The organism is Idiomarina sp. 28-8 (assembly GCF_000320945.2).
Taxonomy (GTDB): Bacteria; Pseudomonadota; Gammaproteobacteria; order Enterobacterales; family Alteromonadaceae; genus Idiomarina; species Idiomarina loihiensis.
Map to the genome: position 1 here is coordinate 68,536 of NZ_DF266789.1, position 46,068 is coordinate 114,603.

Annotated in this window: 45 protein-coding genes, 1 pseudogene and 1 riboswitch; of the genes and pseudogenes, 17 read left to right on the forward strand and 29 right to left on the reverse strand. The window is 46.3% G+C overall.

The window, feature by feature from the left end:
- Positions 1-37: 37 nt before the first annotated feature.
- Complete coding sequence (locus tag RJ32_RS00555; RefSeq protein ID WP_034818242.1) at positions 38-769, reverse strand: PepSY domain-containing protein; 732 nt, start codon at positions 767-769, stop codon at positions 38-40.
- 66 nt (positions 770-835) lie between these two features.
- The gene (locus RJ32_RS00560) at positions 836-3,418 is read right to left on the reverse strand and encodes a TonB-dependent receptor (RefSeq protein WP_235598881.1); all 2,583 of its coding nucleotides are present in this window, start codon (positions 3,416-3,418) and stop codon (positions 836-838) included.
- 534 nt (positions 3,419-3,952) lie between these two features.
- On the opposite strand from RJ32_RS00560, the gene RJ32_RS00565 reads away from it, so the two are divergent.
- A complete protein-coding gene (locus tag RJ32_RS00565; protein ID WP_034818248.1) occupies positions 3,953-4,699 on the forward strand; it encodes a MauE/DoxX family redox-associated membrane protein in 747 nt (248 codons plus the stop codon).
- A 26-nt stretch (positions 4,700-4,725) separates the two neighbouring features.
- Here the strand turns inward: RJ32_RS00565 and RJ32_RS00570 are convergent, their stop codons facing one another.
- The 10 genes from RJ32_RS00570 to RJ32_RS00615 form a co-directional block, all read right to left on the reverse strand.
- The gene (locus tag RJ32_RS00570; RefSeq protein WP_034818251.1) at positions 4,726-6,036 is read right to left on the reverse strand and encodes an APC family permease; all 1,311 of its coding nucleotides are present in this window, start codon (positions 6,034-6,036) and stop codon (positions 4,726-4,728) included.
- A gap of 21 nt (positions 6,037-6,057) precedes the next feature.
- Entirely contained in the window at positions 6,058-6,492 is a 435-nt protein-coding gene (locus RJ32_RS00575; protein WP_034818253.1) for a DUF4440 domain-containing protein, read from the reverse strand.
- A 17-nt stretch (positions 6,493-6,509) separates the two neighbouring features.
- A complete protein-coding gene (locus RJ32_RS00580; RefSeq protein WP_235598882.1) occupies positions 6,510-7,361 on the reverse strand; it encodes a copper resistance D family protein in 852 nt (283 codons plus the stop codon).
- Positions 7,358-7,708 carry a copper resistance CopC family protein gene (locus RJ32_RS00585; protein WP_034818257.1) on the reverse strand — a complete coding sequence of 117 codons (351 nt, stop codon included), beginning with the start codon at positions 7,706-7,708 and terminating at the stop codon, positions 7,358-7,360. Before RJ32_RS00585 ends, RJ32_RS00580 begins: the two co-directional genes overlap by 4 nt.
- A 26-nt stretch (positions 7,709-7,734) precedes the next feature.
- On the reverse strand, positions 7,735-8,478 hold the full coding sequence (locus RJ32_RS00590) for a copper resistance protein B (protein WP_034818259.1): 744 nt from the start codon (positions 8,476-8,478) through the stop codon (positions 7,735-7,737).
- A gap of 11 nt (positions 8,479-8,489) precedes the next feature.
- A complete protein-coding gene (locus RJ32_RS00595) occupies positions 8,490-10,253 on the reverse strand; it encodes a copper resistance system multicopper oxidase (protein ID WP_034818261.1) in 1,764 nt (587 codons plus the stop codon).
- Positions 10,243-10,461, reverse strand: a complete 219-nt coding sequence (tatA, locus tag RJ32_RS00600; RefSeq protein WP_034818263.1) for a twin-arginine translocase TatA/TatE family subunit — start codon at positions 10,459-10,461, stop codon at positions 10,243-10,245. The genes RJ32_RS00595 and tatA overlap by 11 nt, the downstream gene beginning before the upstream one ends.
- A 2-nt stretch (positions 10,462-10,463) precedes the next feature.
- A complete protein-coding gene (locus RJ32_RS00605) occupies positions 10,464-10,955 on the reverse strand; it encodes a DUF411 domain-containing protein (protein ID WP_034818265.1) in 492 nt (163 codons plus the stop codon).
- A 66-nt stretch (positions 10,956-11,021) separates the two neighbouring features.
- Positions 11,022-11,366: a hypothetical protein gene (locus RJ32_RS00610; RefSeq protein WP_034818267.1), complete on the reverse strand. Its 345-nt coding sequence runs from the start codon at positions 11,364-11,366 to the stop codon at positions 11,022-11,024.
- A gap of 75 nt (positions 11,367-11,441) precedes the next feature.
- On the reverse strand, positions 11,442-11,729 hold the full coding sequence (locus tag RJ32_RS00615; protein ID WP_034818269.1) for a sensor histidine kinase KdpD: 288 nt from the start codon (positions 11,727-11,729) through the stop codon (positions 11,442-11,444).
- A gap of 122 nt (positions 11,730-11,851) precedes the next feature.
- Here RJ32_RS00615 and RJ32_RS00620 point away from each other — a divergent pair, with 122 nt between their 5' ends.
- Entirely contained in the window at positions 11,852-13,003 is a 1,152-nt protein-coding gene (locus RJ32_RS00620) for an IS30 family transposase (RefSeq protein ID WP_034818313.1), read from the forward strand.
- A gap of 9 nt (positions 13,004-13,012) precedes the next feature.
- Here the strand turns inward: RJ32_RS00620 and RJ32_RS00625 are convergent.
- The 3 genes and pseudogenes from RJ32_RS00625 to RJ32_RS00635 form a co-directional block, all read right to left on the reverse strand.
- Positions 13,013-13,261: pseudogene (locus tag RJ32_RS00625) on the reverse strand (transposase); the annotation flags it as partial.
- Between the two features lie 32 nt (positions 13,262-13,293).
- Positions 13,294-13,593 (reverse strand): cytochrome b/b6 domain-containing protein, encoded by a 300-nt coding sequence (locus tag RJ32_RS00630; RefSeq protein ID WP_051018698.1) that lies wholly within the window; start codon positions 13,591-13,593, stop codon positions 13,294-13,296.
- A gap of 80 nt (positions 13,594-13,673) precedes the next feature.
- Positions 13,674-14,393, reverse strand: coding sequence for an LTA synthase family protein (locus tag RJ32_RS00635; protein ID WP_235598883.1), 720 nt, complete (start codon positions 14,391-14,393; stop codon positions 13,674-13,676).
- A gap of 126 nt (positions 14,394-14,519) precedes the next feature.
- Between RJ32_RS00635 and RJ32_RS00640 the strand changes: the two genes are divergently transcribed.
- A complete protein-coding gene (locus RJ32_RS00640; protein ID WP_235598884.1) occupies positions 14,520-15,182 on the forward strand; it encodes a sensor histidine kinase KdpD in 663 nt (220 codons plus the stop codon).
- A 93-nt stretch (positions 15,183-15,275) separates the two neighbouring features.
- On the opposite strand, the gene RJ32_RS00645 is transcribed toward RJ32_RS00640, so the two are convergent.
- Entirely contained in the window at positions 15,276-15,833 is a 558-nt protein-coding gene (locus RJ32_RS00645) for a manganese efflux pump MntP family protein (protein ID WP_034818273.1), read from the reverse strand.
- A gap of 38 nt (positions 15,834-15,871) precedes the next feature.
- Positions 15,872-16,009, reverse strand: a riboswitch (yybP-ykoY riboswitch).
- A 539-nt stretch (positions 16,010-16,548) separates the two neighbouring features.
- Between RJ32_RS00645 and RJ32_RS00650 the strand changes: the two genes are divergently transcribed.
- The 6 genes from RJ32_RS00650 to RJ32_RS00675 all read left to right on the forward strand — a co-directional run bounded on the left by RJ32_RS00650 (position 16,549) and on the right by RJ32_RS00675 (position 24,217).
- Entirely contained in the window at positions 16,549-17,778 is a 1,230-nt protein-coding gene (locus RJ32_RS00650; RefSeq protein WP_034818275.1) for a TolC family protein, read from the forward strand.
- A gap of 27 nt (positions 17,779-17,805) precedes the next feature.
- On the forward strand, positions 17,806-18,957 hold the full coding sequence (locus RJ32_RS00655; protein WP_034818277.1) for an efflux RND transporter periplasmic adaptor subunit: 1,152 nt from the start codon (positions 17,806-17,808) through the stop codon (positions 18,955-18,957).
- A gap of 11 nt (positions 18,958-18,968) precedes the next feature.
- Positions 18,969-22,166 carry an efflux RND transporter permease subunit gene (locus RJ32_RS00660; protein ID WP_034818279.1) on the forward strand — a complete coding sequence of 1,066 codons (3,198 nt, stop codon included), beginning with the start codon at positions 18,969-18,971 and terminating at the stop codon, positions 22,164-22,166.
- A gap of 63 nt (positions 22,167-22,229) precedes the next feature.
- On the forward strand, positions 22,230-23,165 hold the full coding sequence (locus tag RJ32_RS00665; RefSeq protein WP_034818281.1) for a cation diffusion facilitator family transporter: 936 nt from the start codon (positions 22,230-22,232) through the stop codon (positions 23,163-23,165).
- Between the two features lie 167 nt (positions 23,166-23,332).
- Positions 23,333-23,980 (forward strand): cation diffusion facilitator family transporter, encoded by a 648-nt coding sequence (locus RJ32_RS00670; protein ID WP_034818283.1) that lies wholly within the window; start codon positions 23,333-23,335, stop codon positions 23,978-23,980.
- Positions 23,981-24,058: 78 nt separating this feature from the next.
- Positions 24,059-24,217, forward strand: a complete 159-nt coding sequence (locus RJ32_RS00675) for a hypothetical protein (protein ID WP_235598885.1) — start codon at positions 24,059-24,061, stop codon at positions 24,215-24,217.
- 234 nt (positions 24,218-24,451) lie between these two features.
- Here the strand turns inward: RJ32_RS00675 and merA are convergent, their stop codons facing one another.
- The 3 genes from merA to merT are packed head-to-tail and all read right to left on the reverse strand — an operon-like array spanning position 24,452 to position 26,521.
- A complete protein-coding gene (merA, locus tag RJ32_RS00680; RefSeq protein ID WP_034818288.1) occupies positions 24,452-25,855 on the reverse strand; it encodes a mercury(II) reductase in 1,404 nt (467 codons plus the stop codon).
- 5 nt (positions 25,856-25,860) lie between these two features.
- Positions 25,861-26,157 carry a mercury resistance system periplasmic binding protein MerP gene (gene merP, locus RJ32_RS00685; protein ID WP_034818291.1) on the reverse strand — a complete coding sequence of 99 codons (297 nt, stop codon included), beginning with the start codon at positions 26,155-26,157 and terminating at the stop codon, positions 25,861-25,863.
- Between the two features lie 13 nt (positions 26,158-26,170).
- Positions 26,171-26,521, reverse strand: coding sequence for a mercuric ion transporter MerT (gene merT / locus RJ32_RS00690; RefSeq protein WP_034818293.1), 351 nt, complete (start codon positions 26,519-26,521; stop codon positions 26,171-26,173).
- A 74-nt stretch (positions 26,522-26,595) separates the two neighbouring features.
- On the opposite strand from merT, the gene merR reads away from it, so the two are divergent.
- The 3 genes from merR (at position 26,596) to RJ32_RS00705 (ending at position 28,636) form a co-directional block, all read left to right on the forward strand.
- Positions 26,596-27,039, forward strand: a complete 444-nt coding sequence (gene merR, locus RJ32_RS00695; protein WP_034818315.1) for an Hg(II)-responsive transcriptional regulator — start codon at positions 26,596-26,598, stop codon at positions 27,037-27,039.
- A 76-nt stretch (positions 27,040-27,115) separates the two neighbouring features.
- Entirely contained in the window at positions 27,116-27,358 is a 243-nt protein-coding gene (locus tag RJ32_RS00700; protein WP_034818295.1) for a hypothetical protein, read from the forward strand.
- Positions 27,359-27,430: 72 nt separating this feature from the next.
- Complete coding sequence (locus RJ32_RS00705; protein ID WP_034818296.1) at positions 27,431-28,636, forward strand: IS256 family transposase; 1,206 nt, start codon at positions 27,431-27,433, stop codon at positions 28,634-28,636.
- A gap of 312 nt (positions 28,637-28,948) precedes the next feature.
- Here RJ32_RS00705 and cueR read toward each other — a convergent pair whose 3' ends face one another.
- From cueR to istA, 4 genes are all read right to left on the reverse strand, one after another.
- Entirely contained in the window at positions 28,949-29,350 is a 402-nt protein-coding gene (gene cueR / locus RJ32_RS00710; RefSeq protein WP_034818298.1) for a Cu(I)-responsive transcriptional regulator, read from the reverse strand.
- Between the two features lie 34 nt (positions 29,351-29,384).
- Positions 29,385-31,859, reverse strand: a complete 2,475-nt coding sequence (locus RJ32_RS00715) for a heavy metal translocating P-type ATPase (RefSeq protein ID WP_034818300.1) — start codon at positions 31,857-31,859, stop codon at positions 29,385-29,387.
- A 285-nt stretch (positions 31,860-32,144) separates the two neighbouring features.
- Positions 32,145-32,897, reverse strand: a complete 753-nt coding sequence (gene istB, locus RJ32_RS00720; RefSeq protein ID WP_034818303.1) for an IS21-like element helper ATPase IstB — start codon at positions 32,895-32,897, stop codon at positions 32,145-32,147.
- Complete coding sequence (gene istA, locus RJ32_RS00725) at positions 32,890-34,383, reverse strand: IS21 family transposase (protein WP_034818305.1); 1,494 nt, start codon at positions 34,381-34,383, stop codon at positions 32,890-32,892. Before istA ends, istB begins: the two co-directional genes overlap by 8 nt.
- A gap of 285 nt (positions 34,384-34,668) precedes the next feature.
- Between istA and RJ32_RS00730 the strand changes: the two genes are divergently transcribed.
- Positions 34,669-35,238, forward strand: a complete 570-nt coding sequence (locus RJ32_RS00730; protein WP_034818306.1) for a hypothetical protein — start codon at positions 34,669-34,671, stop codon at positions 35,236-35,238.
- A 404-nt stretch (positions 35,239-35,642) separates the two neighbouring features.
- Here RJ32_RS00730 and RJ32_RS00735 read toward each other — a convergent pair whose 3' ends face one another.
- The 4 genes from RJ32_RS00735 to RJ32_RS00750 all read right to left on the reverse strand — a co-directional run bounded on the left by RJ32_RS00735 (position 35,643) and on the right by RJ32_RS00750 (position 39,062).
- The gene (locus RJ32_RS00735; protein WP_011233885.1) at positions 35,643-36,854 is read right to left on the reverse strand and encodes a Xaa-Pro peptidase family protein; all 1,212 of its coding nucleotides are present in this window, start codon (positions 36,852-36,854) and stop codon (positions 35,643-35,645) included.
- 115 nt (positions 36,855-36,969) lie between these two features.
- Positions 36,970-37,347, reverse strand: coding sequence for a GreA/GreB family elongation factor (locus RJ32_RS00740; RefSeq protein WP_324186825.1), 378 nt, complete (start codon positions 37,345-37,347; stop codon positions 36,970-36,972).
- Between the two features lie 219 nt (positions 37,348-37,566).
- Entirely contained in the window at positions 37,567-37,971 is a 405-nt protein-coding gene (locus tag RJ32_RS00745; protein WP_158511966.1) for a GreA/GreB family elongation factor, read from the reverse strand.
- A 218-nt stretch (positions 37,972-38,189) separates the two neighbouring features.
- On the reverse strand, positions 38,190-39,062 hold the full coding sequence (locus tag RJ32_RS00750) for a LysR family transcriptional regulator (RefSeq protein ID WP_011233882.1): 873 nt from the start codon (positions 39,060-39,062) through the stop codon (positions 38,190-38,192).
- 97 nt (positions 39,063-39,159) lie between these two features.
- Here RJ32_RS00750 and RJ32_RS00755 point away from each other — a divergent pair, with 97 nt between their 5' ends.
- Positions 39,160-40,155 (forward strand): YeiH family protein, encoded by a 996-nt coding sequence (locus RJ32_RS00755; RefSeq protein WP_011233881.1) that lies wholly within the window; start codon positions 39,160-39,162, stop codon positions 40,153-40,155.
- A 68-nt stretch (positions 40,156-40,223) separates the two neighbouring features.
- Here RJ32_RS00755 and RJ32_RS00760 read toward each other — a convergent pair whose 3' ends face one another.
- Positions 40,224-41,786, reverse strand: a complete 1,563-nt coding sequence (locus RJ32_RS00760) for an amidohydrolase family protein (protein ID WP_034818308.1) — start codon at positions 41,784-41,786, stop codon at positions 40,224-40,226.
- Between the two features lie 230 nt (positions 41,787-42,016).
- On the opposite strand from RJ32_RS00760, the gene RJ32_RS00765 reads away from it, so the two are divergent.
- Positions 42,017-42,667, forward strand: a complete 651-nt coding sequence (locus RJ32_RS00765) for a DUF1707 domain-containing protein (RefSeq protein ID WP_034818309.1) — start codon at positions 42,017-42,019, stop codon at positions 42,665-42,667.
- A gap of 108 nt (positions 42,668-42,775) precedes the next feature.
- The gene (locus tag RJ32_RS00770; protein ID WP_034818310.1) at positions 42,776-43,441 is read left to right on the forward strand and encodes a glutathione S-transferase family protein; all 666 of its coding nucleotides are present in this window, start codon (positions 42,776-42,778) and stop codon (positions 43,439-43,441) included.
- Here the strand turns inward: RJ32_RS00770 and RJ32_RS00775 are convergent.
- Positions 43,438-45,030: an ABC-F family ATPase gene (locus RJ32_RS00775; protein WP_034818311.1), complete on the reverse strand. Its 1,593-nt coding sequence runs from the start codon at positions 45,028-45,030 to the stop codon at positions 43,438-43,440. The two genes, RJ32_RS00770 and RJ32_RS00775, sit on opposite strands and share 4 nt — an antisense overlap.
- Before the next feature lie 101 nt (positions 45,031-45,131).
- Here RJ32_RS00775 and RJ32_RS00780 point away from each other — a divergent pair, with 101 nt between their 5' ends.
- A complete protein-coding gene (locus RJ32_RS00780; RefSeq protein ID WP_034818312.1) occupies positions 45,132-46,019 on the forward strand; it encodes a mechanosensitive ion channel family protein in 888 nt (295 codons plus the stop codon).
- Positions 46,020-46,068: the final 49 nt, after the last annotated feature.

Consider the following 46,068-nt stretch of genomic DNA (forward strand, 5'->3'; position numbering starts at 1 on the left):
AAGCTCACCCAACGATGAAGCCATTGTATAAACCTTATCATTGGGCACCTCCGCTCTGTTTTCTCTTAAATGTAATCGTATAAAAAAGCAGCACAACACCTGTTATCATTAAGATAAACGTGCCGATAATGAAGGCTTTTAACCACCAGGTTTCTATATCCACGCGCTCATCGTAGTCCATTATGTGAAGCATCCAGACAATATCGAAACCACGCCAAAACGTATGTCGCTTGACTAAGAGATCCCCTGTCGTTTCTGACAAATAAAGACTGGTGTTACCAAAATCGTCATAATTTACCTGCCATAGAGGCAGCAACGTCTCACTGATTTCAGTGGGTGGGTTATCCGTCATATAAACAACGGATTCAATGTCTGCACTTTCTTGTGCGTAGTATCGGTTTGCCAATTCTTTGATATGATGTTGTTTTATTTCAATGCGCTCTAGCGATTTTGCATCCACCAAAAAAACAGCTTTCTCACTTTGTAATTTATAAACAGGCTGTAGCGTACCATCTAAACTAAGAGCCTCTAATGAGGCCTTTTTCGTTTCAGGGTAACGAGTTAATAATTTATCTAAATCTGACACCTCAGTACCTTCAGGTAAAGGCTTACTAATATTTTGAACTAAATGGTCTCCATGAATATAGTCCAAATCAAAAAACACCATGTAGGCGCCACTTATTGTCCAAATGACCATTTGCAAGCCAAAAACTAAAGATAACCAGCGGTGCCAAACTCGCCAGTTACTTGAACGCTTTTTTTGAGCCATGTTCTACCTCAACTTTCATAAAAAAAGGCCGTCGCTCCCAGGGAAAAGCGACAGCCAGTTCGGTAATCAAAAACTGTAACGTACCTTCAGATATAACTGACGACCTAACAAGTCATACGTCATGGTGTCGGTATTTGCGTCCGTCCAGCTTTGAATGTAAGGCGGCTCTTTGTCGAAAAGATTATTGACACCACCTGTCACGCTCAAGTCAGAATCGATGAAGTAAGTGCCTTGTAAATTATGATAAAAGACACTCGGCGCTCGGGCTCCAATATCTCCCGGAGCAGCATTAATATCATCAGCAGGTCCTATGTACTGAACGGAGTAATGTAAACGCCAATCCTGTTTCGTAAAGGTTCCTGAAGCATTTGAGCGCCAATGCGTATAGCTCCCTCTACCGCCGGTAATATATCCGGCATACTCAATTTCGTCTGCTCCAACGAAAGGTGCAAATGTGTATTCATTTAAGTAACTGACATTCCAACTAAAGTCACTTTTCCAACCCAATAGATCCGTGTTGTAAAATAGTGCGGTGTCGATACCTGACACATTTTCAGTTGCCGCATTGGTGGGCTGAGCAGATAAAAAGTCAATATCGCCCGTTAATGAGTCTCTCGTAAAGTGTTCAGGGCTGCAAAATGGATGCGATAAATTTTCTGAGTTATAGCAGACGGATAATTTCGTTGATCCAGGAATTCTTTGGATTGCATTCTCAATATCGATATCGTAATAATCAACCGTCAATTGTAAATTGTCAGCCGAACCAATATCCCATACAAACCCAGCAGTGAAAGTATCTGCGTCCTCCGGTTTTAAATCAGGATTCCCGCCAACAGTAGTAAGCACCGTTGCACCAAACTGTTGATACCCTGCAGGAACGCCATCTGCTTGACAGTTTGCCGCCACAGTCGGGTTCGCGCCGGTTTGGTCCCACCCGTCACACGGATCCGTTGTGGTCAAATTTCCTTCGGCAACACCACCAAAGAGTTCAGGTATGTTCGGAATACGAAAAGCTGTTGACTGAGTCGCACGCACTTTCAAAGCATCCGATACACGCCAATGAACACTCGCCTTGTAATTTCCATCACTACCGAAGGTGTCATAGTCACTGTAACGATACGCTAAATCCAAATTCAATGACTGAACCAATGGCAAATCAGCCAACAAAGGCAAGGACGTTTCAGCATAAACTTCATCGACCGTATAACTTCCCTCTATTGGATCAGCCTGATTGGTATTCATGATACCGGCGACAATTGACGAGTCAGGATTACGCCACCCTTTTTCTTTTCGGTGTTCGACACCAAAAGCGACAGGGACCCATCCAGACGGCATCTCAAATAGGTCACCCGAAATATTTGCTGTTAATGAACGCTGCTCATTTCCACCATTGTCAGTCGTCCGGAACATAATGTAGTCCAAAGCTTCTTGGGACAGGTCTCCATAACCCAACAAATCAATACAAGGAATACCATTGGATCCACAGGTGTTCGGATCTAAACCGGCAGATAAACGCTGCATATTGACAATATTGGTCATACCGTCAATGGCTGTATTACGGCCATAGTTATAAGCTATTTCCCAATTCCAACCAGCGCCAACAACACCGCTCAACCCTACGACTGTTCTGAACGTATTAACGTCTTGGAAAAAGTTTCTGGGCCCGCCTTCTAATAAGCGACGGCCTTCAAGTCGAATTGTTTCGCCCGTTGGGTTTGTTGGGTGGCTAGCATCGAACTCAATACCTCTTAATGTACCAGGCGTAGCCAATTGATCTGACGTGCGATTGTTATATAAAACTTCGGTAAATGCCGTCGTATCTGACGAGAGTTGGTAGTCACCAAAAACCGAGAAATTCCAGTTAGTAATCGGGTTGACCGAGTTTAAATAAGGAAAAGATGCGAAGTTGTGTTTCTCTGAGCTGTACGGTTCATAAAAATCCCCATCGCCGTCAGCGTCTTGGTTGAAGTTGATTCTATCCCCTGCATTTGGTCCCGTGAGGACAGTTGCACGCCCTCCAATGGTACTTGAGCTGCCAATACAATCTAATTGACCGGGCGTTATTTCACTCAAAGCACAACCGGCTTGATCTTCCATATTAACGGCATCAGAGGAGCGATAACCTAAAGTCGCCATGATTCGGCCTTTGTCACTACTGGCTCCAAATATCATATTTACTTTTCTATCTTGGCCTTCACCATCATCTGTCGAGCCTAGGCGCCCTTCGATAGTGAAACCGTCGTAGCTTTTACGGGTGATAATATTCACCACACCGGCTACAGCATCCGCACCGTATATCGCTGAAGCGCCGTCTTTAAGCACTTCGATGCGTTGGATCATTTCAACGGGTATCATATTTAAATCGACGGAGCTGTTTGCACCGGTACCACCATTCACAACACGACGACCATTTAAAAGTACAAGCGTTCGGTTAATACCAAGACCACGTAGGTTAACTTGAGCGGTTCCATACCCATTACCTGTCCAGTAAGCATTGCTCTGACTGCCTGCAAATCCGGCGGAAGCTGACATTCTCTGTAAAATCATCTCTACCGAAGTCATTCCCGAGACTTCTATATCTTCCGCCGTAAAAACCTGAACTGGAGCAGCACTTTCTGCTTCTATCCGCTGAATTCTTGAGCCCGTCACCGTGATTTTTTCAACGTCTTCGGCTTGCGTATTATCAGGCCCTGACTGAGCCCAGACGGTTGTTGTATTGAAGAGTGCCGCAGATACGCCTATAGCGAGAGTGCCGCAGATACGCCTATAGCGACAGCAGACTTAAGTAATTTTTGCATTTTGTCACCTCGATTAAATTATAATTATTGTACTTTCCGATTAGACTTCGTACTGCCATCTAAGTTGTTTAGACAACTCTCAGAATAGAAACCTTAGAATTTTAGTCAAGCTAAAAAGGATTAAAGTTGTATACAAACCCCTTTAATATCGCTGCTTATAGAGCTTGTATATTCAACTTAAACACCTTCTTAAATATCATAACTCTTTAAGAATCAGCTCTTATGAACGGTTAAAAACCCATCAAAAAAAGTTGTCCAGTTATCAAAAAATTTAAAATACATTTTCACTTTTTATGAATCTCTAATCTCACAATTAGCGATACTAATCCCCCTGCGACTGTAATGCGTATAAAAAGATACCCTGTTTAAGTAAGGAGACGTCACGATGAGTCAATCAACTCAAAAATCCACGCTTTACAGAATGTCTACACCTGACCACCAATGCCCTTTCGGTTTAAAAACCAGGCACTTACTTAAAGCCAACGGTTACGATGTGGACGACAACCTATTAGAAAGCCGCGAGGAAACCGACAAATTCAAGAAAAAACACAACGTCGATACTACTCCACAAGTATTTATCGGTGATGAACGCATCGGTGGGTACGAAGAGGTTCGAGCCTTTCTTGGAAAGCCTCTTCCTGACCCTGACGCAACCAGTTACCGACCCGTTATTGCATTATTTATTATGACGGCACTCCTCTCCGTAGCCACGTCATGGTTGTCTTTTGGTCGCGTATTTACCGTGCAAACCATCGAGTGGTTCATCAGTTTCTCAATGGTGGTTCTGGCCTTGCTCAAACTCCAAGACGTAGAGAAATTCTCTACCATGTTTCTCAATTACGATCTTCTCGCCAAAAAATGGGTGCCTTATGGCCGTATTCACCCCTACGCCGAAGGCTTGGCGGGTCTGTTAATGGCAGCGGAATCTGCTCATGTCATTTCCATCCCTATCGCGTTATTCATAGGCATCGTGGGCTCTATCTCCGTGATTAAAGCCGTTTATGTCGACAAACGTGAACTAAAATGTGCCTGTGTCGGTGGCTCAAGTAATGTACCGTTAGGCTTCATTTCACTCACTGAAAACCTCATGATGGTCGCTATGGCTGTCTGGATGTTTTTTACAATGAACTAGAAAAAGAGCGCTATGCGCTCTTTTTCTTAACGCTTTTTACGTAAAAACAAAATCTCACCAGCGGCAATCAATGCCATACCGATAAGAGACGCCCAAATGACCAGCGGATCGCTTGTCCATTTCACCCATACAAAAGCGGCTAAAACGATGACATCTAGCGTGATTGCGCTGATAAGTATGTAACTATTGGCATTCACTTTGTGTCTAAGATGTCGCAATACCCCCCAGTGGATCGCAATGTCCATAACGATATAAAAAATAGCGCCAAGCGAAGCGATTCGACTCAAATCGAAAAAAGCGGCTAAGATCATAGCCATCACAATGGTGTAAACCAGTGTGTGCTTCTGAATGGAACCAGGCATACCAAAATGACTGTGTGGTACAAGCTTCATATTGGTCAACATAGCCAGCATTCTTGAGACGGCAAACGCGCTGGCGATCACACCAGATACCGTTGCGACAATTGCAAAAGCGACCGTCACCCACAGTCCGGTCTCGCCGTAGACGGGTTTGGCTGCTTCAGCAAGCGCATAGTCTTTCGCTTTCACAATCTCATCTATGGACAGGCTCGAGCCAACCGCCAAAGTGACCAGAACGTATATTAACGCGCAGATAATCAACGAAATAATAATGGCACGCCCGACATTTCTCTTAGGTTCAACAATTTCACCGCCACTATTGGTTATTGTTGTAAACCCTTTGTACGCAAGTATGCTTAAAGCAATCCCCGCTAAAATACCGCCACCCGTAGCTTCTTCTGGAATAGCCGATATCGATTCAAACTGAATGCCTGAGGCCCACAAACCACCAGCCGCTAAAATGACCAACCCTAAAGCCTTAATAAAGGCCATAAAAAACGAGAACGTTTGAATAAACTGATTACTCAAAATATTGATAAAAAACGCAAAGATCAGCAAACCCACCGCCAACAAAGGGATAAGCCACTGTGCTTCAAAAGAAATTAGTTGGCTGGTATAGGACGCAAATGTCCGAGCGACTAAACTTTCATTAATCACCATAGAAAAGTACATCAAGAGTGCGAATATCGCCGTCACACTTCCTTTCCCATAGGCTTTACTGAGGAACATCGCAATGCCACCCGCTGACGGATATGCTTTGGCCAGTTTCACATACGAATAGGCGCTGAAACCGGCAATGATACCGCCGCACACAAACGCCAGTACAAACCACTCTCTTGCTAGCTGAGCAACTTGTCCTGTCAGTGCAAAAATACCAGCGCCAATCATGACACCAGTCCCCAGCGACACCGCCCCCCAAAGACTCAGGCTTCCTTCCTGATAATCCTGATGTCCGTGTTCATGATCGTATTCCGCCATAATCAGCTCCTGTGGTTGACGTTAGTTGGACCAGTGTATCCGGATAATTTTCCAGCCAGACTCTGGGGTATTTGAAACGGTTACGGTTTCATTCATCTTTAAGTCAATCTCGCGCCCGTTGTACGCCCCGGAAATACGATATCGAGAAGTGATCACAGCCAGGTTATCCACTTCATATCGTGTTCTTTCTATCAGTTTTGAAGGAACCGTCTGGCTGAACTTGATATCTGACTTAAGATGATGAGCACTGTATTCAGCCAGGGACCGTTCAACGCCACCGCCTTCAAAGATAAGCACATCATCGGAAAGCACGTCTTTAACGACCTCCGTGTCACCTTCAGTCAAAGCCGTTCGAAATGCATCAAGCACAGCAGTCGGCTCAGATAGTTTTTCGGCGCTACTGGGTGCTGAAATAAACATTGCCGAAATCATAAAAACACTCACAAGTAGTTTCATTCTTCTTATTCCTTACATTAACCAGGAGAAAACGCGCTGCTTAGCGCAGAGGCCAGGATAAAAATAGTGATAGCCAATACCATTTCTGCCGTTATCGATTGTTTCAGTCGCTTCGCAGCCGACTCATTATTTAACTGGGGTACCAACGTTAATTTATGCCGTGCGGCGACAAGAAGAATCAACGCCACAAACACAAGCTTCGCCAGCAATACCGTGTCGTATGAGGTTAATGGCAGCTCTGGTATCCATTGTCCGGTTGCACTTCGATACATAACCACACCCGCAATCAGGAGTATCGGAACCGCTGCAGACATATGCCCCCCAAAACGCTCCATAATCACTTTTGCTCTATCAAGCGATACGGAGGTTGCCAGCTTACGCAGTGAATTCAGACTGCCAAACCAGACCCAAGCGACTAACAGATGTATTAAAAGCGCTAGCTTTCCCCACCAGACGGCGTCACTGCCGTGCCCGATACTTAAAAAACTCCACCCCATGAGTCCAACAGCCGCAAGATATAGCATCCACTGTAGGCTTGTGACCTTAACAACCGAGTAAATCATCCAGGCAACAGCAGCGGTTACCTGAAGTTGGATAAACAATCCAACAGGGCCCGTCCATATAAATTGCATGTAGGTCGTGTCAAGCATTCCGGCCAAGCCTTCAGCAGCAAAACTACCGACTTTCAGAAAAAAGTAGAGAAGGCTTGCCAGAAATAGAAGCAACGCAACAACGACATTTGTCCTGCGGTCAGATTGCTTTTTTAAACCGGATAAGTAAACAATATAAGGCGACGCTGTCATCACGGCATTGAGCCAAAATATAAAGGCCAGCGTTAAAACGCTGGCCACACTCCAAAGAGGCATCATTTCACCTCAAAGCTAAAATCACCCGATATTTTATGACTGTCCCCACCCATTGCCGTCCAGTAAACCGTGTAACCACCTGACGCTAAGTTGTTTTTAACAGCAATTTCGTACGCTGCTTTGGGAGTCATGCTCATCGAAAAGTCCAGCGGATGCATTTTACCGTCATCTGAGTGCAGCATAATTTTCGCCAGACGAACATCACCGGAAAAATTCATCGTAATTTCCGTGGGTGACTCGGACAAAGTCGCACCGTCCTCCGGGCTACTGGATGTCAGGCCGACGTGGGCGCTGGCCCATGCACTAAAAAATAACGCGGTACCGAAGACTAATTTAAGTACGTTTTTCATGTTGTTTCCTCTTTGTTTATTATCAATTAAAACCAAACTCTGGCCCCAAGGACCACGCCTGTTTCTGTGGTGTCTTCACCCATTCGTTTCATTTCATCTGCCGTATTTCCTAACGCCCCGTTCCAATACACACCGATGTAAGGAGCAAATTCACGACTTATTTCATGGCGATATCGCAAACCCACGCGCAAGTTACTCAACCCGCTTTGCCGTTCATATTTGTCGGAATCTGTCAGGTTGGCTGTTAACTCAATGCGAGGCTGTAAGTACGAGGTTTGTGTTAGCTGCCACTCGTACTCGGTTTCGCTAACAAATTGGACGTCGCCTTCCTGGTTCACCATCAAAGAGTTGTCCATTTCAAACCAGTACGGCGCCAGTCCCATAAAACTCACGACCGCATAGTTTTCCATAGACGCATCCGACGATAGGGTCCCTCGCGTACCGACACCGGCCTGAAACGACCAAAACGGAGACACCAGGTATCCATACAGCAGCTCTGCACTTTCCAAGTCAGTGGGCTCGCCGTCATCTTGAGTGTTTTCCCCTTCACTTTTGAAGACAACGCGATGGTAGTCGCCGCCATACCACGCCATCATGTCCCAGACGGCGACATTGTTTTCAGCGTCGGTTCTCGCAAGCTCTACCCGGTCAAATAAGACTTGACCCGTGTAGTATTCTTTAATCGGCTCTGGCCAATCGTCTTTCGCGTGCCCTGCTATTGCGGCTCCGGGAAGCAACGCCGCACTTAATAGTAATAATTTACCGTACATACTCGTCCTCCTTATGCGACATTGACCACACGGAACATGCCCGCTTCCATGTGATACAACAAGTGACAGTGAAACGCCCAGCTACCCGGCGCATCCGCCGTTATCAATAACGACACCTTTTCGCTCGGCTTCAGGCTGATCGTGTGCTTTCGAGGGCGTGGGTATTGTCCATTTTCAAGCTCCATCCACATGCCATGCAGATGTATGGGATGGTCCATCATCGTATCGTTTACCATCACTAACCTCAGTCGTTCGCCGTGATGAAACTGAACGGGACCATCCACTTCCGTAAATTCCTTACCATCAAAGGACCACATGTAACGTTCCATATTGCCCGTTAAATGCAGCTCAACCTGGCGCTCAGGTTCTCGCGTGTCCGGCCATTCCTGTGCCCCGATCAAGTCCGTATACACCAACACTTTATGATCAACGTCTTCCAGTCCAATACCCGGTTCATGCAGTCGGCTGACCGGATTCGTTGCAATCATTGCTGCCCCGGCACCGTGCCCTCCTTCACTGTGTTTGATTGTGATGTTTTCAACCGGGAGCTCTTTTTTATGTGTCATTTTATGCGTCATATGGCCGTTATTACCGTCCATAGGCTTCTTATTCATGCCCTTACCTTTCATATCGCCGGACATCGCCATGGCGCCCATGCCCATAGCCGCCATGCCCCGCTCGACGACAGGTCGCAGTTCAGGAACCTCGGCCTCTAAGCCCAACTCCGGTGTTAAGGTGCCTCTGACATAACCGCTGCGATCAAAGCTTTCCGCATAAATGGTGTAGGCTTGATTTTTTCTGGGTTGTACGATGACGTCATACACTTCAGCAACGCCTATGCGAAACTCATCAATTGAGACCGGTTTTACAGGCTGACCATCGGCGGCCACAACGGTCATTTCCAATCCAGGGATCCGCACATCAAAGAAGCTCATCGCTGAGCCGTTGATAATACGAAGCCGCACTTTCTCTCCGGGCTTAAATAGCGCCGACCAGTTCATTGCCGAGTCACGACCATTCATTAGGTAGGTATACGTACTTCCCGTTACATCCGCGATATCGCGCGGACTCATTCGCATTTGCCCCCACATTTCCCGCTGCTTCCACGTCTTTTCTAACCCTTGCTGACGGACGTCTTCAAACGTGTCAAAGATCGTACGCTTGTGATAGTTGTAGTAGCCTTCGGCCACTTTCAAATTACGAAAAACATCGTGCGGGTCTTCAAATGTCCAATCAGTCAAAATAATCGTGTGTTCACGATCCGCCCCAATATCCCCGTCTTTCGGTTCAATTACTAGCGGCCCTAAATGCCCCAGCTGTTCTTGTAAACCCGAATGACTGTGGTACCAATAAGTACCGTTTTGCTCAACATCGTAGCGATACTTATACGTGCGTCCCGGCTTTATTCCCTCAAAAGATACGCCAGGTACACCGTCCATGTTCTCGGGCAATATGATTCCGTGCCAGTGAATTGACGTGTCTTCCGACAACCGGTTAGTCACGTTTAACTTTGCGCGTTGCCCTTCCTTTAAACGGATCAACGGGCCCGGCATTTGGCCATTGATGGTTATCGGTGTTCCCACCTTATTTCCCACGAGTAGTGGGGATTTTGCAATGGTCAGATCGATCTCATCGTTTGTCAGAATCTGATCCTTAAAACTGCGTCCCTGAGGGACAGCCCAAGTCGGCGCCACTTTAGCGATTGCTAAAGCAGACGCCGCAGTAAATGCAGATTTAATGAATTTTCGACGTCCTTTATTAAACTCATTGCTCATGATGACGCTCCTCTTTTGAGGTTAAATTTTGATGACGTTGAATGTCCTTTTTCTTATCAGACGGTTCATCAGAAATCGATGATTTAAACCCTTTTATCGCGCTACCAAGATCGGAGCCCAGGGTTCGTAGCTTTTTGCTACCAAAAAGAAGGATGACAATAACCAGTAAAACTCCTAACTGAACCATACTCATGCCGCCAAATCCCATATCTAAAGCCCTCCATTTGAGAGTGCCTGCTGTTGTTTTAGACTTGCTATCTGCTGATAGGGGATTACTGAGCCGTCCTTTTTGATTTCATAGACCGTATAAGGTTGAAAGCGAGTGCCCATTTCCATGCCGACAGATCCGACAGGCATACCAGGAACCGTTAACCCAATGCCACTTTCTGACTTTTTCCCAGCTAAATAATGAGAAACCAATGTCGGAGGAACATGCCCCTCAAAGACATAGCCATGATCAGAAATAGCGGTATGACAGGATTGGATCTCGGCACGAATACCAGACTCACGTTTTCGTTGAGTCAGATTATTCGGATGCTGTATAGACACACTAAAGTTATCTGGTAAAGCTTTTAACCACTGTTCACAACAACCACAGCTCGGATATTTTAGAACGGTTAGTTGCTGCTCTTCTACATCGGTTGCAGATACAGACACGGAAAACAGCATCGCCAAAACAGCGATATTGCGTTTGATAGGCATAATTATTCACCGATTAATAAGTTTTAAGGAAACACGCCGAGCGTGTGTTAAATTTCGAGTAACTTATTAAGCGATAATTATCGGGGGACGGAATAAATTAGACGCGTGTTTAGCACGAATTGAGGTGTCGATGGGCGCATCGACTTTGGCAGAGAGGTTAACTGCAGCGGCATTAACCGAAGAAGACTGTCCGACAAATAAAACCGAGCCGCCGGAGCAATGCCGAATGGTCATGTCAGCACAGCACGAGTTGTGCTTTTGCGTCTCATGCTCGCAATCGTTTGTGTCGACTTCGTACATCATGCTGTGCTGCATTTGGCTGTTATCATGACATGCGTGAGCTTCTGCCGTTTGCGAAAACGACATCGACACCAATAGCACTGTCATTAATAACAGAATTCGAATTTGCACGAGCACCCTGCTTTTTGCAATTTAATAAACTTTAGTCTAACGTCATTTTAACGCATGTCAAACAAGCAGAGCATCTCAATCAATTTTTGGTAACTGAATAATGACCTCAAAGCCTCTTGGCAATTTATTTTTAAACGTCATCTCACCATGATGAAGTTGTACTATTTTTAGCACGATTGATAACCCCAAACCTGACCCCGATACGCCTGTATGCTCACGGAATCGATAGAAACGCTCACCTAATACAGTGAGAGCCTCCTGTGATACGCCCTCTCCTTGATCCGATATCCGAATTTCAATTTCATTTGCCTGCTGTAAAGCTTCGCATGTTATTTGCGAACCGACAGGTGAAAACTCTGACACGACACCAGAGCCTAGCGTATTAGCCCACGCGCTGTTGCCGTCATGGCTTTATCAGCATCGTGTAGATTCAATTGATCAATGCAACAAGCATGGTAAAACAAGCGTTAGCGGAGATCTTTTGGATGAAACGAATGTTTACGACACAAGAAAAAGAGTTTGTCTTTGATTCCTGGAAAGACGAAGTTGGCTTTAGTGCCATAGCAAAACTATTAGATACGAAGCCCGGAACCATTTTCACAATGCTGAGGGATACCGGTGGCATAAAGCCACCAGCGCGTAAAAAGAACAAAGTACATCTAACCCTTTCCGAGCGTGAAGAAATAAGAGTCTCACTGTCAGCTAAGAAAAGTATTCGAGCAATTGCAAAGTCCTTAGGCCGAGCCCCTTCAACAATATCCAGAGAAGTACAGCGCAATCGTGGCAGGAGGTATTACAAAGCCGTAGATGCCAATAATCGCGCAGGAAGAATGGCAAAAAGACCGAAAAAGTGCTTGCTGTCGGCAACCCCAGAGCTTAGAGCAATTGTGCTGGAGAAGCTTGAGCTTAATTGGTCTCCTGAGCAAATATCAGGTTGGCTTAAACGAGCTTTTCCCCGTCGGCACTCTATGCGAGTTTCAGCGGAAACCATTTATAAGACGATCTATTTCAGAAGCCGAGCAGCGTTGAACCATGTGCTCGCAAAACACCTGCGACGAGGACACAGTTTAAGACATAGTAAAAAGCATTCACGGCGCGGAGAGCGCGGAACCATCAATATTGTCGATGGCATTTCGATCCATGAACGAGCCAAAACTATTGATGCCAGAAAGACTTTAGGACACTGGGAGGGGGGCTTAATCACTGGCTCAAAGAATTCTCACGTGGCGACATTAGTCGACCGAAAATCACGTTACACGATACTACTTAAGCTTAAAGGAAAAGATGCCAGCTCGGTAAACGACGCGTTAATAAAAAAATTCAAGGCATTGCCGAGGCAATTCAAATACACGCTAACTTGGGATCGGGGAATGGAGCTGGCGAAGCATGTTGAGTTCACAGCTAAAACCGGTGTTCCGGTCTACTTTTGTGATCCGCAAAGTCCTTGGCAGAGAGGTACCAATGAAAATACTAACTCGCTTATTCGGCAGTACTTCCCCAAAAAGACGTGTTTAGCCCAACACACACAAGAAGTGCTGGATAAGGTCGCGGCGCAATTAAATAGTCGCCCTCGTAAGACATTGAACTTTAGAACCCCAAAACAGTTAATTGAAAAGAGTGTTGCGTTGACAAGTTGAATCTACAGCGGCCTTTTTTAATATATCCCGTTCCTCCTTAACGCGTTTTAGCTCGGCTTCAAGCTTTGCTATGCGCAGTTGTTCATCGGAGGATTTATTGGTTTTATTATCCTGACCGTATTTAGCACGCCAGTCGTAAAGTGACTTGACGGAAATGCCCAGCCGATCAGCGACGTCATAAACTGAATGACCACGCTCGGTGACCTGCTTGACGGCTTCAATTTTAAATTCTTCGGTATACCGTTTGCCTTTGCTCATAAACACCTCTAGTTTGAGTTACATTGTAACTGTTAAAAGTGTCTAGCAAAGTCTGGGAAGTCCAGAATAAGATAATGAACACCGCGCGCAATAATTCCTTTTACATCCATCGAATGTGTTTTCGGAAAACCCTGTTTTAGGCGGTAAGCTGTTCGCCACAACAAAAACCAGAACGCAAAAAAACCGATGCTAATATGGACTGCTTTTAAAAAATCTTCGGTACTTTCTTCAGCAACAAAAAGCATCATATAGCCGAGCGTGAGCATAACGGTCACAAGAATAACCGTGAACCAGTGATTAATCTTTGATAAGCCAGAGTAGTGGGTATTCATAAAGCCCCCTTTTGATTGTCAGGAATCATTATGAATACCCTTTATTAAGAAAATCTTAAGCGACCAGACTAATAAGCACTCTAGTTGAGACCTTCCGGCACAAAGTAAGCCCGATTTTGATACAGCCAGGATGGCAACAACGCATGTGCCAGTGCCTCTTCGTGTAATTGGCTATTCGTCTTATCATCTGCGACAAAGCGGTTTTTCTGAACGTCGTAATGACCCGTCATATCCTCGCCCGGCGTTAATATGGCCACGCCCTCGTTAGTCATCCACGCATAATTATTACCAAACTGCATCATCGCACGATTAGCGGGTGGTACATCTTTTGCTAATAGATCCTGCCCTATTGCCGGGGTCCAGGCAGAAATACCCGCAAGCGATATAACGGTCGGTAATAAATCAATTTGACTGGCTATTGAGTCGATTTCCCTGGGTTGAATCGACCCACCCAAAATAAGTCCGGGTATACGGAATTTATTAATGGGCACTAATTCGTTGCCGCAGACACGCGTATCATGGTCAGCAACAATCAGAAAAATTGTATCCTCCCAATAGTCACTATTTTTAGCCTTTTTAATGAACTGACCCAACGCAAAATCAGCGTATTTCACGGCATTCTCAACCGTATTTTTTGGCTTTGAATAAAGCTCAATTGCATTGTCAGGAAACTCAAACGGCTCGTGGTTTGAAGAAGTGAAAACCAAACTAAAGAAAGGTTGTCCGGTTTTTTCGTGTTTCTCAAAGCGCTGATGCGCGGTATTAAATAAATCTTCGTCACTGGCTCCCCAGCTGCCCAAGAATTGAGGGTTAATGATGTCGCTTTGCCCCAGTATTGACTGAAACCCGTTAACAGATTTGCCTTAGACTTAAGAGCCAGAGCGTTAAATAACCTGTCTCCAATTGAGTCCGACCTGCCCAAAGAGTTGATCCCGATAAAACAGGCAATTAATAAACTATTACATCAAATTAAGATGTTTTCAGAGCGGGAAAAGCGCTTTATTGCTGATGCGTCACATGAATTGCGCACACCGTTAAGCGCCATTCAGGTACATGCGGAAAATATTATTCATGCTGAATCTCTGGAGGATTCTAAACAGTCCGGTAAAGCTATTTTTCATGCCGTAGAGCGGATGTCGCATTTAGTTAATCAACTCTTGCGTTTAAATCGACTGGATAGTTTGGATAATTCTGCCGACTTTGATGAAATTGAAATTAAAACCTTGGTTTCCTTAGCGATTGATAGCCTACCCATCAATCAAGTCGAGGACTACCAATGGCAAATCGATGTTCCCACAATAAAAATAACATGCAATAACGCGTTAATAGTCAGTGCATTGACCAACCTCTTATCCAACGCAATGAAATTTTCACCGGCAGACTCCACTATACAAATAGAAGCGGTTGATACATCGGCAAGCATTATTATCAAGATAAGAGATCAAGGCAGCGGTGTGCCCGCCGAAATAACTGAACAAATGGGAGAGCGTTTTTATCGATTCCGCGAACACACTAATATCGCCGGCTCTGGTCTGGCTGTCCATCACCTCGAAAATAATACAATTGCACCATGGCAAGATATCATTTAACAATATCCAGCCATCTGGGTTTGAAGTGCAGATAGAGCTACCAAATTCAGATTAGACAGTGAAATTATAGCGTTATCCTAATAAACTCTTTTCTTATATGTGGCTTAACAAGATCCAAAAACCCACTCCAATTAAAGTAATCCCGCCGAACATTTCTGCCCAATGACCTATTACCGCTCCAACAAAGCGCCCTAACATCACTCCCAAAGTAACCATAAGGGTTGTAGCTAAACCGATAAGCACCGCGGCAAGCCAAATATTCACATCAATAAAGGCCAGGCCTACACCAACTGCCATGGCATCAATGCTGATGCCTAACGCCGTAAGAGAAACTTTAAAAAACGATTGTCTGGAGGGTTTGTCTACCTCTTCTCCGCGGGGTCTAAAGCCTTCATAAACCATATGCAAACCAAGGGCCAGCAATAAAAAGAAGGCTACCCAATGATCCCAGACTTCAACATAAGAGGCTGCTGATTTACCGACCAACCAACCAATAACAGGGGTTGTTGCTTCAATCGTCCCGAAAATCACGCCCATTCTTAGTGCGTCGAAAAAGCGAGGACGGTTAAGACTTGCTCCTTTACCGACAGCCGCAGCAAAAGCGTCCGTTGACATAGAAAAAGCAAGTAAAAGAAGAGCAATTAGGTTCATTGAGTTATCTCCGGCTGGGCATTCTGAGTCCACGATACACCCACACGCCCGACCTTCAGCATGGATATATCGATGGTCTCGCCAACCGAGAGGTGTTCGCACCATGGCATGTGGCCAATTATGTTGACACGAACGCTTCCAACTTTGGAAACAGGCTACTCCCCAACGAGGCGCTATATTATCAATTAACCTAAGAATTCACAAACTTTGCTAAGCCTCTAACATTGGGAACTCAAGTCGATTCTTGCAGACCCATATTAATTACGTTATTGTTTAATAGCTTTACAAACCAAGGGCTATAATGTTCAGACAGGGGTTTATCATAGTGATTTTGTTTGCGGTTCTGACTCAAATCAGTCAGGCAGTCGCGGACGTGCACCAATCTCACCAATCACTTCCCGAACAACATATTAACTTTGATCATGATGAGTCCCATCCTGACCAAAAAAAGCTTCCTCATAAAGGTAACGTCAGTTTTGATTGTCATCATTGCTGTCACTGCCACGGTTCGTTTCATCTATATGCAATGAAATCCGAAAAAACTATGGCGCTCCCGCGTTTCAAAACGTCTCGCTCTGGTTATATTGAAATTTATTCTAACCCTTTATCTTTACCGCTGTTTCGGCCTCCAATCTCCTCATAACTGCTTTAAACGCTGCAACGCAGCGGATCAATTCGAATTATTAACGCAGTAAAATGACCGAGGAGTCTCTCTATGCGTCCGTTATCGATATGCGGCAAACGTGTGTTTGTTGCTGTCAGTCTCGTGCTCTGCACGAATTATGTTAACGCTCAACAGTTACCCGAGCGCTGGCAACAAACCGTACAACAGCACCCGAGTGTGCAGGCAGCTCAAGAGCAAGCTGAAGCACTCATACAGCAAGGGCAGCAGTTAAATCAGCCTTTGTATAACCCAACCTTGTCTTCAAGACTAGAGCGCGAAGGCGATATCAACAATTACGCCGTTGGCCTCAGTCAGACCATTGACTGGAGCACGGGCAATGAGGCTCGTGCCAGTCAGAGCGATGCAATGACGGCACTAGCAATGAGTGTTTACCGCCTATCAGCGAGTGAGCATGCGAAAACGTTGCTCAGTGCCTATGTCCATTGGTTTGATGCGAAACGTCGTTATGACTTGGCACAGCAGCAAGAACAGTTTGTGCAACAAGCCATAAAGCTCGTCAGTGAAAGGCGTAAAGCCGGCGATTTAAGCGCCATTGATGAACAATTGACCTTACTTGCCTTAAGCCGTCAGTTACAACAAACCGCTTCGGCTTATCAGCAGTTACAGTCTAGTCAGGCTGAACTCAATGCTCTACTACCCGGTACTGCGGCGAACGAATTGTCGCTTAGCGAGGGTATGTTCCAGTTTGCCCCGAACTTAACAGCGCGATGGCAGCAACATCCGGCCATTAAAGCGGCTTATCTGAAGTGGCAGTTAAAACGTGCGGATATCGACTGGAAACGCTCATTAACCACGGCTAATCCAACAGTGGGAGTTGAAGCCGGTGAAAGCGATAACGAGAATGTAATCGGCCTGACATTCAGTATTCCGCTGCAACTGCGAAATAATTATAGCAATGCCGTTCAGGCCGCCAGTCGTGAAGCGCTTGCCGAGGAAAAACGTGTTATTGCGTTAAAACGGCAGTGGGAGGCATCGCTTAAATCATCGCTAAATAACTATCGGTTTGTGAAAAAACAATGGCAAAGCTGGCAGCAGAATTTCCAGGCTCGGCAGGCCGAATCAATGCAGCTGATTGAGCAATCCTGGCTGGCCGGTGATTTATCCACCACTGACTATCTGACGGCTATGCAACAACAGCTCGATAGCCAGTTCGCGGGTATTGGATTACAAACTCAATACCGGCTTGCCGCCATTGAATGGCTTTATCGCTCCGGAAAACTCAGTGAAACCATTGAGTTACAACCGTTGAGTAATCAATAAAATCACGAACAGATTAGAGAGAAAATTATGTCATTTAAACCATTATACGCGGCAATTGTGTTGGCACTGAGCTTGCCTGTAATAGCTCAGGATAAGCATGGCCACGAAGAAGACAAAGATTCAACGAGTCATCAGCAGGAAAACGGTCATCAAGAAGGAGAAAATGAAGAAGGCTCCGGTGTCGAGCTGTCTCAGAAGCAACAAGCGATGGCCAATATTACGACAGCAACACTGCAAAAGCAGATTGTTGACTACCCGGTCTACGCGCCCGGAGAAATCGTCGCCAACGATTTTAATAGCTATGTGGTCAGTCCCCGCATCGATTCAACAGTATTAAAACGCTTCGTCAGTATTGGTGATCACGTCGAAAAATCTCAGCCGCTAGCAACCTTATTCAGTGCCCGGATGGCCGACGCACAGAGCCAATATCTGGTGGCCTTAAACGAATGGCAACGAGTTCAGTCATTAGGGCAAACAACCGTTGGCGAAAAACGTTATGTAGAAGCGCGGAGCGATTTTTCATCAGCAAAAGCGACACTGCAAGCCTTTGGTATGTCCGATGATGATATCAAGCGATTAAAAGCGCCAGATTACCCCATTGGCGAGTATCAACTAACCGCCGACATTAGCGGCATTGTCGTCAGTGATGATTTTAAACAAGGACAACAGGTCAATGCCGGTAATGAATTGGTTGAAGTTTTGCAAGAGGAAACACTGTGGGTCAATGCTCGCTTGCCCGGCAGTGCTGACCTCAATGTTAAATTTGGTGACCCTGTAACGGTGAGTGTTAATGGCAAGAGCTTTAGCGCAAAGGTCATTCAAGAAGGGCATACCATTGACCATAAAACCCGTACCCGCACGGTTCGTCTTGCAGTCAGCAACGAAAAAGACCAGCTGCATCCCGGTTTATTTGCGGATGTCTATTTTTCAGTGACATCGGATACGCCAGTTCTTGCGGTTAAAGATTCAGCACTATTACGAGCCCCCGACGGAGACTGGCAGATTTTTATTGAGCACCAACCCGGCAAGTTCGAGCCCAAAGAAGTTGAGTTAGTCGATGAACAGGGAGCGTGGAAAGTTATTACTGGTGTCGATGAAGGTACCCGCTACGTTGAAAGTGGAGCTTTTTTCGTTCGTTCACAGCTGGCCAAAGGCGGTTTCGACCCGCATAACCATTAACAGGAGGTTGTATGTTTCAGCGTATTATTCAGTTTGCTGTCGCCAATCGCCTGTTATTGGTATTGGTATTATTCAGCATTAGTATTGCGTCGTTTTTTGTCATTCCGAAGCTCAATCTTGATGCCTTCCCGGATGTCACTAACGTGCAGGTTACCGTTAACACCGAGGCACCGGGGTTGGCGGCAACGGAAGTCGAGCAGCTTATTACCTATCCGATTGAGTCGGTCATGTATGCACTGCCCGACGTAAAAGAGGTTCGGTCGATATCAAAAACCGGTCTGTCAGGTATTACCGTCGTATTCGAAGAAAGTGTCGACATTTACTTCGCCCGGCAACTGGTTTTTGAGCGATTACAAGCCGCAAAAGAGCTGATACCCGACGGTGTCGGCACCCCGGAAATGGGGCCTAATTCTTCGGGATTGGGGCAGGTTTATCAATACCTGTTACTGGCCGAGCCTGGCTCGGGCGTTAGTAGCATGGAATTGCGCAGTTTAAATGATTACGTGGTTAAGCTGCTGCTTATGCCCGTTGAGGGTATTACTGAGGTACTCTCTTTCGGCGGTAAGGTTAAGCAATATCAGGTTAACTTAAATCCCGCCAAACTTTTGTCTTATGGGTTATCACAGCAGAACGTGATGGCTGCCGTAGAAAAAAATAATGGTAATGTCGGCGGCTGGTATATGCCGCGCGGGCAGGAGCAGTTAGTGATTCGAGGCACCGGCTGGCTTGGCAGTGGTAAGGAGGGGCTGCAACAGCTGCGCCAGATCCCGTTAAAAACAGTTGATGGCGTCTCTGTCACTTTAGGTCAGGTAGCCGATGTCGAAGTTGGCAGCGAGATTCGTCAGGGTGCAGTATCCATGTCACGAAAAGTGGATGGTGAAGTCAACCAGCTCGGCGAAGTAGTATCCGGCATTGTACTTAAACGCATGGGTTCGAATACCAAAGCAACTATAGACGGTGTCAAAAAGCGCATCCCGCTTATTCAACAGGCATTGCCTGAAGGGGTGATTTTTGAGCCTTATTACGACCAAGCCGATTTAATTCAGAAGGCCGTGTCAACTGTCGCATACTCGCTGCTGATTGCCTTTGTCTTCATTATTGCGGTATTAGCGCTGTTTCTGCTCAATATGAGAGCCACCTTCTTAGTGCTATTATCCATTCCCGTTTCCATTGCTATCGCACTAATGGTGATGTCTGCAATGGGTATGTCAGCAAACCTCATGTCGTTAGGAGGTATCGCTGTCGCTATCGGTATGCTGGTCGATGGCTCCGTAGTGATGGTTGAAAACATCTTTAAACACTTGAGCCGACCGGATGTCGAACACGGAGAAGAAGCCAAGCAACGAACGGAATACCGAGATCCTGATCCACAGGCGGCCAGACTCGACAGTCACGGCATAAAACTGCGAATAAAAGAAGCCGCAAATGAGGTCGCACGACCCGTCTTTTTCGCTGCCATGATCATTTTAGTTGTATTTATGCCGCTATTTAGCTTTCAAGGTGTTGAGGCTAAGCTGTTCGAGCCTATGGCGATAAGCATTATGTTGGCCATCGTTTCAGCCGTATTCGTCGCTATTATGGTGGTACCAGCGCTTGCCAGTTACTTTTTCAGTAAAGGGATTCGCCCCCGCGAGAATAAACTACTGAAACCGCTGGATGCCGGTTATAAAAGACTGCTGTCATGGGCACTAAGAAGCAAAAAACTGATCGTCAGTGTCGCTGCAGTTTTGTTCGTTGGAGCATTACTTCTGGTACCAAGACTCGGTACCGAGTTTGCGCCTGAACTTGAAGAAGGCACGATTAATATTCGTGTAACACTAGCCCCGTCATCGAACCTGGAAACAGCGTTAGAAGTAGCGCCGAAACTGGAAAAAATCTTAATGTCTTTTCCAGAAACCACCTATGCGCTAAGCCGTATTGGCCGGGCCGAAGTCGGCGGTGACCCTGAGCCTATTAGTAACATTGAAATCTACGTAGGACTTAAGCCGCAGTCTGAATGGACAACTGCATCTGATCGCTATGCGTTGCAAGAAAAAATGGAAGCGAAACTGGATGAACATCCCGGTTTGCTATTCAACTTTTCGCAGCCTATCGCAACACGGGTTGATGAACTCTTGTCCGGCGTGAAATCGCAACTTGCCATAAAGCTGTTTGGCCCTGAACTCGATACGCTTGCCGCAAAAGGACAGGAAATAGAGAGCGCAGTTAAACAAGTGGATGGTGCCGTTGCTGTTGCCATGGAGCAAATCAAAGGGGAAGCGCAGCTGGTTGTATCACCTAAGCGACGTCAGTTGTCCCGCTATGGCCTGAATGTATCGGATGTGCTCAGCGTAGTAGATAACGGCCTTGGCGGGGCCAGTGCCGGGCAAATCATTCGGGGAAATGAGCGTTACGACATCTACGTTCGTTTAGCTGAATCGTTTCGTGATACCCCCGAATCGATACGTTCACTTAGGTTACAAGCTCCATCGGGTGCGTGGGTAACAATGGGTGAAGTGGCTAACGTTTCGATTGAATCCGGCCCTCCGCAAATTCGTCGTGATGACGTACAGCGCCGGGTAGTTATTCAATCCAACGTTCAAGGTCGTGACATGGGCAGTGTTGTTGCCGATATTCGACAAGCAATTGATGACAATGTCGATTTACCCACCGGCTATTCCGTTGATATTGGTGGTCAGTTTGAGAGCCAGCAACGGGCTCAACAGCGTCTATCTATCGTGGTGCCGATATCGCTGGCGTTAATCGCGTTACTCCTTTACTTTGCGTTCGGAACCCTGGGTCAGGCGATGTTAATTTTGGTTAATGTGCCACTGGCCATTATCGGGGGAATTGTCGCGCTGTTTATCTCGGGCCAGTATTTGTCTGTGCCAAGTGCTGTCGGTTTTATCACCTTATTTGGTGTCGCAGTCCTTAACGGTGTGGTCTTAGTTGAAAGCATAAACCAGCGTCTAACGGATGGTCACCGACTGAACGACGCCGTGTTTGATGGCGCGTGGTCGCGACTGCGCCCAGTATTAATGACGGCTATTACTTCAGCGCTGGGTCTTATACCCATGTTATTCGCAACCGGTGCGGGTGCTGAAATCCAACGCCCATTAGCTACCGTCATTGTGGGTGGTCTGGTATCCGCAACCTTTTTGACGTTGGTTGTTTTGCCGGTGCTTTATCCTTGGTTTTCAAAACAAAAAATTAAGGACTTAAGTCGTTAGTTAACTGGTTATTAATAAGAGGGACAACTGTGTTTGTCCCTCGTACTTAAATAAGGATTTTTCATGGCACATAATCATAAATCAGATGACGGTCATGCTCATTTAGACTTTAAAAGTGGTGACCGCCGTGTCGGCATCGCTATATGGGCTAACGGCCTTTTAACCGTCGCGCAAATTATCGGTGGCATCCTTTCTGGCAGCTTAGCACTCATTGCAGATGCGCTGCATAATTTCTCAGATATGGCGGCATTAATTATTGCATTCGCCGCGCGTAAAATTGCACGCCGTCCCGCAGACTCTCGCATGACGTTCGGCTATGAAAGAATAGAAGTGGTTGCTGCGTTGATTAATTACACCACGCTCATCGTTATCGGACTTTACTTAATTTATGAAGGTGGGATGAGACTCATCGATCCACCAGATGTAGCTGGATGGACTGTAGTTATTATCGCTGGGATAGCACTGATAATAGATGCCTTAACCGCCTTTCTCACTTATTCGATACAAAAAGGCAGTGTAAATATTCGAGCCTTATTCCTGCACAACCTGTCAGATGCGTTGGCTTCGGTCGCTGTCGTTATTTCCGGTACGCTGATCATTCTTTACGACGCCCATTGGGTAGATGCGGCAATCACAATCGGTATCGCAGTGTATATTCTCTACCTTTCTTTTACTGAAATTGGCAAACCAATCCGGACGCTAATGCTGGGTTGCCCGCCAGAATTAGATGGAGAGTTAGTCATTGAAGCCTTGCGCAATATCAACGGAATAGACGACGTGCATCATATCCACCTTTGGCAGATGCAAGAGAATACTTCAGCATTGGACACCCACGTCGTACTCACCGAAAAAGGCTGGTATCGCATTGAGTCCATAAAGACAGAAATAAAAACAGTACTCAGCAAGCGATTCAATATTACGCATTCGACGTTGGAGTTTGAACATCCCGAATTCGCACATAAAGAAGCGGCATTATATGGTCATCAAAAATCGACATAGAATTACCTGTGATAAGCCCACTGAATTTGCGAATTAAAGTTTTTGCGTCGATTTGCCCGTTCTTTACTTGTTGTTACGCAAGTTTCAGCGAAAACCAGTAAAGAAACTCATCGCCACGTCTGATAAAATACGGCAACGATTAATTAACTTAAGGGAAGGGAAGTGATATGTCATCTTGCTGCGGCAGTTCGTCTGGTAGTAATGTGCAAGCCCACATCGATAAAGCGCAGCGACGGTTGTTGTGGACTGTATTAGTCCTTAATGGCGTTATGTTTTTCGTTGAGTTTATTGCCGGTTGGTTAGCCGAGTCCAGTGGGCTTATCGCCGATTCGCTAGATATGCTCGCCGATACGTTGGTCTATGCCGTCAGTTTGTATGCAGTTGGCAAAGCCATTAAATATAAAGCCAATGCGGCCATTTTTAATGGCACGCTGCAAACTTTATTGGCCTTACTGGTATTAGCCGATGTGTTTCAACGCTTAGCATTTGGCAGTGAACCTAATGCCAATATGATGTTATGGGTTGCAGGTCTGGCGCTCGTTGTAAACGTAGCTTGCTTTGCACTTTTATACAGCTCACGAAACGGTGATATTAATATCCGCGCTAGCTGGATCTGTTCACGCAATGACATGATCATGAACGTCGGTGTTATTGTCTCGGCCTTGTTAGTGGCACAACTCAATACGGCTTGGCCTGACTTAGTCATTGCAACCGTTATAGCGATTATTGTCTTGCGATCCGCTATTCGTATAATTAAAGACGCTATAGCTGTAAAAGCCGGCGAGAAAACCGATATATCCGGGTGTTGCGGATAAAACCTTAGTAACACGCTATATAACACGTGACAAAGTATTACATTAACCGAGCAAAGTGGTCTTTGGCTTTGTCATCACGTGCAAGAGTTCGGTGAATACAATAGCAAAAACGAATTGGTTAGCGATCTCATTCGCCGTGCTAAAGCAATTAATGAAAAACTCAAGTCAGCGGAAGCAAACGGATTTACTGATCAATCTCCAGAAGAAATGCTGCAAGAATTCAAACCGCATTTATAATTATGGTTACTTAACGTTTGGCTAACGGCAGGCGGCAACTATTTTTATCGTTTATTTGAGCCATTCGAAAAAATAGCTAGCAACCCACCAAACTATCCTACCATCGATCATATTCGTAGAGGTTACCGCAAGTGTGTTTTTGGTGTTGATAGTATTTACCTTCGGGTTAGTGATAGCAAAATAGAACTAATGGGCATTTTCGGCGGTCAAGATGCAGGGCAGTAACCATGACACTTAACCCGCGCAACAAGACAGTTGTTTCACATCTTTGCTGAACGTTTGGGCACAGAGTTTCAAACCCTCCACCATTGTCAGGTATGGGAACAGCCCATCAGCGACTTCATCAACGGTCATTTTAGCTCTAAGTGCCATCGCTGCGGTTTGAATCAGCTCTCCCGCTTCTCCGGCCACACACTGAACGCCCAAAAGTTGCCCGCTACGGCGCTCGGCTACGATTTTAATGAACCCCAGGGTATCGAAATTAACCAGTGCTCGCGGCACGTTTTCTAGATTCAGTGTGCGGCTATCGGTGTCATAGCCCTGATCCTCAGCCTCTGCCTCAGAGAGACCAACAGTCGCAATTTGGGGATCGGTAAAAATAACTTCGGGCATGGTACTAAGATCAAGCCTGGCATCGCCTCCCGTCATATTAATAGCCGCTCGATTGCCCCCTGCGGCAGCCACGTATACAAACTGGGGTTGATTGGTACAGTCGCCTGCCGCATAGATACCGGAGCAAGTGGTTTGCATACCGCTATCAACCGTTATAGCACCGCGCTCAGTGTCAACGCCAAGCGCCGCTAGGTTAAGCGTTTCAGTATTCGGAGTACGCCCCGTAGCCACCAGAAGCTGATCAGCGTGTAGTACGCCTTGATTGGTTTGCATAGTGTATGTTTGCCCATCATACACAACCTCACTCGCTTCAGTATTTTCAAGCACATTGATATCTTCCCGGAGAAAAGCAGCATTGATGGTTTCACCGATATCCGCGTCGCTTTGCGATAACAGCCGACTACGTGCTAAAACCGTTACTTCACTACCAAGACGACTAAATGCCTGAGCAAGTTCGAGTGCGACCACCGAACCACCGATAACAGCAAGTCGCTCCGGGATATGTGTTAACTCTAGCGCGCTTGTTGAAGTTAAGTAAGGCGTATCGGACAAACCGGGAATAGCCGGTATTGCCGGCCGGGCTCCGGTACCGATGAAAGCGAGGTCAAATGTCACGGTTTGTTCGTTACCGTCGCTGAGCGCAACCCTCAGCGTGCGCTCGCTAACGAACCGCGCCTCGCCTTTGAGGACGGTAATCGCGGCATTGTCGCTAAGAATACTCTGGTACTTGGACTCGCGCAGCTCCTCCACTCGTGCTTGCTGCTGAGCCAATAGCGCCGGCTGGTTCACCTCCGGTGTCTGGGCGCTTAGGCCGTCATCGAACGGACTTTCCCGGCGAAGGTGTGCAATGTGACCCGCCCGGATCATGATTTTAGAAGGGACACAGCCAATGTTAACACAGGTTCCGCCGATAGTACCACGCTCAACTAGTGTCACCCGGGCACCGTGTTCAGTCGCTTTCAAGGCGGCAGCCATGGCTGCGCCACCGCTACCAATCACTGCAATATGCAGATTCTTATCACTCATAAACCTTACTCCTGTGTCACCGAGGCTTTTTTCAATGTGGATGGATAACCCGCATCAGTGGTTGCTTGAGTCAACGCCTCAACGGAGGTTTTCGCATCGTCGAACGTCACCGTTGCGTCCCGCTCTTCATAACGAACGTCGACGGCGTTAACTCCTTCGACCTGTCTCAGTGCCGCTTTCACCGTAATAGGACAAGTCACACACGTCATTCCGGGAACCGATAACGTAACAGTTTGCTTAGCCGCTAAAGTGGGTAAACTAAACAGTGAGAATAATAAGGTTGTGATCATTAATTTTTTCATCGTGTATTGCCTCTTAATAAAAGAAAGGTACAACATAGGGGTATAACAGCGCGGTTAATATAAGCACTGCAACCAGCCAGAACGTCACTTTATAACCCGTACGCACTTTTGGCCTTGCGCAAATATCGTCTGGCCCGCAATTACCAACAGGACGGTATATCCGGCGCCAGGCGAAGAACAAAGCAATCAGTGCAATGGCAATGAATGCCGGACGATATGGCTCAAGTGCTGTCAGGGTTCCAATCCATGCACCGGACACTCCGAGAGAGAGTAACAACAGCGGTCCCAAACAACACGCTGAAGCCAATAACGCTGCAGCGCCGCCCGCAATAAGAGAGCCTCGTCCAGATTTGGGGTTTGGCATAACAATAATCCTCTGCATAAGTGTATTGATCTATGCTAACCTTAGAGCCGTATCTGGGTACGGAGTCAACCGTTATGTCAGAAAAACAAGAGCTGATGACAATTGGTACGCTGGCCGCCTCCGCGGGGGTGGGTGTCGAGACGGTTCGTTATTATCAACGACGAAAATTAATGGCCGAACCCGAGCGACCCTATGGGGGTATTCGCTACTACGGCAATCATGCGCTGCAAAGACTTCACTTTATTCGTACGTCTCAATGGCTTGGTTTTAGCCTGGATGAAATCGCAGAGCTATTAAAACTGCAGGATGGCGTTCATTGTGATGAAGCCAGAGAGCTAGGAGAGCAAAAACTTGATAGCGTTAGACAAAAAATATCGCATTTACAACATATTGAACGCGCATTGAGTGGTCTGGTTCAGCAATGCAGCGCGCAGCAGGGAGCTGTTTATTGTCCTTTAATGGCCTCTCTTAGCGATGGGCTTCAGGATGTCGCAAACGTCAATTTAAATAATAAATAGATATTAGCTAGCTTGAAAAATACCTTAGCCGTAATAATATTGTCAGAGACGATCACTCACTGATAAGGGCTCAACCATGACGTATGTTAAAGCACTATTCTTTATTCTGGCTATTTTCGCCGGCCCAGCAGTTGCCGCTGCACAAGCTAATCCCGCTGAAATGAGCACAAACGGTATGATGGATCAAGGCATGATGGGTTGCAGTATGATGAGTGGCTCAATGATGCTGGTTCCCATCATTTTTGGCCTACTCGTCCTCATTGTACTGGTACTGCTCATTCTTGCCTTGGTTAAATATCTGAGAAGTGGCAAGTCTTGAGGTAAGGAGGCCGGAAGGTAGTGTTCAGAATTCTGTGTCATTTCGTTAAACTAAGCAAAAAAGAGATGACATATGACCAAAACCAATTTCGATATGGATGCCGCTTTAAAGCAATTGCGTGAAGGCAAAGACCTCACGGGCAAAGACGGCATTCTTACACCGCTTATCAAACAACTCACCGAAGCTGCGATGCAGGCTGAGCTTGAAGAGCATCTCAGTGATAAAGAGCAATCTAACCGCAAGAACGGCTCGACGTCAAAAACGGTCAAGAGTCCTGCCGGTAGCTTTGAACTCGATACGCCCCGCGGCAGAGCCGGCTCATTTGAGCCGCAACTGGTTAAAAAACATCAGACGCATTTAACTGATGAGCTGGAGCGTAAAGTTATTGCGCTGTTTTCGCTTGGAACCAGCTATCAAGACATTCGCATGCACATTGAAGACCTGTACGGCATTCATGTCTCAAACGGCACCATCAATGCCGTCACAGATAAGCTTCTGCCGGAGCTTCAGGCATGGCGTGAACGACCCTTAGAAGCGGTTTATCCCATTGTCTGGCTCGATGCCATTCATTATAAAATCAAAGAGAATGGCCGTTTTATCAGCAAAGCTGTTTATACCATTCTTGGCCTCAACATTGACGGCAAAAAAGAGCTTCTGGGGCTTTATTTATCCGAATCAGAAGGCGCCCATCACTGGCTGAGTGTGTTGACCGATCTCCATAATCGAGGCGTTCAGGATATTCTGATTGCCTGCGTAGACGGTTTAAAAGGCTTTCCCGAAGCCATAGAAAGCATTTACCCGAAAGCGGAGGTGCAACACTGCATCATTCATCAAATTCGCAACTCGATGAAGTACGTGGCCAGCAAAAATCAAAAAGCTTTCATGGCCGATTTAAAATGCGTGTATAAAGCCGCGACATTGTCCGCTGCCGAGAGCGCGCTGGATGATTTAGAAACAAAATGGGGCGATAAATATCCCATCGTCATTCAATCCTGGCGCAATAAGTGGCCGACACTCTCAACATATTTTAAGTACCCGGACTATGTGCGGAAAGTTATTTACACAACCAACGCTGTTGAAGCCGTACATCGCCAGTTCCGAAAACTAACCAAAACCAAAGGCGGTTTTAGCAATGAGAGTAGCTTGCTTAAGCTGCTGTACGCGGGTATGTTAAAAGCAACTGAGCGCTGGTCGCACCCGGTGCAGAACTGGAATCTGACACTGTCTCAGCTAACCATCCACTTCGAGGGTCGACTGGATGGCTACATAGATTTATGAAAATTTGGCTGACACAGAATATTGAACACTCTCGCCGTCGGTGTTCATGTGCATTGTTTCGCAATCCACGACATCACACGCTTGTTCAGTCGAATTGTGCATGCATGCCTCATTCGCACTGACAGTGAAAGAGAACGACATTATTACTACTGATAATAACAGTAAACAGATGATTAGCCGGTTCATACGAAACTTTGCTTTAAGCACATAGATGGAGTTTACCCCTTTTGACTGATGAAAATCAATCGTTCTAAGAGCGCGTTCATAATTAGGTCATTGCATCTAAGCAAACCAAGACAACGCCTCGACTTCCTACAGTTCCTCTCTTTGCTCAGCCAGCCCGCTAATTATAGGGCATTTCGGCCGAGCATCGCCGTGACAATGGTCAACTAAGTGCATCAGAGCACTACTCATTTTCTTCAGCTTGTGCGCTTTTTCTTCAAGTTCAGCAATATGTTCCAATGCAAGCCGTTTAACATCGGCACTCGATCGATTTTGATTACGCCATAGTAAAACCAACGCTTTCATTTGTTCGACTGAGAAGCCCAAGTCTCTGGCGCGATGTATGAAACGCAGAGTTTGAACATCATGTTCAGAGTAGTCTCGATATCCGGCGGCTGTTCGAGCTGCTTTAGGTATTAAACCAACCGTTTCATAGTACCGGATCATCTTAGCCGAAACGCCGGTGGCTGCCGCAAGTTTACCAATATTCATACTGACCGCCTATTCATTGACGACTGAATCCATGTTAGACCTCACTAGGTGCCCTGAAACGCCGTAACCTCAATGCATTACCAAGCACAAATACCGATGAAAATGCCATCGCTGCGGCGGCAAAAACTGGAGACAACAAAATACCAAAGCCTGGGTACAGAATTCCTGCTGCTACGGGTATTAACGCGGTATTGTAAACAAAGGCCCAAAATAGGTTTTGCCTGATATTATTAATGGTGGCCTGTGACAACGCGATAGCGTCGGGTACCCCTCTTAGATTGCCTGACATAATGACAACTTCCGCCGCCTCTATAGCGATATCTGTACCAGTACCAATAGCGATACCCACATCGGCTTCCGCCAGTGCCGGCGCATCGTTGATGCCGTCTCCTACAAAGGCAAGTTTTCCATAGTCGCGTTGCAGTGTTTTGACCGCTTCTACCTTGCCTTCCGGCAACACCTCAGCAATAACTTGGTCAATATCCAACTGGCTGGCTATTGCGTTAGCGGTACGCTGATTATCACCCGTGATGATGGCCACCTTAAGCCCTAGCTCATGCAACGCTTGTATTGCCGAAGATGTGCCGGGCTTAATCGGGTCTGATACTGCCAAAATCGCCGCAAGCTGTCCGTCAATCGCAACATATAGTGGGGACTTACCTTTATTACTAAGCGCTTCGGCGCTGTCTGCGAATGGGTCAACGTCAACGCCAATTTTACGCATATAACGGTCCGCACCCACCTTAATTGCTACCCCTTCGACTTCAGCCTCAACACCCAACCCCGTAACCGAATTAAAGTGTGAGACGGTTGGTAACGAAAGGTCTTCCTTCTCGGCCGCCTCGACAATAGCTCCGGCAATGGGGTGTTCAGACTTGGCTTCGACTGCAGCAACACGCGCCAGCACGGTATTGCGCTGAAAGCCTTCTGCCACAACTAAATCGGTCAGCACCGGTTTACCTTCGGTCAGGGTTCCTGTTTTATCAACGGCAACGAATTGAGCGTCTTTCAACAGTTGCAGAGCTTCTCCTTTGCGAAACAACACGCCCATTTCAGCGCCGCGTCCCGTTCCAACCATGATTGAAGTCGGTGTGGCCAGCCCCATCGCGCAGGGACAAGCAATAACAAGTACTGCCACTGCATTGACCAGTGCAAATGTTAAAGCAGGTTCTTTACCCGCCAATAGCCAAATCGTGAACGTTAAAAGCGCTACACCAATAACGGCGGGTACAAACCAAAGAACTACCTTATCCACCAGTGTCTGTATCGGTAATTTCGAGCCTTGAGCTTCTTCCACCATACGAATGATTTGCGACAATTTGGTGCTATTGCCAACGGCTTTAGCAGAAACGCTAAGCGCACCTTTTTGATTGACCGTACCCCCTACTACAGAACTTCCAGGCTGTTTCTCCACTGGAATCGGCTCGCCAGTGATCATTGATTCATCGACGTAACTGTCGCCTTCAGTCACCTCACCATCAACTGGTATGCGTTCGCCTGGGCGCACTTCTACTTGGTCATCTAACTCAACCTCGCTAATGGCTATCTCCACCAACTTGCCATTACGCAGTACGCGCGCTTTTTTAGCCTGCAAGCCGACCAGCCGCTTTATTGCTTGCGACGTCCGCCCCTTGGCCCGACCTTCCATAAAGCGTCCCAACAGGATAAGCGTGACGATGACGGCGGCCGCTTCATAGTAAACATGTACCGTACCCGACGGCAAAACATGAGCGAAGAAGGTCGATATAACGGAGTACCCCCACGCGGCGGATGTTCCTAGTGCCACCAACGTGTTCATATCAGGTGCGCCTCTTAAAAGCGCTGGCACACCATGCTTAAAAAAGCGCAGACCAGGCCCAAATAAAACGAGGCTTGCGAGGGCAAACTGCAGATAGTAACTAACCTGCCTACCAATAACGTCATTAATAAATTGCTGAACGCCAGGAATAAAGTGCGAGCCCATTTCCAAGGCGAACACTGGAACTGTCAGCGCTACCGCTATTAATAATTGGCGTTTTAGCTGCTGTTGTTCAGCATTCTTCCTGCGTGTTGACTCATCGTTATCGCTTGTCGCGTGGTCTCCGGGCTTAGCGCCATATCCGGCCCCATCAACCGCTGCCACCAATGCTTCAACATCTACATCACCCGTCACACTGGCGCGTTCAGTTGCAACGTTGACTGTTGCCTTACTTACCCCTTCAACGTCTTTCAACGCGCGTTCGACACGACCGGCACATGAAGCACACGTCATGCCTTCAATATCCAATTCAGTCGTTTGATTCGGTACTGAGTAGCCAGCCCTCTCTACTGCAGTAATAAGTGAGGCACGATCAACCGGCTCCGCTGAGCGAATATCTGCACGTTCAGTAGCAAGATTGGCCACAACCTCATCAACACCCTCAACCTTTTTGAGCTCGGCTTCAATACGTCCGACGCATGAGGCGCACGTCATCCCTTTTATCGGCAAGCGTATTACTGCTGATTTATCATGTTTATCACTACCGCTCATTGTTGCCTCCTTATCGCGATATTTACCGAATATCTTAAAATATAAACCTTCCAACAATGGCAAGGTCAACTGGCGCTTGTTAGCTTTTTACTTGTTGCATTTCAATGATAAAAGTATTCTTCAATGCAAAGCATAACGATATAAGGAATGGGCGTATATGCCAGCGAATCAGGAAAAAGCATGTATGACACATGGAGCTCTGAAAGAAAATTCAATATTTGGTATGTAGCGTCAATTACCTTGGCCGGTTTTCCGGCAATTATCCTGGCCGGTTGATACCGATTTTTAGCTACCGTTGCTCATTGCCATTTTGCGTCGGTAACTTTCCCCTTCGCAGTGAAGGATTGTTGCATGATGCACCAGCCGATCGATGGCGGCGATAGTCATCGTTGAGTCGTCGAACAGTTCATCCCATTGCTCGAACGACTTATTTGATGTGATGATCATGCTGTGTCTTTCGTATCGATGCGCGATTAGCTCGAACAGCACACTGGTTTCCTGTTCGGTTTTGCGAACGTAACCCACGTCATCAACGATAAGCAGGTTGTATTTATCCAGTTTCAGCAGCTCATCCTGTAAGCGAAGATGCTGTTTCGCCTGCTGTAGCTGTTGTACGATGGCTGAGGCGGCAATGAACTTAACTTTGTAGCCCTGCTCGATAAGTCCATAACCGATGCCACTGGCGATATGGGTTTTACCTAGTCCGCTGGCTCCGAACAATAAGACGTTAGAGCCCAGTTTCAACCAACCGGGTTGGTTAACCAGGTCGATGATCTGATGTTTAGAGATACCGTCGACCAGATTAAAGTCGAAGTTACCGAGGTTTTTTCCAGCCGGTAACTTGGCGTCTTTCAGCAACCGCTGTAATCGCTTATCTTCGCGGTTTGCCAGCTCGATGTGGCAGAGCTCCGATAAGTATTGCTGGGGGCTCCATTGCTCTTTCACCGCTTTATTGCCTAACGCGTCCCATTCTTTAACCATGGTGGCGAGCTTTAGCTGCTTGAGCATGAGTGATAATGAGGCCGTTGCGTTATCCATGCAGGCCTCCCGGTATCATACTGGCATACGCGCTTAGGCTGTGTTGCTTGATGGTAAGTGATGGCTTGTTTGGCTCGATAACTAAAAAGCGTTCTTCACACTCCCGGATGGCCGGTAATTGTCGCTGGGTAATTGACGCGGCAATAAATCGGCCTAATTGACGCTCACAACCACTTTGTTTAGCTAAATGGAGCAGTTTTACCATGTAATGACTGGCTTTATCAGCTGTTAGGGTAGCGTCGACGTACTGCCAGATGGCCTTGTAATTGTCGTCCGGCAATAAGTCATCGCGTAACTGTGAATGGCGGAACGCACGTGGCTTCTTCACCAGTGCATCAATGACGTGCCGGTAATTGACGCTGCGAGCGCGTGCGCCTTTACCGGCATAAACACGCTCAAGTTCGAGTACAAAGTCAGTACCGTAAAATAGCGCTAGTCGGTCATCATAAAGGCGAACCAGCAGCCGACTGTCAATAAGCCGTGATGGCACCGTGTAGGTTACGCGCTTCAGGCAAATCGTGCTTGTCCGCGACACCGTGACATAATGCTCGGTGTAATTGACGCTCATTGTCCGAGGCAGCGGCTGTAATTGCCGCTGCTCGAGTTGGTATTTGTCGCTGATGCGACGATTACGCCGTGCTACCACACTAGCGACAAAGGCTTCATACGCATCACGGCTGTCGAAGTCGTAACTACCGCGGATTTTAAGTGCCTGCTCGACCTGTGACTTAGTATGCCCGTGCGGACCTTCGATAGCACCATTCTCGTGCGCAACGCCCGGGTTGTTGCGGGTTGCTTTAAAACCATAGTGCTTAACAAAGTCATTGAAGCGCTCAGTTAAATCATCAGCCGATGAGTGATTTTTATAAGCTGCACTCAAGCTGTCGGTACGGATTTCCCGGGGCACACCGCCGGCGGCATGTAACGCATTTTGTAAGCCATCGGAGAAGGCCGCAAAGCTTTCGCCACCGTAGATAACCTGGATGAAAGCCCAGCCGCTGGCGGGCATCCGGTAATGGAACAGCATATGTTTTAACGGTTCACCGGCAATGGTGACCGGCGATTTTACATGAGTAAAATCGGTAATGCCGAGTGCGCCGTATTCATGCGTTTGCATAAACACAACGTCTTTAGCAGGTCCATGCAGAGAGCGCCATTTACGGATACGGCGCTCAAGTGTACGACGCGAGCCGGGACTGAATTTATCTGTGTGGTATTCGCAAAGGTGATCAAAAACACCGACAGGCGTGATGTCCGTATCCTGTTCGAGTATAGGAACGACGACGCTATCCCATACCGCTTCAAGTGGATCTTTTCGAGTGCGCCAATGGCGCTTTCCGTCATTCGTTTGTTGATTAACTTTATCAAGACGCCGCGCTGAGCGCTCTGAAATGCCTGCTTTAGCAGCAGCGACAACCTGACTATTTCGTGTTCTGTGTTTCATATAGATCATGACCTGTTGATCCGTGATTCGTGTTCCCGGCACAGTGAACTCCCTCTGTTCTGCTGTGCCGAACCTTATCAGATCAACCGGCCAAGATAATTGCCGCTAGACCGGCCACCGTAATTGTCGCTTAATAATATTTGGTATTTTCACGACACACGAGCTAATGCAAGAGAAATAGAAACTAAGAAAGTATCTTTGAAATATCCTCTACCAGCCGGAGAATAGAGCTTCCTTATATAAACTGAGACAACAGCTTATCGTTACTATTCAAAGCTCAGACAGGTAGTCACAGCCTGAACAAAACCATTCAATCAAGGAAGAAGAATGAATTACCAAGAGTTTCATAATGCCATAAAAAATAAGCCGTTTACCGATTTGTCTCTTAAAGAACTAGCGTTCGTACATTTAAATTATCATCGTGACTGGCTCAGAGTTAAAGGAGGCACACTTTGCTCAAACTTATCTCTTGTTATTCGTGAAATAAGACATGCGAAATTTCAGACCTATTCCAGAAGCTTTCTTCCGGTGGCAGCAGCCTTTACGGTGTTGGACCAAATTGGTTTTTGTTACTCACGCAGTGATATTCCAGTATTCAGCAATTCGGATGCCAGCCCCATAAAGAAGTCTCTGTACTATTTTTGTGGCTTGGGGGATAACGATAGAGATACTAAAGCTTTATATGCCATGAGAAACTCCTTTTTGCATACTTCATCCCTACTATCAAAAGGAAAATGGTCAAACCAGCCGAGTTATAACTTCGTATTTTATCGATACCTTAACATTCTAATCCAACATCCTCTGAGTGACTGGGATGGCGACTTCAATACCTTGAAACTGGAAATGACTACCTACATAAATCCCGAGCGTCTGATTGAACTAACCGAAAATCGGTAGAGAGAGCATTAGAGCTACTATACAATGATAAGCTCGTTGTCACTTGTGACGGTGAGGAAGCAGAGTTTTACTACCGATTTTTAAAGTTTAGAAAAAATGAATCATAACCACTAGAGATTATCTTTTAGCTAGACTTAATCGGGGCCAGAGCACAAATTTATTGCTGCTGAGACACTTTAGTAACACGCAATGTAACAGAGCTTGAACACCATAAATATAAATTATTATAAATCAACCCGTTAAGCAACCAGATCGATTCCGCCTCCGGCACCAAGCATTCTCAAGCCCTGCACGCAAGTGCGGGGCTTTTTGCATTTTAGCCATTGTGCCAGTTTTGTACCAGTAGCCTGATGTTCACATCAGGTGCGATATCTCACCTGACATAAATGTCAGGCTACATGCGCTCACAGAAGGTTAAACGGGTCATCCACAGAGCGGGATGGTTCGGTAAACCAAAAAGCCCCCTCTTCGCTCATATAAAAGTGGTCTTCCAGGCGCACGCCAAACTTTTCCGGGTTAATTACCATAGGTTCATTACTGAAGCACATTCCCGGTGCCAATTCGGTCTTGTCCCCACCGACTAAATACGGCCATTCATGCAAGTCCATACCGATACCATGGCCTGTTCTGTGCGGTACACCGGGTAATTGATAATCGGCTTTTAAACCCAGTTCGCTCAATTTAACCCGAACTGCGTCATCAACCGATTCGCAGGTTTTACCTATATGAGCCGCATCAAAAACAGCCTGCTGTAAGTCTCGTTCATACTGCCAGAACGTCTGTTGCTCTTCAGTCGCGTTGCCAAAGGGGTAAGTACGGGTGATATCAGAGTGATACCCGTGCAGCTTGCAACCGGTATCAATAAGCACCCAGTCGTTTTTCTCCAGCTTCTGCTCGTAATTAACACCGTGCGGGTAGCTGGTTCCTTTACCAAACAGCACAATACAGAAAAACGACCCAGACGCGCCCACCTTTCGGTGTGCTTCATTAATAAAACCTCTAACTTCAGAAGCGGTTACGCCCTCGTGCAGCATGGCACCGGTGGCTCTGTGCACGGCCATGGTCATATCCATAGCCGTCTGAATTAACGCCAGCTCTGCGGGCGACTTATGCATACGACAGGCAGCGGTAATGACTTTTGCGTCACACATTGTTTCAGCTGGCTTGCGCTCTTCCAGCTTCGCTACAACGCTGTATGGTGTGGACTCATCCAACGCCAATTTATAGCCATCAGAAAAATGCTCCGCTAAAAAGTTCAGCAACCGTTCATAAGGTGATTCATGTTCGTCCCACAAAACCGTATCCATGGGCAGTATCATAGCCTGGGTTAATGAACCGACTTCAAACGCGGGCGCTATTAAGGTGACATTTCCCTTAACCGGGATAACGGCGCCGACCAAACGTTCACTGGGGTACCACTTCAAGCCGGTAAAATATTCCAGGTTAGTACCTGCGTTTAAATACATAGCGCTGATGCCTTTTTCCTGCATCAATTGCTGTGCCTTAGCAACGCGCTGCTGGTACTCTTCCAGTGTAATAGGCTTAACACCTTCAGTCATATCTTCCAACGCCCCGAGCGCCTCGTCTAACTTCGCAATTCCTACGCCATGCGCCATAAAACTCTCCTTATTAAGTCTGCCAACAGACAATAGTGGATATCGAACGGTCAATTATGTTCAAACTCACTTGATTAAAGCCGCTAGGTCGAACATTACTCTATAAGCGAGTAATCTAACTCGCGACATGAACAATCTCAACTGACTGTAAACCACGATTTGTTTTCCATTGAATAGATTGCCCTACGGAAAGACCAATAAGCGCCGCCCCTAAAGGAGCAAAAACCGATAAGCTGTCATCATATTTATCTACCTGATCAGGTGCAGTCAGAGTTTTAGTAAACACTTTCCCTGTTTCTAAAACCTTAAAGGTCACCTGCCGATTCAGACAAGCAACATTGGCCGGCATAACATTCGGCTCAACAATTTTGGCGCGAGCCAGCTCAACTTCTAACTCATCCAAAAACTCCCGAGGCAAACGCGTCTCATCTAAATGATGCTCAATAACTGCCATATCGACACATGAAATAACGATGTTAGGTCTAGTATTCATATTCTCTCCCATAAAAAAGGGCTCCGGAGAGCCCTTTAAGTCTACTCATCAAGTTTCTTTTTCTTCTTTTCTTTTCGTTTTTCTTTCAATGTTAATTGTGGTTTTTTCTTTTGTTTTTCTTTACTCATTGGATTCACCTTATCTGTTCAAATGTTTAAATTAATCCGCACTTTGCACAACTAAGTTACTCCAAGGCACTACCCTCCGTTAAATTCATTTCTAAGCATTATCAGATGCGGGACGATTTTGATTTACCGTCAGGACTTCCCACTTTATTGATATATCTTTAACGATAACTGTTGCAATATCTCCTACGCGAAGCCCAAGCAATGTCGAGCCTAAGGGAGAAATAAAAGACACTAGATAGTTGTCGGTATCCGCCAGCTCTGGTGGAACCAACCTAACCTTTACCTGCTCCATTGTTTTCACATTACGTAGAACAGCGGATGCTCCAACTCGAATTCGTTTTTCAATTAACGCTTCTTTTGACTCACTGAATTCAAGCCTATTCAGTAAAATACTAAGCTCCACGGGATCAATCAGCATTTGCTGCCCCGCTTCCTGAAAAATTGGGTTTGACGGACAAACCGAGGTTTTACAAAACCTGAATGCACGCTTAAGCACGGCTTTATCTCCAACCGAACTGAACATTAAATTATCTAAAGGGAATAACAGACAGGCCGAACGCTTAAAGCGCGTCCGGCTTAATTTGGAAAGGTGAGAGCGGTACTCTGTATAGAATAGTTAGACTTAAACATGATGTCCTCTTAACAACTGAATCCATCATAGCCCGTTAAAAATTTAAAGCAAGCTCCCGGAATATTCGTCCAGGAATAAATGACTTATAAGGCTTTCTCAGCTATGACCCGCTCTATCCACGCCATTGAAAAGGACAAGTCTCGATGAGTCACATAATATAAGGTGCGATGATGCGTGCCTTCTGTCGGCAAAGCTCTAACTAACCCAGCTTCCAACATAAGTGGTGTTGTGATACTAGGAACGTAGGCAACTCCAATACCTGATGCCACCGAATGAATAATGCTTTCATTGGTATTCAATTCAATAACGTTCGCTGGCTTAATGCCAAGCTTAGCCCAAAGTTTTTCAGTAAGCCGGCGAGTGGCAGAGCCTTTTTCCCGAATAAGCCAAGGCTGTACTTCCAACGCTTTACCATTGTCATCGGGCGGCGCAACTAGCGTCATGCTGTCTTCCTTAAACGGCTTAGTGAGTAAGTCGTCGCGTGAACTTGGACCTTCAACCAGCCCTATCTCGTCCTGAAACGACTCAACTCGGCTGAGTATTTCATCGGTATTACCAATATAAACATTAATTTTGAGCTCGGAACGTTGTTGTTTTAGCACATTGATATAAGCCGGCAACCAATAATTACCGACAGTCTGACTGGCACCTATGTTTAACGTTTCCCGTCGATTACTGTGTAACTGTTCAAAGTATCGTTCGGTGCTGTCACTAAGCGATAGCATTTTTTGGGCTCGCTCGTACAGCCACATACCAGCAACAGTGAGTTCAACCTTGTGTGAACGATGCTTTCGTCCTCTTTCCCGCATCACCAACCGAGTGCCCAGCTGCTGTTCAATATCCTTTAGGTTAATAGATACCGCAGATGTGGTCATATTTAGCTGCACACTGGCCGCAGTGAAACCGCTGGTTTCCGCAATGGTTTTAAACACTTGAAGTTGGCGCAAATTAATCATAAATATATTTTAACTTTATAAAGTTTTATTAAATTTTAATTAATATTGATTGCACTATACTCCAGCCTAAATACAAGAATCAATACAAGGCATAACCATGAACCATCCTATCGTAGGGCTCATTGCAGCGGTTGTATTAGCAATAGGTGTTGTGGAGCTCCATCTATGGCTTCCAGCTATTCAGTCTGTTTCTCCGCTATTAATCAGCATTGGCGTTGGGATTCTGGTCAGCCATATATTACCGGCACGTTGCAAAGAACCGCTCGCTCCTGGATTAAATATCGCTAAAGGATCAATATTACGAGTTGCCATTGTCTTATACGGTTTCAATATTACTTTACAAGCCTTATCTCAGGTTGGTATTTACGGTCTATTCAGCGCGGTTACCATGGTATCAGTTATTCTGTTTGTCGGTATTTGGGCCGGAACCAAGCTGTTTAAGCTTGATAAAGAGCAAGCGATTTTAGTTGCCGTGGGCAGCGCTATTTGCGGTGCAGCAGCCGTTGCTGCGATGGAACCAATCATTAAAGCCAAACCTCACAAAGTAATAACCGCTATCAGCACCGTAGTTGTATTTGGCACGCTTTCTATGCTGCTTATGCCATTAGTGTTTCAATTTTTCGATATCAACGAGGCCCAGTATGGCTTATGGGTGGGCGTTTCCGTCCATGAAGTTGCACAAGTAGTTGTCGCCGGCGACTCAGTTAGCTCAAACGCGGCACACATGGCGGTATTGGAAAAAATGCTTAGAGTGGTTTTATTAGTACCTGTGTTATTAACATTTGCAGTATGGATGAGACAAAAGTCAAAAGGTTCAGACAAAGAAAGTGGTGATAATAAAGTCTCCGTTCCTTGGTTCGCTTTTCTATTCATTGGCGCTATTATCATCAACTCACTGAACTGGATACCGGACGACGTGACGACAGCATTCACAGCAGCTGCCACTTATTTACTGTGTATTGCAATGACCGCTTTAGGCATGCTCACACACATCAGCGTCATCAAACAAGGCGGCGCAAAAGCATTTGCACTCGCCGCCCTGCTTTTTGTGAGTCTGTTCATTACCGGTTACCTGTTAGCTCAGTTCGCCTAGTAATCACGTCTTTTCTCATAGACTTTCTATAGCTAATTAACTATCTCACCTGACGCATTAGCGTCAGGCTACATCAAGTGCGTTCTAATCTCTTTAAGCCGTGCAATGTAATCCTGACTAAAGACATTCTCCGCACGTGCAATGTAAGCCTCTAAATCAACGTACTTAAGCGCATTTTTGAAATAAAACCTATCGGCAAAAAGCTGCATTTTTTGCATTTCAAAAATCGCTTTTATCTGCCCGAAGTACCTTTCAATATCATTAACCATAGACACCATATGCCAGTCGCTACCGTACATTATTTTATCGGCAAGTTTAAAAGGTTTGTCGGCAGTGGCTTCACGCGTTAGCTCTATTTCAAGTCGTTTAGCCAGGCTCTCCTGGGCTTTCTTGCTTTCGACAATTTCGTGCAGGTAGGACAAATCACAATAGACATGCTCGTAGCGCCGACACAGCTCTACAACTTTACGAGCGTAGTTATTCTGATCATTCCATTCGTCTTCCGTATCCGACAGCCAACCCTTAACCCAGCGCCCGTTCATCTTCCGTTTCCCACCACCGGCATGACCAAAGCAGAGTCTCATGGTTTCTCGCTGCTTGTTCTTTTTCAGCGCTTGCTCCCAATAATCCGGGTCTGAATTCAGGCCCGAGCCTTTATAGGCCTGAAAGCCTTCCGGGGTGCAGTGAGTGAAAACTGGAATTGAATACTCCACACAAAAATCCAGAAAATAATCAACAACTCGTTCCACGTTAGCTTCGTTGTCTGCAGGCTTGTAACCCATAGGAGGATAAAACTTGAACCCTGCCTTGCCATGTTCCAATGATCTTTCTATAGCATCACGAAGCACGCGGTCAGAGGAAGATTGAGAAACAAAACGTAAAGGGTCAAAAGCGGAGAAGCCAAGAACTATCCCTTCCGAAAAATTCTCCAACGCCGTCATACGCTCCAACTGCTGATCATAAAAATCGTATTTGGGGTTGTCGTCAAATGGGTAAGCCATATCCATCATGTAATGAAAAAACACATAACGTTCTGAGAAGTTGTCGTAATAGCCTTCTAACCGCTTAAATATCCCGACTTCGCTGCGTAGCATATTCAAGACAAAGTCTATTTTGTCCGCAGCGTCTTCCAGAAACTCCAGCGATTTTCTCAGCATTCGCTCTATCATTTTGTGAATGCCAGAGAACCAACCCGATATTTTATCCTGAGTATGAGACTCTGCGTTGAAAGTCCATTTCGTTTTTATGTAGTCTAACTCAAGTTCCTGAGCCGATTCACTGTCACCATAATACTGGTGTATTTCCTTCAGAACCGAGTACAGCTCGCTGTTAGTGAATTGCTCCTGATAGGCTTCGACTAACTCTTCTGCCAAGTAATGCTCTATTTCAATACAAACCAGATGGGCAAATTCGTTGCAGATTTTTTCAGTGGCGCCTTTTTTCGATGTCACTGAAAACGACTCTAGCCGCTCTTTTAACGTGGAACTGGCAGTTAGGGAATAAGCCAGTTTACTAATCAGCTTTGCCGGTATTTTCCAAATTCCCCAACTCTCAAGAATCCCCTGCAAAGGCACATAGCGAGCGTTAAAAAGGTGGGTATGGGCATCAACAACGAAAGGTAGTTTACTCATGGCCGTATCCGTTTAAAGTAACCTTATTTTTCTAGGTTTTAGTTAAGTTAATAACTCGTAGAAGATCAACCGAACTCCCGATAATTGGTAACTTTTCCTAATTTTTGGTCAGACACACAAAATCGAATAAAAACAAAAATATTAACCCATTGATTTTATTATGATTTATTTATGGCCTAACAATTGCTTTGTTGTCCATAATAAGAGCATAAGAACAACAAGGAACCACAATGAGTGTAAAATTTGAAGACCGCCCACTGGAAAAAGTCCGCGAAGAGACGATTGATCAGTTGGTAATGAACTATGGCCACGGTGAGTTATCAGAAGAAGCCTTTGAACGTCGGCTTGATCACGCCATGGATGCGACTGAACATAGCCAGCTTGCCGAATTGGTAGAAGACCTGGAGCTGAAGCCAGACACATCATACGACAGCATGAAAGAACAGCAGTTCTCGCCACATTACGGCGAAGGACGCATTCAACCAACGGAAAAGGTGATATCCATACTGTCTTCTAATGAACGCTGTGGCGTGTGGACAGTGCCGCGTGAGATCACCATCTACTCTCTGCTAGGCTCTGTAGAACTGGACTTTACCGATGCCATATTTCAACATCCGGACGTTACTATAAAAATTATAGGTGGCCTTTCCAGTCTTGAAGTTTTTGTCCCTGAAGAAATTACCATTAGCACCAACGTGTTTAGCATTCTTGGCTCTACCGAGAATAAAGCCCCGTCTATGGGCAACTTAAAGCAAGCTCCGCATATACAAATTGAAGGCTTCCAGTTGCTTGGCTCGGTTGAAGTGAAAGTCAAACGCACCATAAAAGAGAAGTTCATAGCCTTTGCTAATAGCTTGAAGGGCACCTTTCAATCTCGCTAAAGTCGGGATAGGTGAATTCAGTTGCGAGTCGATGACCGCTGGCCTAATCTAAAAGCCTGGTACGAGCGTATGAAACAGCGCGACTCATCAAAGGTTTAAGGAATAAACATGATTGAACTCTACACCTCAGCGACACCCAATGGTTATAAAGCCACGGTTACATTAGAAGAAATGGGGCTGGACTATAAACTGCACCATGTGCAGTTGCAGGAAAATGAGCAAAAACGCCCGGAGTTTCTGAAAATGAACCCTAATGGTCGTATTCCGGTGATTGTCGATAAAAATAACGATGATTTCGCGGTGTTTGAGTCCGGCGCCATTATGCTGTATCTGGCTGAGACCTACGACAAGCTTAATCCTAAAGACCCGAAAGAACGGTCACGCATGATCCAGTGGCTGATGTTTCAGATGGGAGGCATCGGCCCGATGATGGGTCAGGCAAATGTCTTCTATCGATATTTTCCAGAGAAACTGCCGTCGGCCATTGAGCGCTACCAGAACGAAACCCGCCGATTGTTGGAAGTACTGAACACGCGGTTAGGCGAATCTGAATACTTAGCGAGCGATAACTTCTCGTTAGCGGATATTGCCAACTGGTGTTGGGTGCGTACCCACGACTGGTCCGGTGTTAGCCTTGATGGGCTGGAAAATCTGAAGCGATGGATGAACACCATTAGCGAGCGCCCTGCCTGCCAACGCGGCGTAACAAAGCCGGAGCGAATGGGCGACCCTGACGAACTGGTCAAGAGCGCCCAGAAAATGGTGCAGCGTTAAACCGCAGCCAACTGCGCCAGATACTCATCGTAACTGCCGGCAAAGTCGCGTAAGCCTTTGTCGGTAATTTCGATAATACGCGTAGCCAGAGTCGAGACGAACTCGCGGTCATGGCTGACAAACAGCAAAGTGCCTTCAAATTGTTCCAGCGCCAGGTTCAGCGACTCTATTGATTCCATATCCAGGTGGTTGGTCGGTTCGTCCATCACCAGAATGTTCGGGCGCTGCAAAATCAATTTACCGAAAATCATCCGTCCTTTTTCACCACCGGATAAAATAGATACCGGTTTTTGAATGTCATCAGAAGAAAACAGCATACGACCCAGCACACCACGAATCGCCTGTTCGTCATCGCCCGTTTTTTTCCACTGATACATCCACTCGTAAACGGTCATATCCTGTTTAAACCAGTGCGCGTGATCCTGCGCGTAGTAGCCTATCGCCGCATTTTCAGACCACTTGATGCTGCCTGAATCCGGCGTGTACTCGCCCATCAAACATTTCAGCAAGGTCGTTTTACCGATACCGTTTGCGCCGATAATGGCTACCTTCTCGCCCACTTCTATCGAAGTGCTCAGGCCTTTCAAAACCGCTTCGTCTTCGAAGCTCTTACGCACGTTTTCGGTTTCAAGCGCTAACCGGTAAAGTTTCTTTTCCTGGGTAAAGCGAATGTACGGATTAACCCGACTGGACGCTTTAACCTCATCCAGCTGAATCTTCTCCATTTGTTTCTGCCGTGAGGTAGCCTGCTTGGCTTTCGAGGCATTTGCCGAGAAACGGCTAACAAAGCTCTGCAGCTCGGCAATTTTCTCTTTCTTCTTGGCGTTATCGCTCATTAACTGTTCACGCGCCTGAGTGGCGGCAAACATGTATTCGTCGTAGTTGCCCGGATACACACGCAGCTCGCCATAGTCAATATCTGCCATGTGCGTACAAACCGTGTTCAAAAAGTGACGGTCGTGCGAAATAATAATCATGGTACTTTGCTTTTCGGCTAATACGCCTTCCAGCCAGCGAATGGTGTTAATGTCCAGGTTGTTGGTCGGTTCGTCCAGCAACATAATATCCGGCTCAGAAAACAGTACCTGCGCCAGTAACACCCGAATTTTTACACCCGGCGCCAGCGCAGACATCAGTCCAAAGTGCTGCTCTACCGGTATGCCCAGCCCCAGCAATAACTCACCGGCGCGTGACTCCGCAGTATAACCGTCCATTTCAGCAAATTCGGTTTCCAGATCGGCCACACGCATGCCGTCTTCTTCGCTCATTTCGCCGCTGCTGTAAATGCGGTCCCGTTCTTCTTTTACCGCCCACAGCTCTTCGTGGCCCATAATAACGGCATCAACGACACTGTAGTCTTCGTAAGCAAATTGATCCTGACGCAACTTACCGATGCGAATATTGGGTTCCAGCGACACATTGCCAGCCGAAGGCTCCTGCTCACCACTTAATATACGCATAAAGGTCGACTTACCGCAGCCATTAGCGCCTATCAGGCCATAACGGTTACCATTGCCGAATTTAACAGAAATATTTTCAAAAAGAGGCTTTGCACCAAATTGCATGGTGATATTTGCAGCAGAAATCACGTAGTCAACATCCAGGATCATAGGGTAAAAATTGAGCGCGCAATGTACGTGTTTTTCGCGTAAATTACAAAGAAAGATTCACTATAATAGGTAAATAGATTATGCAAATGTCCTGGACAGACATCTCTTCTGGTTTAAATAGAATCTGGAATGTCGAGTTATGGAAAACCGGAGACGCGCAGATATACCTAAGCCAGGTCATTATTGCTATTACGCTGATTATTGTTGGCGTAATCGTCATACGCTGGATAGGCTCTAGTCTGGTTAAGCGTGCCTTAAAATCCGGCCACGCCTCTCAGAACACCATTTATGCTTTTCGTAAGTTATTCTCTTTTCTGGCTTATGTACTTATTGTGCTCATTGCCCTACCGGTCGCTGGCATCCCTATTACCATATTCGCGGTTCTGGGTGGTGCATTAGCCATTGGTGTCGGTTTTGGTGCCCAGAACCTGCTCAATAACCTTATTTCCGGCATGATATTAATTGCCGAGCGCCCTATCCGCATTGGCGATATTGTAGAGCTGGAGAACGAACGCGGTCGTATTGAAGAAATTGGTAACCGCTGCGTTCGCATCAAACGTTTCGACGGTGTGCATGTGCTGGTACCAAACAGCTACTTTCTGGAACAGCGCGTAGTGAACTGGACGCTGATATCCACTGAAATACGCAGCACAGTCACCGTGGGCGTTGCTTATGGCTCGCCGATAGACAGAGTCCGCGAATTGATGATGGAAGCCGCCAGCCAACACGAGAAAATTGTTCAACGCTTACCTTTTGAGGTTTTCTTCGACGACTTTGGTGATAACAGTTTAACCTTCAACTTACTGTTCTGGACCGAGGTAGAAGCCCCTATGGATATTCGCCGGGTACAGTCTGATATTCGTTTTAAGCTCGATAAGCTATTCGCCGAGAACGATATTGTTATCGCCTTCCCACAGCGCGATGTGCATTTAGATACCCTGAAGCCGCTAGAGATAAAGATGACGTAGCCTGAGGTTCACATCAGGTGAGATATTGGATCGAGCATAAAAAAACGCC

Excerpts from the sequence above, each read along its gene's own strand:
- RJ32_RS00655 (WP_034818277.1), top strand. The coding sequence starts at position 17,806 with ATGTCATTTAAACCATTATACGCGGCAATTGTGTTGGCACTGAGCTTG.
- RJ32_RS00755 (WP_011233881.1), top strand. The coding sequence starts at position 39,160 with ATGAACCATCCTATCGTAGGGCTCATTGCAGCGGTTGTATTAGCAATA.
- RJ32_RS00670 (WP_034818283.1), top strand. The coding sequence starts at position 23,333 with ATGTCATCTTGCTGCGGCAGTTCGTCTGGTAGTAATGTGCAAGCCCAC.
- RJ32_RS00620 (WP_034818313.1), top strand. The coding sequence starts at position 11,852 with ATGAAACGAATGTTTACGACACAAGAAAAAGAGTTTGTCTTTGATTCC.
- RJ32_RS00740 (WP_324186825.1), bottom strand. The coding sequence starts at position 37,347 with ATGAATACTAGACCTAACATCGTTATTTCATGTGTCGATATGGCAGTT.
- RJ32_RS00780 (WP_034818312.1), top strand. The coding sequence starts at position 45,132 with ATGCAAATGTCCTGGACAGACATCTCTTCTGGTTTAAATAGAATCTGG.
- RJ32_RS00645 (WP_034818273.1), bottom strand. The coding sequence starts at position 15,833 with ATGAACCTAATTGCTCTTCTTTTACTTGCTTTTTCTATGTCAACGGAC.
- RJ32_RS00630 (WP_051018698.1), bottom strand. The coding sequence starts at position 13,593 with ATGAATACCCACTACTCTGGCTTATCAAAGATTAATCACTGGTTCACG.
- RJ32_RS00765 (WP_034818309.1), top strand. The coding sequence starts at position 42,017 with ATGAGTGTAAAATTTGAAGACCGCCCACTGGAAAAAGTCCGCGAAGAG.
- merT (WP_034818293.1), bottom strand. The coding sequence starts at position 26,521 with ATGCCAAACCCCAAATCTGGACGAGGCTCTCTTATTGCGGGCGGCGCT.
- RJ32_RS00650 (WP_034818275.1), top strand. The coding sequence starts at position 16,549 with ATGCGTCCGTTATCGATATGCGGCAAACGTGTGTTTGTTGCTGTCAGT.
- RJ32_RS00770 (WP_034818310.1), top strand. The coding sequence starts at position 42,776 with ATGATTGAACTCTACACCTCAGCGACACCCAATGGTTATAAAGCCACG.
- RJ32_RS00700 (WP_034818295.1), top strand. The coding sequence starts at position 27,116 with ATGACGTATGTTAAAGCACTATTCTTTATTCTGGCTATTTTCGCCGGC.
- RJ32_RS00705 (WP_034818296.1), top strand. The coding sequence starts at position 27,431 with ATGACCAAAACCAATTTCGATATGGATGCCGCTTTAAAGCAATTGCGT.
- RJ32_RS00665 (WP_034818281.1), top strand. The coding sequence starts at position 22,230 with ATGGCACATAATCATAAATCAGATGACGGTCATGCTCATTTAGACTTT.
- RJ32_RS00595 (WP_034818261.1), bottom strand. The coding sequence starts at position 10,253 with ATGAGCAATGAGTTTAATAAAGGACGTCGAAAATTCATTAAATCTGCA.
- RJ32_RS00575 (WP_034818253.1), bottom strand. The coding sequence starts at position 6,492 with ATGAAACTACTTGTGAGTGTTTTTATGATTTCGGCAATGTTTATTTCA.
- merP (WP_034818291.1), bottom strand. The coding sequence starts at position 26,157 with ATGAAAAAATTAATGATCACAACCTTATTATTCTCACTGTTTAGTTTA.
- RJ32_RS00735 (WP_011233885.1), bottom strand. The coding sequence starts at position 36,854 with ATGGCGCATGGCGTAGGAATTGCGAAGTTAGACGAGGCGCTCGGGGCG.
- cueR (WP_034818298.1), bottom strand. The coding sequence starts at position 29,350 with ATGAATATTGGTAAACTTGCGGCAGCCACCGGCGTTTCGGCTAAGATG.
- merA (WP_034818288.1), bottom strand. The coding sequence starts at position 25,855 with ATGAGTGATAAGAATCTGCATATTGCAGTGATTGGTAGCGGTGGCGCA.
- RJ32_RS00730 (WP_034818306.1), top strand. The coding sequence starts at position 34,669 with ATGAATTACCAAGAGTTTCATAATGCCATAAAAAATAAGCCGTTTACC.
- RJ32_RS00555 (WP_034818242.1), bottom strand. The coding sequence starts at position 769 with ATGGCTCAAAAAAAGCGTTCAAGTAACTGGCGAGTTTGGCACCGCTGG.
- RJ32_RS00590 (WP_034818259.1), bottom strand. The coding sequence starts at position 8,478 with ATGTACGGTAAATTATTACTATTAAGTGCGGCGTTGCTTCCCGGAGCC.
- merR (WP_034818315.1), top strand. The coding sequence starts at position 26,596 with ATGTCAGAAAAACAAGAGCTGATGACAATTGGTACGCTGGCCGCCTCC.
- tatA (WP_034818263.1), bottom strand. The coding sequence starts at position 10,461 with ATGGGATTTGGCGGCATGAGTATGGTTCAGTTAGGAGTTTTACTGGTT.
- RJ32_RS00660 (WP_034818279.1), top strand. The coding sequence starts at position 18,969 with ATGTTTCAGCGTATTATTCAGTTTGCTGTCGCCAATCGCCTGTTATTG.
- RJ32_RS00565 (WP_034818248.1), top strand. The coding sequence starts at position 3,953 with ATGAGTCAATCAACTCAAAAATCCACGCTTTACAGAATGTCTACACCT.
- RJ32_RS00760 (WP_034818308.1), bottom strand. The coding sequence starts at position 41,786 with ATGAGTAAACTACCTTTCGTTGTTGATGCCCATACCCACCTTTTTAAC.
- istB (WP_034818303.1), bottom strand. The coding sequence starts at position 32,897 with ATGGATAACGCAACGGCCTCATTATCACTCATGCTCAAGCAGCTAAAG.
- RJ32_RS00715 (WP_034818300.1), bottom strand. The coding sequence starts at position 31,859 with ATGAGCGGTAGTGATAAACATGATAAATCAGCAGTAATACGCTTGCCG.
- RJ32_RS00570 (WP_034818251.1), bottom strand. The coding sequence starts at position 6,036 with ATGGCGGAATACGATCATGAACACGGACATCAGGATTATCAGGAAGGA.
- RJ32_RS00605 (WP_034818265.1), bottom strand. The coding sequence starts at position 10,955 with ATGCCTATCAAACGCAATATCGCTGTTTTGGCGATGCTGTTTTCCGTG.
- RJ32_RS00580 (WP_235598882.1), bottom strand. The coding sequence starts at position 7,361 with ATGATGCCTCTTTGGAGTGTGGCCAGCGTTTTAACGCTGGCCTTTATA.
- RJ32_RS00585 (WP_034818257.1), bottom strand. The coding sequence starts at position 7,708 with ATGAAAAACGTACTTAAATTAGTCTTCGGTACCGCGTTATTTTTTAGT.
- RJ32_RS00750 (WP_011233882.1), bottom strand. The coding sequence starts at position 39,062 with ATGATTAATTTGCGCCAACTTCAAGTGTTTAAAACCATTGCGGAAACC.